The organism is Undibacterium sp. GrIS 1.8 (assembly GCF_040544445.1).
GTDB lineage: Bacteria > Pseudomonadota > Gammaproteobacteria > Burkholderiales > Burkholderiaceae_D > Undibacterium.
The window spans coordinates 57,672-106,087 of the sequence record NZ_JBEONQ010000016.1 but is presented as its reverse complement, the minus strand read 5'-3'; the positions used below and the strand labels follow the sequence as shown (position 1 = coordinate 106,087).

Below are 48,416 nucleotides of genomic sequence, written 5' to 3'. Positions count from 1 at the left end.
TTTAGTTTGTCTCTATCCATTACAATATTCATCGGTCAATTCCTCGGGTGAGGTTAATAGGCCGTGGACATTTACACAAATTTATTTACAGGCTCGCCGACTGCAACATCATCATCCTGCTTACGTTCGAGAGCAACAACCTGAGCTTAAGTGAGCACTTCACCCGTCTCAGCAACGTATTTCTCTAAAGCTGAAAGCCGCTTCTTGAATGATTCGAGATTGTGTCGCAACCAGACTGAACGTACTCCAGAGGGCGAAACAAACAATCCACGCCGGCGATGCTCATTGGAAACTCTGACTTGTAGCTAACTATTTAAAACTGGACTCTATCCATACTCTGTTCCTCAATCTAATAACAAGTGTTCGTTTGATAAATCGACTGTACAGATATTCTTAAATACTTATTTACCGTTAAATACAACACATCATGAGCGGTCAATTACGAAATAACTATGAGTAGCCAGAGATGTCAATGGAGCATTCGCCGAATCACCTCGTTAGACTTCAGCAAACCAAAAACTGAACGCAGGCTTGAAGTGATGACTCATTATTGAGCATCTCTATTTTCATTAATCTGGAAAAACATCAAACAGTATCCATTGCAACAAACAAACGCGAAAAACTCGCAATACTTGCAACAGCGGCAAAAACAGCACCTAGAACCAATGCATGTGTCGTGCCACTTTTGCTAGACAAGGTGAAGCATAGCGCTACTAAAGCGGCGCCTGATGCTTGCCCGATTAATCTCGAAGTCGCGACAATACCGCTGGCGCCACCTGCTCGCGATAACGGTGCAGAGCCCATGATGGCTTTGAGATTAGGGGCTTGAAAAAAACCGAAACCGATACCACACATCGCCATTCGCCAAGCAATATCGAATACGGACGGATCTAAAGGCATCAAGACAAGCGACGACATGCCAGCAGCTAGTGCAGCAAGGCCAATACCGCCCAGCGCTCCAGGTGAATAATGATCACTCAAACGCCCGGCAATAGGTGCCATGATGGCGACCAGCACCGCCCAGGGTGTCATCAAAAAACCAGTTTGTACCGGTGAGCGACCTAGTACTGTTTCGAAATAAAATGGCAATGACACGAAGGCCAGACTTTGGGTCGTAAAAGTACAAATTGATGTGAGCACCGAGAGTGCAAATAATGGTCTACGGAATAAATCGACCGGTAGCATTGGTGCCTGGTGCCCACTCTGACGGCGTAACAGTAAGACAAAAAAGATGATGGTCGCTATTAATTCGATTGCTAATGTATTGATATTTTCAAGGTGAGCGGCATCGCCAAATAGTAAGATTAAAAGACCAAAAGCACCCACATTATAAAAAGCGGTTAAACCATCAATCTTATGGGTTGCGCGGTGCGTGACTGGCAATACTTTACGACCCAAGAAAAATGCGAATACCCCGAGCGGTACATTAATAGCAAACAACCACGGCCAACTCCAAGCTGCGAGTATCAGCGATGCCGTCGTAGGGCCAACCGCAAACGCCACAGCGACCACGAGAGAATTTAATCCAAAGCCACGCCCTTGAAGATGTCTTGGGAAAATAGCTCTGAGCATCGCTGTATTTACTCCCATGATCGCACTTGCCCCAATACCCTGGAGCAAACGAGCAACGACCAGCGATGTTAACGACCAAGAACATGCACAACCGAGCGAAGCAATTGTAAAAAGTACTAAGCCTGCAATAGATACACGACGGTACCCGATGACTTCCCCCAAAGCAGCCAATGGCAATAGAGTTGCAACCATTGCCAGTTGGTACACGTTAATGATCCAGACCGAAGCTGCCGGAGACGTATGTAATTGTTCCGCCATAGCCGGGAGCGCAGTATTAGCTATTGCCGTATCCAGTGAGGCCATACCAACGCCAATCGCTAACGACAACATCGCCAGGTTACGTTCGCGGGTAGGCAAGCCATCCCTGTCTGCTAATCCCTGCTGTATATGTATGCTATTTTGCTGTGCCATCAGTGGATCAGTTTTTAAATTTTAGGAGTGAACAAAAATATCCGCACACTTTTGTCGTCATCCTTATTTCGTCGTGCTTATTTTTTTATATCTTGCCTATGTTTCGCTTATCTATTTTTTTATCATCGCCTGTAATTCAATGACTTCACAAATTGATGGCAGGTTTGTGATTGTATCGCCTGACGCCTGAAGCTGCTTATAACAAGCAGAACTAGTAGGGGCTATTTGAACTATCCAGCTAGCAGAAAATCCAAGGTAGACTTGCTCGATTTAGTCTACGCAAGAAGTCCACGCAATATAAATTAATCATTCTTGAAAAAGAAAGCACATGATAAAACTAAGTCTTCAACTATGTTTACGAGCAAGTACTGCAGCCGCAATGTTATTGATCGCTTCAGGGTGCGCACAGTCCCCAAAGACAACAAGCGATATAACTAAAAATAATAGTGATTATCATCCTGTGATTTTGGTTTCTATTGATGGTTTTAAACCCGATTATCTGCACCGTAACGTCACTCCTAATCTAAACAACCTTGTAGCAAATGACGTCTTTACTGAGGCAATGCGCCCCTCTTTCCCCTCGATTACTTTTCCCAACCATTACACCTTAGTTACTGGCATGCGACCAGATCACCACGGCATAGTAGGGAACACGATGGAAGATCCCAAGATACTCGGCGTAAAGTTTAGCCTTAGCAATAAAGCCGCCGTACTGGATCGTCGCTGGTGGGACGAGGCAGAACCAATTTGGGTCACGGCAGAAAAAAATAATGTACGCACAGCGACGATGTTTTGGCCTGGTTCTGAAGCAGATATTCATGGCGTTCGCCCTTCAGAGTTCCGTCCATTTGACGGCAAATTACCGCCAGACCAGCGGGTTGATACGATGCTGAACTGGTTAGACAAACCTCTTGAGTCGCGTCCGGGATTTTTAACTTTGTATTTTGATGATGTAGATCACGCAGGCCATGAGTTTGGTCCAGACACACCACAAACAACGCAATCAGCGGCGATGGTTGATCAGGCGATTGGTCGATTACTCGCAGGTCTTCAGCTGAGACATATTCAGGCTAACTTGATCATCGTATCTGATCACGGTATGGCGGCAACCAGTTCAGAGCGGGTTATAAGTCTTAGCAAAGTAGCGCCCTCCCCCAGTTACCGCTTAGTGACCAGCGGTAGTTATGCAGGAATCGAAGCAACTGCCGGGCAAGAAGATGTGTTGGCGGCGAGCTTACTCAAGCCGCATGACAATATGAAATGTTGGCGCAAAGAAGATATTCCTGCTCGCTATCACTACGGCCACAATGCCCGTGTTCCACACTTTGTTTGCCTAGCCAAAGTTGGCTGGCTGATCTTTAACGATATGAATGCTGACAATCGGTTTAACGGCGGCGCACATGGCTACGATAATTTATCGCCTGAGATGCAGGCACTTTTCATCGCTAACGGCCCTGCTTTTAAACAAGGCGTTGTGATACCGCCTTTTGATAACGTCGATATTTACCCATTGGTGATGAAGTTAATTGGAGTAGCTCCACTGGAATCTGACGGAAACGTTAGCGTACTGGTCGACACGCTACATTAAATAACTCTGCTTAAGAGTACAAGAGAATTCAAATGGTTAGCAACATTGCTAAAACAGCTAATGCCATCATTATTGTTGCTAACCATCCCAAGACTTTTAATCTGGTTGTAATGATGAACTGCCCCATGATTTCTGGTCGCACTGCCATCAACATCATGACGACCATAATCGGCACAGAAATCACGCCATTGATAACGGCACTCCAATACAAAGCTTTGATTGGATCAATCGGTGTGAAGCCAATCACGATACCAATCAAGGTTGATATAACGATGATGGCATAAAACCCTTTGGCCTTCAGCGGCGCTAACTCAAGACTATTTTTCCATTGAAACGCCCCTGCCATTGCATAAGCAGAAGATCCGGCTAATACGGGGATCGCCAGCAATCCCGTCCCAATAATGCCCGCACTAAACAACATAAAAGCAAACTCACCTGCAATCGGGCGCAGCGCTGTCGCAGCTTGCGATGAGGTCTGAATATCGGTAATACCATGCAAATTCAATGTAACGGCAGTCGTCAGGATAATAAAGAAAGCAACCAAATTTGAGAAGCCCATCCCTATATAAGTATCAATCTTAATACGCCGTAAATTGCTAGCTGCCTGCTCAGGAGCCTCAATCAAAGGTAGTGCTTTGGGGTCTGCTATTTGCTCCTCTACTTCTTGTGAGGCTTGCCAAAAAAACAGATAGGGACTGATAGTTGTACCAAATACGGCAACAACCGTGGTGATGTACTCTGTATTTAAGGTCACATGCGGTGCCAACACCTTTGCCAGGACGATTGTCCAGGGAATATGTACGACAAACACTGTCGCGACATAAGCCAATAAGGCCAATGTCAACCATTTCAATATACGAACATAGCGCCTGTAAGGAATAAACACTTGCAGCAGTAACGACAATACCCCAAACGCAACGGCATATAACTGCGCCGGACCTCCAACGATGAGTTTTAAGGCCTCACCCATCGCAGATACATCGGCAGCGATATTAATCGTGTTTGCAACCAATAAGAGTCCTATAACGCTATACAGCAGCCACGCTGGGTAGTGTCGACGAAGATTAGTCGCTAGCCCATGACCACTTACACGGCCTATCCTTGCGCTGACAACCTGAATGCCGACCATCAGCGGGTAGGTAAATAACACCGTCCACAGCATATTAAATCCGAACTGCGCACCTGCCTGGGAGTAGGTAGCAATCCCACTTGGATCATCATCGGCTGCGCCAGCAATTAAACCCGGACCGAGTTTTTTAAGCCAGGATTTTTCACTGGTGTTAGTTGTAACGTCTACATCTGTATCTGTATTTACCAATGACATAGTCTTTTTATAAGTTAATTTGCAATCACAATATCCGTGCAGTCCAAGGTCGGTAACACTTCATACACTCCATATTAAATTGCAATAATTAACAACCGTCCTGTCATAAATACTATATACAATAGGATACAATCAGAAATATTTAGTTACACAACTCGGTGGTTCTATGTACATTGCCAAACAAAAATCAGCTTCAATCGAGCGTCTTAGACCACTTGATACACTTGCCGCAATCGGCCCATTTAGCCGTGCTAAGTCATTGTCATCAGGTATTGGCCGTTTTGCATCGGACTTTTGCTGGGCGTATCGTACGGTGTTTCCAACCAAGCATGTAAGTTATGAGCGTCAGAGTCGTTTTTTATTACGTACGATCTTTACTTTACAACCAAGCGCTTCTTGGTTCAGATACTTAAAAGAGAGTTATCTGCGAGATATCGCCACCAAAGAACCGAGTTTGATTGAGGCAGTGCACCGCCCCTTCTTTGACAGAAATATCTCGGCCAACAAAAGAGTGCGCTTACTCAAAAGCCACTTTGAAGAATTTCACTCCATTTTTGGTTTACCACAGGCAGTGGATGTCATGATCGGAGACCGGGTTTCGCTGTGTCAGCTAGAAGGTAAAGGTGGAGAAAAGTTCACCATTAATCTATTACGCGAGGATGCCTACAAACGTGAAGGTGGCGTGACCTTAGAACTGACCATGAATGAAGCGCCCTTACTTTGTTTGACTTTTTCATTAGTAAGATCAGGACGTGAGATCTTGATCAAAGTTGGTGGCATACAGTCTAAAGGACTGCATTGCCGTGATGCAGCCAGAGACGCCACGCATGCTTTGCATGGCATCCAACCAAGATTGCTACTGATAGATGCCTTGAGAGCGATTGCCAGTCAAATTAACTGCACCAAGATTGAATGCATCAGTAAAGAAAATCATATCCACAGATCATGGAGATATCGATTTAAAAAAACAATTAACGCTGAATATAATCAGCTGTGGCTACTGGCTGGCGGAAAAGAGAATCACAGCGGAAATTTCGATATCCCGAGTGTTGTAGAAGAAAAATCCATAGATGAGCGCCCATCAAAAAAACGTAGCGAATATCGTCGTCGCGCGCTATTGATAGATGCGATGCGTCAGCAAATTTATCAAGAAATTTTCAAACCTGAAATCTGCCCTACTCTTTTATGGGCAACGCATAATCAAAATTTAATGCAAATGACCAAGGCAACGGAAGCAAGTAATGACAGCGAGTCCTACTTGGATCATGTAGAAATGATGTCTAAAGTCTGTTGATTTATTGCCTGAGGCAGGTACGCCTCTGATGCAATTCAAATACAAGACCAATACAACTCAGATGCAAATCAAACTAAACTCAAACACAAATTAAAAGTATTTAAAACTTAGTTGAGATTAAAAGCTACTGAATAATCCAATACCCGCGCTCCAGTCCGGGCTGCTCTGGTTTGCACCCTTGGACGCGTAGATACGAACACCACCTAATTCATTAATACGGTATGAACTAGAAATCTCGGTTGACTGAAAATACGATGTCCCGTTCACCGATGGTTGTTCTACCGTAAAAGTGACTGCCGTAGTCAACTTAGAAGAAAACTCTGTCGATAAAGAGACGTAGCCAGACCATACATTTTTAAGTTGAATGTTCTCGGTGATGCCGTTGATTTTTATCACACCAGGACTACCCAATACGGTGTACTTGGTTCCACCGCTGAGTAACGCTTTTTCAAACGGATAACTCCCTGTAACACCTAAAGAATAATCGTTTTTTCCTGTCCCCAATCCCTTGGTACTATCCGCCGCTGCAATCTTGGCACTCATCACAAAATTCATCGCGATTGCAGTTGCCGCGTCTGCAATAATTTCACGGTTGGCACTGATAAGAACATCTCCCGATCCAGATGACGACACCAGCTTAGGCACTATCCGCACACGTTTATTCACACGAGTTCTCAGCGTACCGGCAGGTGCGGTACGGTTTAAAGTGGACGTCGATAGCTGAAAATCAGTGTCATAGATAGACCATTGCACACTGATTGTTTTCTCTACCGTTTTACTCGCGACACTCTCAGAAAAATTGCCTGCGGTGTACGACGTACTCACATCAATATTGATCGGATCTCTCTGAGATATTTCAGTCACATCGCTATTCACTTCTTGGCACCAGACGTTGGCAGCAGGCGCCATTAAAGACATCGGCAAAACAAAGATAAAGAAAATCTGCTTGCGATTAAAACTGCGGAATTGACCTAGTCTACTCATTATTATTTGCTCTGCACAAGACAGAAATTCTATTTTAGTGATGGAGTTGAAGTACGCATATTTGATGCTCTTTTTATTGCTCTTTTTAATGCTTTTTTATACGAATTTAATCCCTACGACATTGTTACAGATTGTTGCAGAATTTAGAAGGAAATTGTCATCCGTATGAGGATAAGCAACGTTTTGAAGCTAGGATGGCGAACAACAAAACTAACAGCACGCATCTTCAATCCTTGCAATATAAATACAAGCATCTCAATTGATTGAAATGCATAAAAAAATCCTCAAGCTAATGCAGTCAACAAGACCAAATCATCGTGCCAATATCACAGCGCATCATCATCGGAGCATCAAATGACAAAACATAAATGGGTACTGAGCGCAGCGGCTATATCAATGTTAAGTGCCTGCGTCGTCGCGCCACCACCGCCACCGAGAGTGGTCTATGTGCAGACGCAAGCGCCTGTCGTTTACCAAGCACCGGCACCACAATCAGTTGTCAGCGTATATATCGATCCGCCCATTTATCAGCCGCCTCCGGTCAGAGTGGCATGGGCACCTCCGGCGATGCTGGTAGAGCTGCCACCACCTCAACCATTTGATGGAGCGGTGTGGACCGGTGGTTATTGGGTGTGGGACGGCAATTGGATTTGGGCGCATGGTCGCTGGGCACCACCACCACAAATAGGTTATGCCTGGGTACATCCTTATTATGAAAATCGCGGAGGTTCGGTGATTTTTGTGAATGGTTTTTGGGCAGCGCCAGGTGTGCGGTTTATTGCACCGTCTATTAGTTTAAATATCGCATTTGCGGCAGTCAACGTTGGCGTTATCGCAGGACCACGCCCAATCGGTCCGGATGGATGCTTTGTTCCACCGCCACCGGGATCTCGTTTTGGCTTAATCGTACCTGCGCCAATTGGTACTCCACCGGCAGTCGTTACAGGTGCACCACCAGTCATCCGGGAAGGGATGCGCATTAACTCAAATAACAATAATGTAAATAATAGTAACAACACCAACGTCACTAATAACGTGACGAACAATGTTAACAACATCAAAAATGTCACCAACGTCACGAATGTCACCAACGTAACTATCGTTGCGCCACCAGGCGTAACTGCTAACGGGCAAGCGGTTAATACCTTGGTTCCGGCGCAAGCTCATCTGGCTGCAATGATGCCGCCAGTAGTCAAAGCGATGGCACCAGAACCTGCCTCTGCAAAACCAATACCTGCCTTTGTACCTGGCAGAGGTCCGGTAACTATGCCAGCACCGCAAATGGTCCGATCAGAGGTGCAGCCGCACATGATGCAAGCGACACAAAATCATCCAAACGATCAAGCTAAATCAACGGCAACAGCTACACCACAAGCCGCGCCTATGCATGCCTCAGTGCCACAGTCGCCATCACCGTCACCTACTAATTTAGGTCCGAATTTAAGCCCAAACTTAAGCCCAAATGCAGCGGTGAATAACACGCCGCAACCAATGCAGCAAAATCAAGCACCAGCGCAATCCAAAGGACAGCCAACAGCGCAGCAGCCAAATCCACCACGTGACAAAAATGCGATGGAGCAAGCTAAATCTAAAGATGCAAATCCTTATCCTGCACCAAGCAAACAGGATCAAAAATATAAAGACGATGCGCAGAAGAGGGAAAGAATGCGGCAGGAACAAGACGCCCACCAGCATGCCGGAAAAGAAAAATCAAAGGAACAAATAAAAGAAGAAAGAGAACGGGCTGAAAAAGAAAAGCATGAGCGGTAGCATGACCTGAAGCTTGCCGTAATTTGATGATGGCTGCGCAAATTAACCAAGCGCAGCCATCTTTATAATAAGCTAACGAAAACAAAAATTACATATACTCCCCATAATTTTTCATATAATCAGCCTTTTGACCAATGATATTATGGACAATCAAAATATACTTACTACGAGTATTATTCTTTAGCTTATACGTATTAAGCTTACTGATGACAATTTAAGGCAACGTACGCGGCACTTAAAATCAGGTTCACAACGTAGTCAGCTTATGCTCATCATATGTGCGAATGTATGTGCGTATATATGTGCGCAAGGTTAATAGCGATATAAATCAGCGCCCTAGATTGACTCTGATCGCACTGCTTTTAACAAGCGCAGTCCATTAAATACCACAATCAAACTCGCCCCCATATCGGCAAATACAGCCATCCATAGCGTTGCCATTCCCATCATCGCCATTATTAAAAATACGATTTTAATGCCCAGCGCAATCGCGATATTTTGTTTGAGAATGGCAGAAGTCCGGCGACTCAGACGGATAAATTGAGGAATTTTTCTGAGGTCATCATCCATCAAAGCGACATCGGCAGTTTCTAAGGCAGTGTCACTTCCGGCAGCGCCCATAGCGAAGCCAATAGTGGCTTGCGCCAATGCCGGAGCATCGTTAATACCATCACCCACCATACCGACAGTACGATAATCGGCGATCTCTTGTTTGATCGCTGCTAGTTTGTCTTCTGGCAGCAAATTGCCGCGTGCATCATCGATACCGGTCTGGCGTGCGATTGACTTAGCGGTCAATGTGTTATCGCCAGTCAGCATCACGGTGCGGATTCCTAACTGATGTAATTCCGCAATCGCAGCACGGCTGGTGTCACGCACTGCATCAGCGACGGCGAACAGTGCGATAGCGTGATTGTCGTTACTTAAGATGACGACGCTTTTGCCTTCCGCCTCCAGGCGATTTAGCGCAGCCTCGATCACCGGATTGCAGATACCTAACTCCTCGATCAGGCGATGATTACCCAGGTAATGATATTGAGCAGCGATTTGGCCTTTGATGCCACGTCCGGTCAGCGCTTCAAAATCAGTCACTGCATCAACCGATACATTAACGTTTTTTTCTTGGCTAAATAAATGGATCGCAAGCGACATCGGATGATCAGAGCGCGCAGCTAACTGGGCGGCAAGGCGCAAGCCATCTTGCTCCGTACCGGACAACATCACCACATCGGTGACTTGCGGTTTGCCCTGTGTGATCGTACCCGTTTTATCCAGCGCAATTGACTTGAGATAACGCCCCTCCTCCAGATAACGCCCACCTTTGATCAAGATACCGGCCTTGGCAGCAGCCGACAATCCGCTGACCACGGTAACAGGGGTAGAAACTACCAACGCGCAAGGACATGCAATCACCAGTAAGACCAGTGCTTTATAAAACCAAATCATCCATGGCAAACCCATTGCCAATGGCGGAACAATGGCGATGGCCAGTGCGATCAAAAATACACAAGGCGTATAGATCTTCGCAAAACGATCCACAAAACCTTGAGTCGGCGCTTTACTAGCTTGCGCCTCTTCCACCGCGTGAATAATGCGCGACATGGTGGAATCATTTTGTAATGCCGTCACCGTGTAGTCAAAAGAACCTGTCTGATTAATCGTCCCGGCAAACACTTTATCGCCGGGCGCTTTTTCAACCGGCATGCTCTCGCCTGTGATGGGTGCCTGGTTGATGGTTGATTGTCCTTTGCTAATCAGACCGTCCAGCGGTATCCGCTCACCAGGTGCAACCCGAATGCTGGCACCAAGCTGCACACCCGCCGCCGCGATGACTTCCCATTTGCCATCGACTTGCAATACCGTCGCCTGTTCAGGCGTCATCGCCATCAAGCCACGGATTGCGTTGCGGGCACGATCTAGCGATAGAGCTTCGATCATTTCCGCCAGGGTAAATAAGACCATCACCATCGCCGCCTCCGGCCATTGCTGCAGAATGACAGCGCCCGTCACCGCGATGGACATCAAGGCATTGATGTTGAGATTCGCATTTTTTAAAGCAATCCAACCTTTTTTGTATGTCCCTAAACCGCTTAAACTAATCGCAAATAAGGACAACACAATCACTGGCCAACTATTCTCAGACCCACTGATAAAAGCAATCACTTCTGCGATGACCGCAGCTAGTCCAGCGACGCCAATCAGCATCCATTTTTTACGAACAGAGCCAGATTGATTATTAGATGTTTGCTTCGTATCGCGGTTGACAGATGCGTCTTCGCTCACCAACACCGCATCCATCCCAATTGCCTTCAATGCAGATTGCACCTGAGTCAGTTGATCTGCCAGATGAATCACCGTCAACTTACGTTGCATCAAGTTGAAGTGCAGTTTGCTGATACCTTCCATGTTCGCAAACTTATTGCGTATCAATGCCTCCTCAGTCGGGCAATCCATATTTTCAATGGAGAATAAGGATTTCACGCTGCCAGCTGCAGCGATCAACTCCGTCTTACCAGCGACTAAGTCCATATCCGGCTTGTGATTGCCTGATGCAGCGTCAGGCGCATGCGAATGATCGTGGCTACAGCTATGCCCATGTTGATGCTGATCGTCAGGATGGGCCTGATGAGCAGGTTCATGATCAATTTCCTTATCGGATGGATGGCGATGCGGATGATGGTCGTGCGGCATGTTGTATCCTAAAAAAGCGTATATTGCACATTAGAGACCCTGTAGTAGGTATAGAGTCAAGCGTAATCTGGAAATAAAGGCATTTTATGGCGAAGGATCTAATGAATAGAGATCAGAACCCTGCATCCAGCGGTGGTTTAAAAATCGGTGAACTGGCGAAACGCACAGGTTGTCTGGTAGAGACCGTGCGCTATTACGAGAAAGAAAAATTGTTACCACCGCCAGCACGCTCGGATGGCAATTTCAGGCTGTATGACGATGGACACGTAGAGCGACTGCAATTTATCCGCAACTGCCGCTCGCTGGATATGACGCTAGAAGAGATACGTCGCTTGCTAAAGTTCCGCGACGCGCCACAAGAAAATTGTGCAGAAGTGAATACGCTGCTGGATGAACATATCCATCATGTAGCACACAGAATCGCTGAACTCAGCAATTTGCAAACGCAGCTAAGTGAGCTACGCAGACTATGTCAGCACGTACAAGCGAATAGTGATTGTGGGATATTGCAGAGTCTAGCAAGAGCCGATGGTGGTGCACCGGCTTATCTGGGTACACATCACGGTGGCTGTCATTGATTGAATTCATGTAATCGTGCTGCCACAAATGTAGTCAAAAAGAGAGTCTCAGACTCAGCTTGAGGCTCTTTTTTATTTGGTATTTGTTCGTCGACTATTTGTAGTGGTCCACATTGGGTCTGACGGGCTTTGTCTGGTGATCGGCTGCTTCGTGCTCGAAGGCGCTAATCAAACGATTTTCTTGAGCGTCCGAATAGGGATGAAAGCGGACCACCCTTCGAATCCACTAGACATAGCCTCAAGTCGTGCGTAATCTATCGCACTTGTCACGCAGGCAATTTTCAAGACAATTGAACAACTTCGCTTGTTGGGAAATTGCTTCAAAAGTGAAATGCGCGGCGTCCATGAAAGCTGTCTGCTTTTCCTGGTTATTTAGTACTGATAAAAATTACAGCATATTGCTGAAAGCATTACAGAGCAACAGTTTCGAAGGAACTGTCTCGCCAGGATAGGCGGACAGGCCACCAGGTTAGGCGGAATTTTTTTCACTCTATTTGAAGTTAATCGTCAAATCATATGCTTCCGAAGCCCCAATTCACAGCCGAGTTGAAATTTCATTTCCGGGAACATGGACCGGAACGGCGTCATTGGTTTTTATTTGACGAATCTCTTCATCGACGAGTCCCAATGGCAATGGATGGAGTTGAAGGCCTCAACACCGTAGGGATGTGGATTGAGTCACCCGGAACGTTCAAAGCTGGTGATTTAGCGTGTGTTCGTTGCGTCGTACTTGCACCTGAACTATTTAGCCGTGTTGTCAAGCCTGGAGTAAAGTTCGAGCTATGGGATGGAGGATTCCTAGCGACTGGTACAGTTCTTGAACGGAATGAGGAAGGTTGGCCGCATGACGCTTAACAGGATGGTCGATCGGACTGGCCGAAATTCGATTCAGTATATATTAATTGTGTGGGCGGCCATCCGCTCACCGTTGCGTTAGGCAGCTATGAAGCGGCACATACTCACATTTGAAGAATCCGTACAACGGCATTGTTCGTTGCGGCTCACCAACTGCGGCGGCCCAACATCCCATGGCTTAGATGGTTACGTCTGCGAAAACTGCCTCGCCTATATAGTGGCTCAGTTTGCCGCTAATCAGGACCTTAGCAAAGTACACTGCAATTATTGCGGAAAGAGTCCAACTTTCGATGTTGCGCACGGTGCTCCCATCTGTGAATCCTGCGCTCAACAAGGTCTTAAGTCTGCGCGCCATTGGTACAATCTCCGTGGCGAGGGTACAAATGCCTAACCCATCATTCAAGCGGGACGCGCTAAAGCGCGCCCCTTAATTCAGACGTTAGCCATCTAGATAGATATGCTGAAACTATATAAATTTTCCGATGCCAGAAAAGAATACTGGGAAACTTGGAGTACTGGAAATGGATTTCACGCGGTCCATTGGGGAGAACTCGGCACGCGAGGTGAATCAAAAACGATCAAGTCCTCTTTCTTCAAGAAGGCTGAGACGATTATTCAAAAAGAAGTTGATGGCCTTATCGCAAATGGATTTCGTCCGATTGAGCAGGAAGAACATGCAACGCTTCTCATTGAATACTTGGTTGACGGTATGGGGACTCAAGAAGACATTGAGAAAAGGCACCGTCTCGAAGCACTTATAAATGAAACGCTTGGATGGACGGGACTAGGGGCATGCGATGGAGGAAGTATTGGAAGTGGATCTATGGAAATTTGTAATTTTGTAGTCGATTTCGAAGTGGCCAAAGTAGTGATTGAAAAGGAGTTGGTCGGCACAGAATTTTCTAATTACACTCGCATCTTTGGTGAGAATGCTTAATTATATGGCTAACATGGTATTCGTAACGGACGCGCAAATTAGCGTTTTTTTCAATTCATAAATTCGTGCGCGCGCCGCACAACTCAACGTTATGCGGCAAGATATGAAGCTAGCTGGAGATATGCGGGTCGATGGACAGTCCATCGGGATACTTAAAGACAAGGAGACGTCTGGCTGCATCGACTATTTCTTTGTCGCCGACTTATGGTGCAAAGATCCACGCTATGAAAGTCGCCACATGTTTGCGAGGGAATGCCGTGGCCTCTTTCGCTTTGACAAGGGAACGCTGGACGTGGAACTTCTCTTTCCAATGGCCGGTGACGAATCTGGAAGTAGATTTAATAAGGCAGCCTCAAAGGTGCTCAAGGAATTTCGTTCAAATGGTCAATGGCCTGAAAGAACTCAGTATGCATTGGGCTAACCGCATAACAGGACGTTTGCCGGGGGAATCACCAATGACGATTTCTCTCTTTATTAATTTTATGGTGGCGGCGATCCCGACACCTCAGCGTTAGCTCTCAAGGCAATCTCTATGCGTGACCGTATTCCAACCGCTTTTATTTCCTTTGCTGCCACTGAAATGACGAGCAGCGGCCTCACTGGTTCGAAACTAGTTGAAATTACTTCCGCTTATGCCGCTGATTTTGGGATTGATATTCCGCATGCGCGGTATCCTTTTGAATCGCCTAATAAACGAACAGCCCTCTTAGATAATTTGCTTTGCTTCGCTCCAAAGCAGCAATATCAAATCATTCGCGAACTATGTGATCGCCTGAATCCTGATGGGACTATCGCTTCACTTGTGACACTCAAAGTAAAGCTATTCTCTGAGTACAATGAATTCGCCGATCAAGATAATAGTAATTCAATCCACAGAACTCTAGTAATCGAAACCCAGCACTGGCTTTCCGATCACCCTGAGGTCAAAAAGCTATTCGATGAGGCGCTTCAGAAACACGACCATGGTGTCTTTAGGCGCAATACTCTTGATGATTTACGTTTGGCACTCGAAATATTGGTTCGGCGGTTATTTAATAACCAAAAATCGCTTGAAAACCAAATCTCTCTTCTAGGTCAATATGTTAAAGATCGGGGAGGATCGCTGCAATTGGCGAATATGTTTGAAAGACTTGTCGACTATTACACCAAGTATCAGAATACTTATGTCAAACACGACGACGCCGTGATCATGGCTGAGATCGAATTTGTATTTGAACTTACTTGCTCCTTTATGAAACACTTTCTTCGTTTGAAAAGTGTTCAGAGCTAACATGACGATGGACAGGGAATCGCCGACAAAGGCTGTTCTATCACTTAAGTATTCGGTGTCGGCGATCCCGGCATCTCAACGTTAGCCTATGAAGAATGCCGACGAATACCTCGAACTAATTACTTCAGTTGCTGATCTGGACGATCCGAGCGAAGTGGATCTTGCCCAGAAGTTCATGATCGACGCGCTCTATCGGGTGACCGCGGATTTGCCTCAGCAAGCTCGCGATGCGGCTGCGGTCGCAAATCGGTTTTCGACCGGAGTTGCATCAGAAACCGAATTAGAAAGTGAGCGAGTTCGTTTGTGGAATTCGATCTGTGGTCGCGACATGTCTAGTGACACTGACGTACTGCGTACTCGTACCGCAATTCACGTGTTGTACCCGCCCGAGTCTCTCGATATGTACGATAACCTTGCTTCGTTTTTGGATTTTTGGTTAAGGAGCGGTCTCAGCGAAGCGAAACTTGCTGCAGTACTTGAAAACGACTATGGGCTAACATGACATACGAAAATGACGCGCGAATCAGCGGTTTCTGTAAATTCATTGATCGGTGCGCGCGCCTTTCAATCCAGCGTTATTACTACTAGGAGCCACATGAGTAACACTGATGAAAAAATAATAGAACTTAGTAAGACCAAAATGCTTCTGCTAATTGCATGTGCGTGCGCGTTTGTGGTCGGTGGTCTGTGGATGGTCCAATTAGATTCAGCCGAAATTGAATTTCATCGGCGCTTCAATAGTCCCATACTTGTTCATTTAATTGGAGTGATATCGATTGCGTTCTTTGGTCTTTGTGGATTGTTCGGAGTCAAAAAAATCTTCGACAAAAAGCCCGGGCTTATTTTGAGTGCTGCCGGAATATTCGATAATTCAAGCGGTGTTTCAGCGGGACTCATTCCATGGTCAGAGATCGTAGGATTTGACATATTTGAGGTGCAAAAGCAAAAAACGCTTATCGTCAAAATAACCAACCCAGAGCGGTATATTGAGGTAGGTGGTCCCTTGCAACGGACGCTCAACAGGATGAACTTCAAGTTGTGCGGTAGCCCCATCGCAATTACATCGAACTCATTAACAATCGGATTCGACGAGCTGCTCGATGTCTGCAATTTGTATTTTAAAAAATATGGAAAAAATGCATAACTTGACTCTCGACAGGGAGTCGCGAATCAGATTTTATTTTCATACGTGACGGCGACTCCGTCAGCGCTGCGTTAAAGCCGCACATTTTCGAGCGGCAACCGCTTCCTTTCAGTCACAACAAGATGTAGGTTCGACGATCGCTACTGAGCAGAATGTGCCAAAACCAGAAAAATCAGCTCAAACTTCCTTCACAATCAAAGGTGATTAAGTCTTGCCTTTCAAGAGTTCACCCGACGGTGACAAGCAAAGAATTGCAAGCCACGCGCCAAATAAAAAGCCGCGCTGTAGTGCAGTGAAACTGAATAGGTAATGCAATCCTTGCGCAAGCTTGAAAGATTTTGTGATTTCCGCGATTTACATCACATATGAAATAAAGAGCGTGGACAATGCGGTAATGGCAGCCACAAACCTCCATTTCCGTTCACGCTTTGATTCATCATTCGTTGAAGTCAGACGTAGCACGAAGGACATGAGTAGCGAATACAAACTCAATCTTATGCCTTAGACTTCTCGTTGCGTTCGCCGAGAAAAAAAACGATTCAATAAGACAGTCGTTCTCAGTTCAACCCAGAACCAACACTGATTATTTACAGACAACGACCGTCGCGGTCCTCAAAACCGCTCCTTGAAAATCTATTTCTTCAATTGCGACAAATCACGCACAGCGCCGCGATCTGCTGAGGTCGTGAGTGCTGCATAAGCTTGTAATGCTTGCGATACATAACGATCACGATTGACGGGCAACCATGCGGCATCGCCTTTGGCTTCCATCGCGGCGCGACGTGCGGCCAATATCGCATCGCTGATACGTAAGTTGATACTGCGTTGTGGGATGTCGATGTCGATCATATCGCCCTCTTCCACCAAACCTATCGCACCACCTTCTGCTGCTTCTGGTGAGGCGTGGCCGATTACCAAACCTGAGGAGCCGCCGGAAAAACGTCCGTCGGTAAACAAGGCGCAGACCTTGCCTAGACCTTTTGATTTGATGTACGACGTCGGGTACAGCATCTCTTGCATGCCTGGGCCGCCTTTTGGACCCTCGTAACGGATGATGACGGCATCTCCTTCATGCACGGTGTCGCCCATAATGGCGTCCACTGCCGCATCCTGGCTTTCAAACACGCGCGCTTTGCCACTGAACTTGAGAATACTTTCATCCACACCGGCGGTCTTTACAATACAACCTTTTTCAGCCAGATTGCCGTACAAAACAGCGAGGCCGCCATCTTGCGAATACGCGTGGGCTTTATCGCGAATACAGCCTGTGCTGCGGTCGGTATCCAATGACGCGAAGCGTTCAGATTGCGAGAAAGCTGTTTGTGTCGGCACGCCACCTGGAGCCGCGCGGAACAACTGGTGCACCGCCGGATCTTGTGTACATGTGATGTCGTTATTGGCAATCGCATCGCCCATGGTCTTGCTGTGGATGGTCGGCAAGCTGGTATCGAGCAAACCGCCACGCGCCAGTTCACCGAGAATACTGATAATGCCACCCGCACGATGCACATCTTCGATATGGTACTTATCCGTCATCGGTGCAACTTTGCACAGACACGGAACTTTGCGTGAGATACGGTCGATGTCTGCCATGCTAAATTCAACACCGGCCTCATGTGCAGCAGCCAGCAAATGCAATACTGTATTAGTCGAACCACCCATCGATACATCGAGTGCCATCGCGTTTTCGAACGCGGCTTTGGTAGCGATATTGCGTGGCAGTACAGAAGCGTCATCTTGCTCGTAATAGCGTTTGGCAATATCGACAATCAGACGACCTGCGCGCAAGAATAATTCTTTGCGATCAGAGTGGGTGGCCAAGATTGTGCCATTACCAGGCAAAGCCAAGCCCAAGGCTTCTGTCAGACAGTTCATGGAATTGGCGGTGAACATGCCAGAGCAAGAGCCGCAGGTCGGGCAAGCAGAGCGCTCAATCTCAGCCACATCGGCATCACTCACGCTACTGTCGCCTGCTTTGATCATGGCATCGACCAGATCAAGCTTGATGATTTTTTGTGTCCCGTTAACGACTTTGATCACCTTGCCGGCTTCCATCGGGCCACCGGAGACAAACACCACCGGAATATTGACCCGCATCGCCGCCATCAACATACCTGGTGTGATTTTATCGCAATTGGAAATACACACCATCGCGTCGGCGCAATGTGCATTCACCATGTACTCGACAGAATCGGCGATCAGATCACGCGATGGCAGCGAATACAGCATCCCGCCGTGGCCCATTGCGATACCGTCGTCCACTGCAATCGTGTTGAATTCTTTAGCCACGCCACCCGCCGCCTCGATCTCACGCGCGACCAATTGGCCCAGGTCTTTTAAATGCACATGACCCGGCACAAACTGGGTAAAAGAATTCACCACGGCGATGATAGGTTTATCGAAATCGCCGTCCTTCATGCCAGTAGCGCGCCACAGTGCGCGGGCGCCAGCCATGTTGCGGCCATGAGTTGTGGTACGTGAACGATATTGCGGCATGATGTATCTCCAAAAAATAATATGCCTAGCGTGCGCTTTGCCTATCTTTATGTCAAATAGGGGTTTTAGGCGATATTAGGTCGAATCAGATATGAATTAGATTAGGAAATCTAATTTCAAAACACAAGATCCCAAAAAAATGATCCTGTAATGTCAGCCAAAATAGTATCTGATCAGCACTAACTCTACGAACTAAATCCGCAAATAACCTCAATACCAGTCTTGCGCTATGCTGTTCCCTTCCAAAGTAATCGCAACAGGAATTCGACGTGCAAACACTGACTATTTTTTATGATGGCGCATGCCCTTTATGCCTTGCGGAGATTGTGCTGCTACGGTCTAAAAATCAACGCGACTTGCTCCGGTTTGTCGATATCGCTGATCAACATTATCAGTCTGATCGCTACCAGATTAGTTGCGAGCAAGCGATGGCGCAGATACATGGGCGGCTGGAAGGCGATGGCAAAAGCACTGTGACACTCATCGGTGTGGATGTATTTGCGGCAGCCTATCAACGCACGGACTTAAAACTACTGGCGTGGATTTACACACGCCCCTGGTTGCGCCCTATACTCATTCTCTCTTATCGTTTTTTTGCAAAATACCGTCATACCATCTCTCGTTTATTCGGGCCGGCAATGTTATCGTGGGCAAAAAAACGCACCCAAACGAAAGTAACTGACTGATATGGCAAACTCCACTTCTTCCACCGTACCCGCTTTAAATGTCTTCGGACAACCGCTAGTCCCCTGCTCGTTTGATCCGCTAACGGGTTTTTTCCGCGATGGCTGTTGCAAGACCAATCAGGAAGATGTTGGCACACATATTGTCTGTGCTGTGATGACGGCAACGTTTTTAGCGTTTAGCAAAAGCCGTGGAAATGATTTAAGTACGCCGCGGTTGGAATGGAATTTCCCTGGCTTGCAACCGGGTGATCAATGGTGCCTGTGCGCCAACCGCTGGCTAGAAGCACTGGCAGAGGGCGTTGCGCCCCTGGTCGTTTTAGAGAGTACCAATATCAACATGCTTAAGTTAGTTGAGTTAGAGGTACTGGAGCAGTTTGATAGTCGTATCGGGCTGGACTAATTGTCGCCGGGTAGATGAATTTTTCTTAATCTATCTTCAGTTTTTTTAATTTCAATTCTCTATTATCCAACTCAACACAACATGGCTTTTTCTCTAGACAACTTGTTAGTCATCGGCATATCATCCCGCGCGCTGTTTGATCTGGAAACGGAAGAGGCGATTTTTCAAAACGAAGGATTGGCCGTTTATCGTCAGCACCAGCTCGCGCATGAAAACACCATCCTCAAGCCCGGTGCTGGTTTTGCACTGGTCAAAGCGCTGCTGCATTTAAACACCCTTACGCCTGATCATCGCTTGGTCGAAGTCGTCATCATGTCGCGCAATTCCTCAGAAACCTCATTGCGGATTTTTAACTCGATCAAACATTATGGTTTGGATATTTCGCGTGCGGCTCTGGTCGGCGGCGCATCCTTATCGCCGTATTTGCAGGCATTTAATCTCAGCTTGTTTTTGTCCCTGCATGAGGATGATGTGCAGGCAGCGATTAATTCTGGGGTTGCCGCAGCATTGCTGTACCGGATGCCGGATAACCCACAACAAGAGCTGGAGCAAATCCGCATTGCCTTCGATGGCGATGCCGTGATTTTCTCTGACGAATCTGAACGGATTTTTCAGGAGCAAGGCATCGAAGCGTTTGAACAACACGAGCGCGACAATGCCAGCAAACCCTTACCAGAAGGCCCGTTTGCCCGCTTGCTGGTCGCCCTCTCTTACTTGCAAAATAATTTTAAAAGTCCCGATGGCAGAGCCTTCCCCTTGCGCACAGCACTGGTAACAGCACGCTCATCACCGGCCCACGAACGCGTCATCCGCACCCTGCGCGCCTGGAACATCGCCATTGACGAAACCTTCTTCATGGGCGGCGTGCATAAATCAGCGGTACTCGCCGCGTTTAAACCGCATATGTTTTTTGATGATCAACCGGGACATTGCGAACGTGCCTCCAGCGTCGTTGCGACCGGGCGCGTGCCGATCAAACAATAAGTCAGCGTTTTAAGAGCTACGTCATTACTGAAATAAGATTTAAGCAAAACTGCCATAACAGCCTTGCCGCGTCTTGCCGGGACAATTTTGCGTTCATACTGCACAAGGGAAACCACACATACTCCCCACTTATTTTTTTAAAATCTACTTATTTCCCATTTAATATATGGACGATAATCTTATACATAGAGGGAGTATAAATAAAATAAGAGATAAACCCGTGCATATTGAGTCAGGTCAGATATCTAATTCAATCTCAACAATTCGAGCGGTGGAGCAACCATTGCGCCAGGCTTTACAAACTGTTGCTAAAGCCAGTGCAGCAATAAACTTTATCTTTCAAAAGTTGGGCGCGTGTCTATACACCGCGTGTTTATTTAAAAACTCGCAATACGACCAGCACATGTCAAACGTTGCGCTGACGCTACAAATATTGACGAAACAAAAATTGCTTTCAACGACTTGTTAGGCATAAGATTATTCTGCAATTACAACAACCTTAATCTCAATGTCTGTGATCTTGATCATGATTAAGGATATTTCTGCATTCACTGTGAGCGTCAGAAACGAGACAACAGCATCGTATGCCTGCTCCATTTGGCATTCGTTCTCCGTTACTTCAATTCGCTATCCAACGTCGTTACTCCACTATCTTGATAGGAAAAGAAATGAATTTTTTCACTAACATGAAAATCGGTCAACGCCTTGCTCTGGGTTTTGCCTTGATCTTACTATCAATGGTCGCATTGTTAGGTGTCAGCATATGGCAGTTATCGAAGGTAGCAACGACAACAGAAGATATTTTAAAAACGCCATTGATGAAGGAGCGCTTAGTCTCAGACTGGTACCGTGTAATTCAGTCTGGGGTCCGGCGTACGACCGCTGTCGCAAAAAGTTCTGACGCCAGTTTAAGCACCTTTTTTGCCAGTGATTCTGTCGCCTCCAGCAAACAATCCTCGTAACTGCAAAAAACGATCGAAGGTTTGCTGACCACAGATGAGGAGCGCAAACTATTCGAGCAGCTAGGAACAACAAGAAAAGCCTATATCGTTGCCAGAGATGCGATTTCAAAAGCAAAACTGGATGGCAATGTGGACGAGGTGAATAAAATTTTCGATACGACTTATTCGGCATCGGCAAAAGGCTATCTCGATCAACTACAGCAATTACTCGATCTGCAACGTGCGACGATTAATCAAATGTCAGCAAGTATACAGAAGACAAATGAGCAAAGCCGAACCTTATTAATCGTTTTTGGCTTTGTATTGTTTGGGCTGGGATGGCTACTGGCATGGCGTCTTGCAGTCAGCATTACACAGCCATTAAAACAAGCGGTAAAGATAGCAGAGACCATTGCCTCAGGAGATTTGACCTCGCATATTGACGGAGAAGCGAGTGACGAGACAGGTCAATTACTCAGGGCCTTGCAAGCGATGAACGATAATTTACTCAAAATTGTGAGCCAGGTCAGAGCAGGTACCGAGACCATCGCCGAGGCCTCCGCTGAAATTGCTACCGGTAATTTAGACTTATCCAATCGCACAGAACAACAAGCAGGTTCGCTTGAAGAAACCGCATCCACTATTGAGGAACTAACAGCGACCGTGCGGCACAATGCTGAAAGTGCCCGCCAGGCTAACCAGCTCGCCGTATCGGCATCCGATATCGCTACGCAAGGCGGTATAGTTGTAGATCAGGTAGTTGAGCGTATGGGGTCTATTAATGAATCATCTAAAAAGATCGTCGACATTATCAGCGTCATCGATAGTATCGCTTTTCAAACTAATATTCTGGCGCTGAACGCAGCGGTTGAAGCCGCCCGTGCCGGTGAACAAGGTAGAGGCTTTGCCGTCGTTGCATCCGAGGTACGCAATCTGGCACAAAGGAGTGCTGGCGCAGCAAAAGAGATCAAAACACTGATCGATGACTCGGTAGAAAAAATTGATAATGGCAGCAAACTGGTGGAAAAAGCTGGTGCGACGATGGTCGAGATTGTGGCCAGCGTCAAACGGGTTGTCACTATCGTCGGAGAAATCACCTTGGCCGGTAAAGAACAGAGCTCAGGTATTGAGCAAGTCAACAATGCGATTACCCAAATGGACGAGGCAACCCAGCAAAATGCCGCCTTAGTAGAGCAAGCTGCTGCCGCCGCACAATCATTACAGGATCAGGCAGAGAGCTTGGCCGGCGTCGTCAGACAATTTAAATTGAGCGACCATCATCAACTGGCGCTGCTAGGTCACTAAAGCGAGTCTGCATTGACGAATGCCGTTGGTCGATTGCGAAGAAATTGAGATTACATTTAATATACTCCCCAATCAATCTACTAAACTATACTCGATTGTGCATATATTCTCTGGACAATTTAAATATACTCCATTACAGTATATTTAATCAACGACCATAAAAATCTGAGGAATACAAATAAAAACGGATCTCGCTATCATCGAGATCCGTTTTTTATCTGCTGTCAGGTATCTGCGAAATATGCCCCTACCAGCTCCCAACTGAGGCGCTATGATCAACGCTGCGCTACCGCATCCACCACACACAAGGCTGTCATATTCACGATACGGCGTACCGTCGCTGATGGCGTCAGAATATGGACTGGCCTAGCGCAACCCAACAAAATAGGACCGATCGCAATGTTGTTACCAGCGGTAGTTTTGAGCAAGTTATAAGAAATATTGGCTGCATCAATATTTGGCATCACCAGCAAATTAGCATCACCACGGAGGGTCGTATTTGGCATCATTTTTTTACGATAGGTTGAGTCCAGCGCGGTATCGCCATGCATCTCGCCATCGATTTCCAGATCAGGGGCATCACGCTGAATGATCGCTAATGCAGCCCGCATTTTTTGTGCGGACTCGCTATTGCTAGAACCAAAATTAGAATGCGATAACAGAGCGGCTTTTGGTAATAATCCAAAACGACGCATTTCTTCTGCCGCCAGAATAGTGATCTCTGCGATTTGCTCTGCGGTTGGATTTTCATTCACATGCGTATCCACCAAAACCACCTGACGGTCTGGCAAAATCAGGCAGTTCATCGCCGCATTTACTTTGACGCCTTCCCGTTTGCCTAATACCTCGTTGATGTATTTCAGATGTAAATTAGTGGTGCCAAATGTGCCGCAAATCATGCCATCGGCATCGCCCTTATGGATCATCATCGCGCCGATCAAGCTGTGGCGACGACGCATTTCTAACTTGGCATATTGCTCGGTCACGCCTTTGCGACAAGTAATCTCATGATACGACTGCCAGTAGTCGCGGTAACGTGGATCAAATTCAGGATTGATGACTTCAAAATCGACACCGGCTTTTAAACGCAGACCAAATTTTTCGATGCGCTGATCCAGGATATTCGGGCGACCGACCAAAATCGGCTTAGCGAGTTTTTCATCCACAATCACTTGCACCGCGCGCAGTACACGCTCTTCTTCGCCTTCGGCATAGACAATACGTTTGCGCTCGTCCAGTGCTTTTTTCGCCACCTGGAATAGCGGCTTCATAAAGGTACCGCTGTGATACACAAACTGCTGCAACTTGTCGGCATAAGCCTGCATGTCTTTGATCGGACGCGCTGCCACGCCGGACTCTTCTGCCGCCTTGGCAACCGCAGGTGCGATCTTGATCATCAAGCGCGGGTCAAACGGTTTAGGGATCAGATACTCTGGGCCAAACGATAAATTGCTGATGCCGTAAGCGGAAGCGACGACGTCAGATTGCTCTGCCTGCGCCAGCTCTGCAATCGCATGAACGACCGCGATTTCCATCTCACGCGTAATCGTCGTTGCGCCGCAATCTAAGGCACCGCGGAAGATGTATGGGAAGCACAATACATTGTTAACTTGATTGGGGAAATCAGAACGCCCAGTTGCCATAATGGCGTCATCACGGACGGCTTTCACTTCCTCAGGCAAAATCTCTGGCGTCGGATTTGCCAGAGCAAAAATCAGCGGTCTGTCCGCCAATGCTTTGACCATGTCTTGCTTGAGTACACCAGCAGCAGACAAACCGAGGAAAATATCTGCGCCAGGAATCACTTCTTTCAAACTGCGGGCGCTGGTTTCTTGCGCGAAGCGTTCTTTGTCCGGGTCCATCAATTCGGCACGGCCTTTATAGACGACGCCAGCCAGATCCGTGACAAAAATATTTTCTAACGGGAAGCCAAGATCAACGATCAGATCCAGACAAGCCAGTGCTGCAGCACCTGCGCCAGAAACGACTAGTTTGCAGTTTTTGATATCTTTACCGACGACTTTCAGGCCATTTAAAATCGCGGCGCCGACGATGATCGCGGTGCCATGCTGATCATCATGGAAGACCGGAATCTTCATGCGGTCACGCAGTTTACGCTCGATGTAAAAACATTCCGGCGCTTTGATATCTTCTAGATTAATACCGCCGAAGGTCGGCTCCAGCGAGGCGATGATATCGACTAATTTGTCAGGATCAAGCTCATTGATTTCGATATCGAAGACATCAATACCGGCAAATTTTTTGAACAGAACGCCCTTACCTTCCATCACTGGCTTGGATGCCAGCGGGCCAATATTGCCTAAACCCAAGACGGCAGTACCGTTTGTGATCACGCCAACCAGATTACCGCGGGCCGTGTATTTAAAGGCATTGGCTGGGTCAGCGACGATTTCTTCACAGGGCGAGGCGACACCTGGAGAGTAGGCCAACGCCAGATCGCGCTGATTTGTCAATTGTTTAGTGGGAGTAACGCTGATTTTGCCCGGGGTTGGAAACTCATGGTATTCCAGCGCAGCCTGGCGCAATTGTTGACGCATTAGTTCTTTTTGATCTACTGACGAATCCATGCTTTGTTGCCTCTCTTATTGTTTATTTACTGCAATCTGTCGGTTGGTCTGTGATTTTAGCAGAGGGAATACTCTAACTTTATACGTATTTGTACGACTCTCATGACTTTTACGCATAACTTAATACGTTTTTTTATGCTGAGCTAGTAAAAATCTAGGGAAGTCAGTTGAATTTCAAGCTGGATTTAAAGCTAGGCTCAATCCTGGATTTCATTCAAATCATAGCTAAAATAAAAGTAAACCCAAAACACTATAGCAATTAACTATCAAATAGAAAGGAACAATCAATTTCCCAAATTGATTAATATTTTCTATCATTCGTTTCAGATTGATAGCAATCAAAAGCAAACCAGCCTTGATCGCAGAAATATCCAAATAGACATCGGAAGAAACAGCCGAAGCAACATCCATCGCAGTTTAAATTCGTAGTATCGATTTTCATCCAGGAGAGCCAAATGAGTAGTGTAGCCAACCCATCAGTCACAATCCAAAACCTCGAAGCCGCATTTGCAGGCGAGTCGATGGCCCATATTAAATATCGCTATTTCGCTAAACTAGCACGCGCTGCTGGTGCAGAAGATATCGCGCTTGCATTTGAAACCACTGCAGAGCAAGAGATCATGCACGCATTTGGTCACCTTGATTTGCTGTACCCTAAAGACCAATTGACGCCAGAAAAATCATTAGAAATCGCCATCGAAGGCGAAACCTATGAATATACTGAGATGTATCCAAAATTCCGCCACTTAGCGATAGAAGAAGGCAATCACGCTGCCGTTGCGGAATACGACGAACAAATCGCTGAATCCAAAGTCCACGCAGAACAATTCAAGCGGACTTTAGAGATTGCGGCAAAACGTTTCGCCGCATTGGCTAAGGTAGAGGAACGCCATGCCAATCACTATCGCGCCGTATTAGCAGCAGCCCAAGCTTAATTTTATTGTCGCCATATTGATCTATATAGTGATCTATGTAGTGATCTATATATTGCTCTATAACGTCATCTATTTACCTTTTTAAGAATCGAGAATTGTATGAAAACATATCAATGCGTTGTTTGCGGTTTTATCTATGATGAGTCAGTAGGCATGCCAGAAGATGGCATCGCTGCCGGCACCCGTTGGGACGACATCCCAGCCGACTGGGAATGCCCGGATTGTGGCGTCGCCAAAGCTGACTTCGACATGGTAGCGATCTAAGATGAATCCTATCGTCATCATCGGTACCGGCTTAGCTGGCTACAGCGTGGCTCGTGAATTCCGCAAGCTGGACAAAACAACGCCTCTGCTAATCATCACAGCCGATGATGGCGGTTTTTATTCCAAACCTATGCTGTCCAACGCGTTTGCGCAAAACAAGCAAGCTAGAGATTTGATCAGCCAGAGTGCGGAACAAATGGCGGCGCAAGTCAGCGCCACTTTGCTGACTAAAATGACGGTCGATCATATCGATACAGCAGCAAAAACAGTTGTCACCAAAGCTGGTAAATTTGAGTACAGTCAGCTCGTCATCGCATTAGGTGCTCAGGCAATCCGCTTGCCGATTGCGGGCAATGCCGTCCACCAAGTGCTGTCGGTCAACAACATTACTGACTACACCGCATTGCGGGACAAAATGACCAGCAAAGGCGAGAAAGCCAGCGTCGTGATTTTGGGTGCAGGTTTAATCGGCTGTGAATTTGCAGATGATTTGGCCAGTGCGGGGCATGCCGTCACTCTGGTTGACCCCAATGTGTTGCCGTTAGCAGCACTAGCACCGCAAGCAATTTCAGAAGGTTTACAAACGGCATTGCTGCAACGCGGTATCCGTTTAGAACTAGGGACTACCGCCAGTAGCGTGGATGCCTTAGTAACTAATATGGAGGAGAGCGATGCCTTGCAAGTTAGTCTGGCAAATGGCAAGCAAATTCAGGCAGATATTGTCTTATCCGCAGTCGGACTACGCCCGGACTTGCGTCTGGCAACCGCCTCCAATATCAACACCGATCGCGGGATTTTGATTGATGTGTACGGATTGACCAGCGCTGACAAAGTGTTTGCACTAGGCGATTGTGCTCAGTACAGCGTGGGCAACGGGGTACAGCAAGTATTGCCATATATTGCACCGATCATGACAGCTGCCCGTGCGATTGCCCGCAGCCTGACCGGTGAGTTGACCAGCATCGACCTGAAACCAGCGCCAGTGATCGTCAAAACTCCGAGCTATCCCGTTGCACTAATTCCACCTGCACCGCATGCAGTTGCAAATGGACGCTGGGAAACCGAGCAAGAAGAGGCTACGACGATTAGCCGTTTCTACGATTCCGGCAACCGACTCTCTGGCTTCGGCGTTGCGCCGCAAGACAATAAGCTGAGAACGCGTTTGCTGGCAGAACTGGCTGCTGTGACTGCGCCTGCGGTATAAAGTGTTTGATTGAGTATTTAATTGTCTGTTTAGCTTAAAGCGAAAGACTGAGGCGACAAAGGATCATCCCTTTAAGAGTCACCTCGTAAAAAATCCCCGATACGTCGGGGATTTTTTTGGTCGATACACTTGTTTTATGCAAGTCTCAAAGTATCTTCATTCAACCTAGAAAGGGCAGTTGGACGAGTCTGAGTGTGCATTTTTTCGGTTTCCCAGCAAGGCGAGACGAGGCGCAAGCTTCACCTTGCAACGAGGAGCAACGCCGCTGGGGAGCCGAAAAAATGCACAATCAGATTCGTAGCGTTCTCACCAAAACGGTGATGGTGAAAACACTGACATGATTCAATTGAATCAACTACTTAATTACACTGATGAGCGGTCAACTGCCGTTTCTAGGTTCAATATACTCCCCTTTATTTTTATCAAAAATAGCTTATAGACCAGCAATCTTATGGACGATTAAAATATACCTATCCCCAGTATAATTTAAAGATTAAATACTCTTCACACTTATTGTCCGCAGTTATTACAAAAAATTTCAGAAGCTACACTGTTAATGTCGAAGATTATTGCCAAACATCTACGTCGCATATCGATTTATTAGCCTCCACTTTTGCCACCGTTTTTGCAACGGCGTTGGCTAACAAGGAACTTACTTTCAAATAGCTACTCCTAGCTGCGCCTGATGTATGATTCAAAGACGCTGCATTTGCATCGCAGCCATCCGAAAAAAACCAGAATCCATCGCAAGGGGACCATCATGCAAGTCAATACTTACCTGAGTTTTAACGGCAATTGTGAAGCCGCTTTCCAATTTTATGAACAGCATTTGGGCGGCAAAATAGGGATGATCCATCGCTTTGGAGAATCGCCGATGGCAAATCAATGTCCGCCGTCAGCAGCCCAGCTGATCATGCATATGCGGATGGAATTGAATGGCCAAACCTTGATGGGTTCGGATTGGGTATCGGACCAGGCTTATGAGGGGATCAAAGGCTTTCATTTATCAATCAACGTCGATGACGAAAGTGAAGCTGAACGTCTGTTTGCGGCGCTATCGATCGATGCACAAAAAATCATCATGCCTTTAGATAAAACATTTTGGGCTTCGCGCTTTGGTATGCTGATAGACCAGTTTAGCGTACCTTGGATGGTCAACTGCGAATAAGTATTTTGTAGCGACGGACACCACTGCGCCACTGTATAGTCTATTTTCCTCCGCTATTTTTTAGCTGTTTTTATTTAAGCTTTCTTCTTATTTTTATTTCCTTTGTTAGGATGAATTACATGCGTAAGTTTGCTTCTCTGCCTGGTTTTTCTAATGTTGCTGGTCTTTATCTTTCTCTTGGCGTCCTTAGTATTTTCTTGAGTACCTCGTTATTGATGAGTCCCGATGCCTTTGCCGATCAAGTAGCGGCACAAGTAACGACAAACTTAACGACGGCGACTAGTCCAATAGCTAATAAAGCAGGGAAGCAACTTAATACTCTTGCAGAAAATTACTACAATCAGGCAGCAGGTTTTGAGCCCTTGTCAGCAACCTTCAATGGCGATAACCGTTTTGATGATCAATTGCCGATGACGCTGGTGCCAGCCGTCAGAGTCCGTCAATTAGCGATGGTGAAAAAAGTAGCGCAAGAGTTGGCACGCATACCTCGCGCTGCGCTCAGCGCGGCAGATCAGGTGACTTATGATTGTCTCGATTACGAAGTGCAATCACTGTTAGCGATGGCAGGTTTTAATGATCGCTTAATGCCGATCAATCAGATGGACAGCATCCCTGTGACACTGGCTAATTTTGCGGGTGGACAAAGCTCGCAACCGCTACAAACGCCAGCCCAATATGAGCTCTTTTTGAAGCGTGTTTCTCATTTGCCGGCATGGGTAGATCAGGCGATCTTGAATATGCGTGAAGGGATAAAAAAAGGCATCGTCTTACCGCGTACGCTGGTCGTTTCTACCCTACCCCAATTAAAAGTGCTGGTCACAGAGTCAGCAGAAAACCATCCTTACTACGCACCGGTTAAAAATTTCCCCACCAGTTTTAGTGATGCGGATAAAACACGGCTGACGGCGGCGTATCGCACCATGATTACGCAGAAAATTTTGCCGTCGCTGAGCAAGCTCAATACTTTCATGCAAACGGATTACCTTGCTGCCAGCCGCAGCAGTTCTGGACTGGGCGTTTTGCCGAATGGCGCCAAATGGTATCAGGCCTTGGTACGTGACCAGACCACCACTAATCTCGATCCGGAAACGATTCATGCGATCGGTTTGAAAGAAGTCGCCAGAATTCAAAATGAATTTGTTTTACTGGGACCAAAACTCGGTTATAGCGGCGATCCAAAAGGTTTGCCAGGATGGATTGCGACGCAAAACGAATATCGCCCGTTTAAAACCGAGGCAGATGTATTAGCGGGATACCGCCGTATTGATGCCGTGATCAGAACCAAGCTGCCACAGTTGTTTGGGCGAATCCCAAAAGCGCCGCTAGATATTCGCCCTGAACCAGAGATCAGTCGTTTGACCGCATCCGATCATTACTCAGCGCCTGCAATTGATGGTTCGCGCCCAGGTGTTTTTTGGGCTGTGATTAATGATCCTAAAGAATATCCAATCACAGAAATGACCACCTTGTTTTTACATGAGGGTCAGCCTGGACACCATTTCCACCTAGCGTTGATGCAAGAATTGGATATTCCTAAATTCCGCAAATTTGGCGGCAATAACGCCTACACTGAGGGTTGGGCGCTGTATGCCGAAACCTTGGGTAAAGAGATGGGCTTATATGAAGACCCAAATGCCTATCTGGAACATTTGACCGATGAGTTGTTACGGGCATCACGTTTAGTCGTCGATACAGGCTTGCATGCAAAAGGTTGGACACGGGAAGAAACAATTAAATACCTTCAGGCAACATTGGGGTATGATGAGGCATCAGCATTAAATGCTACTGAACGATATATGGCATGGCCGGGTCAGGCGCTTGGCTATAAAATTGGTTCACTTAAAATAATGGAACTTAGGCAACGCGCTATGAGTAAGCTGGGGACAAAATTTAATTTACTTAGTTTTCATGATGCCATTTTGAGTGACGGCACCTTGCCATTGGCTTTATTAGAAGCGAAGATGGATAGATGGATCGCGGAGCAACAAAAGATATAGAATAATTTACAATATTCGTGATAACTTATAGCCGATGACGACAATGTGTATGTTGCACAGCAGCTTGTTGGCTATGAGTTTGCATATTTGCTGATTTTAAAATTAAAGCTCTTGTGCTAAGGCTCTAGTAACACTACTGTCGTATTGAATCAGAATTGGAATCAGGTCCGGCACTGCCGGTGTGTATTTATACCAATGCCAATATGAAATCTGCCATGGATAAAACGGAAGCCCTCAACAGTATCGTCGCCGAGGCCAATCGCGGGGAATTAATTTTCTCTACCAACGTCACTGCCTCCCTCAAAATTCAGCAAGTGCTGGATACACCTGATTGTAGTGTCGATACTGCGGCCAAGTTAGTCATGAACGAGCCTCTGCTAGCGGCGCGGGTAGTGGCAATTGCCAACTCGGCTGCCTATAGCCGGGGCGCAGAAATCACTAATGTCCGTTCTGCAATTGCCCGGCTAGGTTTTAGAACATTGCGCTCTATTGTCGCAAGCTTAGTAGTACGCCAACTTGCTGGCACCAGCAAAGACCCGGTGTTGCGGGCAATGGCAAACCAGTTGTGGGAACACACCGCACAAGTCGCTGCGCTGTCACAAGTGATCGCACGCCGGATTACCAAGCTCGATCCAGACACCGCTATGTTTGCCGGGATTGTGCATGAGGTTGGTGGTTTTTATATGTTGTCACGCGCCGAAGAATTCCCCTGCCTGCTCGACAACCAACCATTGCCCCCGTTAACTGATTTGCCTGCCTTCGCGGACACCATTATCGAAAGCACGGAAGAAACGCCAGAAACAATTATTGGGCGCGTAGTCTTAAAGAATCTGCTGCTGCCCCAACCGGTACTCGATGCAGTAGAAGCGCTATGGTATGGATTGCGCGCCATGCCGCCAGAAACCCTGGGAGATACGCTGCTGCTAGCGAATGAACTGGCATCTGTACATTCACCACTAGAAATACGTTTCGACAGCGCTTCAATACAATATGCGTCAGAAATAGACTTCGTCGTCGGCGACGGCACGCTCAATAGCATTTTGGAAGAATCTGATGAAGAAGTACGCTCACTCACTGCAGCACTGTTAATTTAACAATCTGTCCGATCTAGGCGCACTGAGTTTTTATACAACGAAGATCAATCGGTAGTAAGGCAAGTAAGGAATAACCAAAAAAAAGATCACCAACATATTGAAATGTCGGAGGTCTTTTTTTCTATCCGCTTTCATCAGACTTGTCGGACTTTATCAGCCGAAATCAACTTCTATCAATTTCTATTTTACGACGTAAGTACCGACACAAACCATCGTCTCGCCATCACCTTTCTCGCAATACGATTTTTTCAATTCATAATCTTTTGTGTTTGGATTAGTGAACTTATAAGGACCATACCAGCCTTTTTGTTTTTCTTTAACGACATTAATCATGCCTTGGATGAAGGCATTACCATCAACGTCTTTTAAGCCAACCAGATTTTTTCCGACCATTTTAGGGTTTGCACCTTGCGCCAGACAGTTACCTTTAAAGTCGTAGACAAAAATATACAAGTCACGGTCTTTAAATGCGCCATTCGGATGCTCATTAAAAGTGGCGTAGGCTTTTTCAGTTCCACCAGATTTAATCAGTGCAACGGCTTGCTTGACCATAGCCTCTGCTTCCGGCTCTGATCCTCGTTCAGCTGCCGCAAAGGCGCTGGTAACTAACAAAGCGCTCAATGTCACACTGCATGAGATACCGGCCATGTATTTTGATATTGTTGCCATTTGTACTCCCCCGTTATTGTTTAAGAAGTTTCAGTATGGATATACTTTTGCCGCGTCTCAAGTAATTGATTGTTAAATACGGTCAATTTAAAAACGCCGACAGTAGCAACATTACCACCAATATAGGCGCGTTTGTCATCAACTCATGATTGCCGATTTGATCTGCTCTAAAGAACTAGGATCTTCTATGGTCGTTAAATCACCCGCATCGCGCCCCTCACAAATTGCCTGAATCGAGCGACGTAATAATTTGCCCGATCGTGTTTTTGGTAAAACTGTCACAAAATGGACACGCGCTGGTCTGGCGATGCCGCCCAAATGTTTGTCAACAACCGCCATCACCTCAGCTTCCAGTAACCGTCTGGATTCTTGTGAACTCGCAATTTCAGGATTTTTTAAAATCGCAAACGCAACAGCAACCTGCCCTTTTAACTTATCTTCCACCCCGACTACAGCCACTTCGGATATGTACGGATGACTAGAAATACTCTCCTCAATTTCGCGGGTTCCCAGGCGATGACCGGCGACATTAATTACATCATCAGTGCGTCCCAAAATAAAGTAATAACCGTCGGCGTCTTTAATGCCCCAATCGAATGTAGAGTACAACTGCGCTTGTGGAAAATTACTCCAGTAAGTCTGCACAAATCGCTGATCATCGCCGTAGATCGTCTGCATACAACCTGGCGGTAAAGGTCCTTTGATGGCGACCACACCTTTTTCGCCAGCACCGCATTCCTCGCCGGTCGATTCATTGATTATTTTTACGTCGTAGCCATACATCGCAACGCCGGGACTACCGAGCCGGGTTTCTTTGTATTCGATACCACGCGCAACGGATAAAATTGGCCAGCCTGTTTCTGTCTGCCAGTAATTATCAATAATGGGCACACCCAGCTCTGTCGCAATCCAGCTTGAGGTTGTCTCATCTAAAGGTTCGCCCGCCAGATATAAAGCTTTGAGCGAAGACAAGTCATATTTTTTCATCAGCTCTGACGGATATTTTTTCAATACCCGCACCGCTGTCGGTGCCGAGAACATCCGCGACACTTTGTATTTTTCGACGATGCTCCACCAAACGCCCGCATCAGGACGTATCGGCGTGCCCTCATACATAATCGTCGCCATACCAGCAATCAGAGGGCCATACACGATGTAGGAGTGTCCCACGACCCAGCCGATATCTGACGTGGCGAAGTAAGTTTCACCTGGATGACTGCAAAAAATATGCTTCATCGACGATGCTAATGCGACGGCATAACCGCCCACATCGCGCTGTACGCCTTTGGGTTTTCCAGTAGTACCTGAGGTGTACAGCACGTATGAAATGTCGTTTGATTCCAGCCAGGTAATTGGCACATTTGCAGAAGCATGCGGCTCCAGATACTGCCTTCGTAAAGAAGCGTAATCCGTATCGCGCCCAGTAACGAGTTGCATTTTTTCCAGACCGCGATCAACTAGCAAAACCTGGCTTGGCTTGTGAGTCGCCATCACAATGGCATCGTCCAGTAGCGGCTTATATGGCACAGACTTACCGCCACGCATGCCTGCATCAGCAGAAACGATCAACACTGGCTTGCAGTCATCAATCCGCGTTGCCAGGCTTTTAGACGCAAAGCCACCAAATACGACAGAATGAATCGCGCCGATACGCGCACAAGCCAGCATCGCAAAGGCAGCCTCAGCGATCATCGGCATATAGATCAATACTTGCTGACCTTTGCGCACGCCCAACGACAACATAATCGCAGCCATGCGCTGCACTTCTGCATGCAACTCCGCAAAGGTATAGGTTTTTTCTGTATTGGTCTCTGTCGAAATCGCAATCAGTGCGGGCTTGTCCCCCTGCGTTTCTAGCCAGCGATCCACGGCGTTGTAACAGAGATTAGTCTTGCCACCGACGAACCATTTTGTGAACGGTGGACGAGAATCATCCAACACTTGTGTGTACGGCTCTTCCCAATGGATCAGCTCTGCCTCCTTATCCCAAAACGCCTGCGTGTCGTTGATCGATTTTTGGTAAAAGTCTGCAAAGTTCATGTTGTCTCCATTGGGGTTATTGCTGTGCCTCGCGTATTTTTGATTTTTTATTATTGGCGTTAATTTTTTATTTCTTTAGCAGTTGGAACGACTTCAAAGCTTAAAACGAGTCGCCTGGCACACGCACCCAACCTTCCATCAAAATACGTGCGCTGCGGCTCATGATGGCCTTTTTCACAGCCCATTCTCCATTGACCTGCGTAGCTTCCGCACCGACGCGTAAAGTGCCTGAAGGATGGCCGAAGCGAACCGCTGTCCGATCGCCACCGCCAGCGGCAAGATTGACTAGCGTGCCGGGAATAGCGGCGGCGGTACCAATTGCCACTGCTGCGGTACCCATCATCGCATGATGTAATTTTCCCATCGACATCGCACGTACCAATAAATCGATATCGGCCGCCGCAACTTGTTTGCCACTCGATGACACATAGTCAGCAGGCTTAGCGACAAAGGCGACCTTAGGCGTGTGCTGACGATTCGCCGCTTCATCGATATGTTTGATGAGCCCCATGCGAACTGCGCCGTAGGCACGAATGGTTTCAAATTTCGCCAGTGCGACAGGATCGCTATTGATCGCATCTTGCAACTCAGTTCCGGTGTAACCGATGGCTTCTGCATTCACAAAGATAGTCGGAATACCGGCATTGATCATCGTCGCTTTGAGGATGCCAACGCCAGGCACATCCAGATCATCGACCAGATTCCCGGTCGGGAACATAGAACCACCAGCGCCGTCCTCATCCGCTGCAGGGTCCATAAATTCTAGTTGTACTTCTGCTGCCGGAAAGGTCACGCCGTCAAGTTCAAAATCACCAGTCTCTTGTACTTCACCATCGGTAATCGGTACATGCGCGATGATGGTCTTGGCGATATTCGCTTGCCAGATGCGAACAATGGCAACACCGTTTTGTGGAACTCGGTTCGCATCCACCAATCCTGCACTAATCGCAAAGGAACCAACCGCCGCAGACAGATTGCCACAGTTGCCGCTCCAGTCAACAAAGGCTTTATCGATCGCGAGCTGACCGAACAGGTAATCTACATCGTGATCCGCTTTGGTACTTTTGGAGAGGATGACTGTCTTGCTGGTACTCGATGTCGCACCGCCCATACCGTCAATTTGCTTGCCGTAAGGATCGGGGCTACCTATGACGCGTAAGAGCAAAGCATCGCGTGCCGCACCGGGGACTTGCGCTACTGCGGGCAAATCCTGCAAGCGAAAAAAAACGCCCTTGCTGGTTCCCCCGCGAATGTAGGTCGCGGGGATTTTGATTTGTGGAACGTGGGTCATGCTAATTCCTATTGATCTTTGCGACATTTAATACGGAAGGGTGCGCATGGCACACCCTAAGCTTCTTAGATCGCCTTTGTTGATTCTAGAAAGTCCTGAGCAAAACGCTGCAATACACCGCCCGCTTCGTAAATAGATACTTCTTCCGCTGTATCCAGGCGACAAGTCATCGGCACTTCGACACGTTCGCCATTTTTACGGTTGATCACCAACGTCAAGGTGGCACGAGGTGTACGCTGACCAATGACATCGAAGGTTTCAGTGCCATCAATTTGCAAAGTCAGGCGATTGACACCCGGTTTAAATTCCAGTGGCAATACACCCATCCCAACCAGATTAGTACGATGAATACGCTCAAAACCTTCTGCCGCAATTGCTTCTACACCCGCCAGACGCACGCCTTTCGCCGCCCAGTCACGTGAGGAACCTTGTCCATAATCTGCCCCTGCGACGATGATCAATGGCTGCTTGCGCTCCATGTAGGTCTCTATCGCTTCCCACATGCGGGTGACTTTGCCTTCTGGTTCGATACGTGCCAGTGATCCGGCTTTGACCTTGCCGTCTTCCAGTACCATTTCATTCTTCAATGTCGGGTTGGCAAAGGTGGCGCGCTGTGCTGTCAGATGATCGCCGCGATGCGTTGCATAAGAGTTAAAGTCTTCTTCCGGCAAACCCATTTTTGCGAGATAAGCACCAGCGGCGCTGTCCAGCATAATGGCGTTCGATGGTGATAAATGATCTGTCGTAATGTTGTCCCCCAACACGGCCAATGCACGCATCGCCTTCATCGTGCGCGGTGCGGCAAGTGCGCCTTCCCAATACGGCGGACGACGGATATAAGTTGTTTGTGGACGCCAGTCGTACAGCGGACTAACCTTCTCACCATCATCAAGCTGAATCGCAAACATCGGATCATAGACCTTACGGAATTGCTCAGGCTTGACGCTGGACTTGACGATGGAATCAATTTCTTCATCGGTGGGCCAGATATCTTTCAGGCGAATTTCTTTACCGTCGACCACAGTCAATACATCTTTTTCAATATCAAAACGTACTGTGCCAGCAATTGCATAAGCGACGACTAAGGGTGGCGAGGCAAGGAAGGCTTGCTTTGCATATGGATGGATACGTCCATCAAAATTACGATTGCCCGACAATACTGCAGTCGCATATAAATCGCGATCAATAATCTCTTGCTGAATGACCGGATCCAACGCGCCGGACATGCCGTTGCAGGAGGTACAGGCATAGGCCACAACACCAAAACCGAGCTTCTCCAAGTCACCCATCAAGCCTGCTTCTTCCAGATACAAAGTCACTGCTTTGGACCCCGGTGCGAGCGAAGATTTGACCCAAGGCTTACGCGTCAATCCAAGCTTGTTGGCATTCCGCGCCAGCAAAGCAGCTGCGATCACGTTACGTGGGTTGCTAGTATTGGTGCAGCTAGTAATTGCGGCGATGATGACTGCGCCATCCGGCATCTGACCTGGTACATCATCCCATTTACCTGCGATACCTTTGCTTGCCAGATCAGCAGTGGCAACACGTGCATGCGGATTGGAAGGGCCAGCCATATTACGTACTACGGAAGACAGATCAAATTTCAGTACCCGCTCATACTCAGCTGTCTTCAAGCTATCTGCCCACAAGCCGGTGTGCTTGGCATACGTCTCCACCAGTTTGACTTGCTCATCTTCACGGCCAGTCAATTTCAGATAGTCGATAGTTTGTTGGTCGATAGAAAACATCGCTGCGGTCGCGCCATATTCCGGTGCCATATTGGAAATCGTTGCACGGTCGCCAAGAGTTAATGCAGCAGCGCCTTCGCCATAAAATTCGAGATACGCGCCAACCACTTTTTGTTTACGCAAAAACTCTGTCATGGCTAGCACAACGTCGGTCGCAGTAATGTTGGGCTGCGGACGACCAGACAGTTCTACGCCGATAATATCTGGCAAACGCATCCACGAGGCACGACCTAACATCACGTTTTCTGCTTCTAAACCGCCAACACCGATTGCCAGTACACCCAAGGCATCCACGTGTGGTGTGTGACTATCAGTACCGACTAGCGTATCGGGGAAAGCCACGCCGTCCTTGACCTGGATCACCGGTGACATGCGTTCCAGATTAATCTGATGCATGATGCCATTGCCCGGCGGGATCACTTCGACGTTTTTAAAGGCTTTTTTAGTCCAGTTGATGAAGTCGAAACGATCTTCATTACGACGGTCTTCAATCGCACGATTTTTATTGAACGCATCGGGATCGAAACCACCGCATTCCACTGCCAGCGAATGATCGACAATCAACTGTACAGGCACCACAGGATTGACCTTAGCCGGATCACCACCTTGGTCCGCAATTGCATCACGCAAACCGGCCAGATCAACCAATGCAGTTTGTCCGAGAATGTCATGACACACCACACGTGCCGGGAACCACGGAAAATCCAGATTTCGCTTACGTTCAATGAATTGTTTCAGCGAGTCGCTCAGTGTCGCCGGATCGCAACGACGTACCAGATTCTCGGCAAGGACACGGGAGGTATAAGGTAGCTTGTCGTACGCACCAGGCGCAATCATGTCGACTGCTGCACGGGTATCAAAATAGTCCAGCGCAGTGCCTGGCAGGGGTTTGCGGAATTGAGTATTCATTATTCAGTCAGTCAAAAATAATTAAATCGCAGCAGCAAAAAATTTCGTAGGATGCGCCATGTGCACCAAGCACATTAGCGGAACCAAATGTACCAATCCAAATTAATTTGGATTGCATCTGAATTAGATAAGGCGGTGCGCACAGCGCACCCTACAATTTCTTGTTTGCAGTCTCATTTGCTAGCTAGCAAAAAAGCAGTTTACTTACGGTCTTTCAGCGCCACAAATTGCAAATCTTCAGGACCAACATAATTCGCGCTTGGACGAATAATCTTGTTGTCGATACGCTGTTCAATGATGTGTGCTGCCCAACCGGAAGTGCGCGCAATGACGAACAACGGTGTGAACATAGCGGTCGGCACGCCCATCATGTGATACGACACGGCAGAGAACCAATCCAGATTCGGGAACATTTTTTTGATGTCCCACATCACGGTTTCTAAGCGCTCTGCAATATCAAACATTTTGGTAGAGCCTGCCTCGACCGACAACTGACGTGCAACTTCTTTGATGACCTTGTTACGTGGATCAGACACGGTGTAGACCGGATGTCCAAAACCAATCACCACTTCTTTATTTTCTACCCGCTTTTTGATGTCCGCTTCTGCTTCATCCGGATTGTCGTAACGCTTCTGAATTTCAAACGCAACTTCATTAGCACCGCCGTGTTTTGGTCCGCGCAAAGCACCAATGCCGCCGGTGATGGCGGAATGAATATCAGAACCCGTGCCAGCGATCACGCGGCAAGTAAATGTGGACGCGTTGAACTCGTGCTCTGCATACAAAATCAGGGAAGTATGCATCGCTTTTTCCCATGATGCGCTTGGCTTTTTACCGTGCAACAGATGCAAGAAATGGCCACCGATAGAATCATCGTCAGTCTCGACATCAATCCGTTTACCGTTATGGCTGAAGTGGTACCAGTAAAGCAGCATGGAGCCAAGAGATGCCATTAACTGGTCGGCGATATCACGCGCGCCTGGCGTATTGTGATCATCTTTTTCTGGCAAGGTACAACCTAAAACCGAGACACCCGTGCGCATGACATCCATAGGATGGGCGGACGCTGGCAAAGCCTCCAGCGCCGCTTTCATATTAGCGGGCAAACCGCGCAAGGATTTCAGCTTGTTTTTATAGGCTTTAAGTTCAGCGATGTTAGGCAATTTGCCGTGCACCAGTAGATGCGCGATTTCTTCAAACTCGCAGGCATCTGCAACGTCCAGAATGTCGTAGCCGCGATAGTGCAAATCGTTACCAGTTTTGCCGACGCTGCATAGCGCAGTGTTACCGGCAGCAACACCAGATAAGGCAACGGATTTTTTTGGTTTGAAAGGAACGGCTTCAGTCATCGTGTTCTCCATAGTTAAATATGAATATACTCCCAATTAGTATAACTAGACTGTCCAATGATTCTATGGACAATTAGCCTATTTATCAAAAAATAATGGGGAGTATATTGTTTTAATACAATTAATCGCTTAGTTCTTGGCTTGGATTTACAGGCATATACAAAAAATTAAGCACAACTTATTTTGCTTTTTGCTGCATAAACAAGGCATCCAGCTTTTGCTCAAAATCATAGTAGTTAATACGCTCATACAATTCCATACGAGTCTGCATGGTATCGACCACATTTTTTTGTGTGCCGTCGCGGCGGATCGCAGTGTAGACATTTTCGGCTGCCTTATTCATCGCGCGGAAAGCGGACAACGGGTATAGCACCAAACCCACATCGGCAGCGGCTAATTCTTCCACTGTGTACAACGGTGTAGAACCAAATTCTGTGATGTTCGCCAAGACCGGCACTTTGACTGCCGCGGCAAATTGCTTGTACATCGCCAGCTCAGTAATTGCCTCTGGGAAGATCATGTCTGCACCCGCTTCTACGCAGGCAATGGCACGTTCCATCGCAGCTTCCAGCCCTTCCACTGCCAACGCATCAGTACGCGCCATGATGACAAAACTCTCATCAGTACGCGCATCGACTGCTGCTTTGATGCGGTCTACCATCTCTTGCTTGCTGACGATTTCTTTATTAGGACGATGACCACAACGCTTGGCGCCGACCTGATCTTCGATATGCATCGCTGCAGCGCCAAACTTAATCATCGACTTGACTGTGCGCGCAACGTTAAAAGCTGAAGAGCCAAAACCTGTATCCACGTCCACCAGCAAAGGCAGATCGCAGACATCGGTAATCCGGCGGACATCCGTCAAAACGTCGTCCAAGTTGGAGATGCCCAAATCTGGCAAACCCAGCGAACCAGCAGCGACACCGCCACCAGATAAATAAATTGCCTTAAAACCTGCGCGCTTGGCTAACAAAGCATGGTTAGCATTGATCGCGCCGACTACTTGCAGCGGTGATTCTTCTTGCATCGCCTTGCGGAAACGGGCTCCTGCGGAGAGTTGACTCATGATGTGACCTTTCAAAATTGTACGGAATGGTTTTGACTGTTCGTTTATTGGTTCGCCTTGCCAGTGCGGTTTTACGAATGCAGTTTTGCTAGTCCAGCTATTGCAATCAACATGCCAGTCACAATAGTTCATGCGTGATTTTTATCAAGCCCCATACAAATCAACGACTTAAAATTAAATGATCGAATTGAAAATCCCTGCCATAGATTAATTTGTTTCACAAAGGCGTTTCATTTGAAACATTAGAAGTAAAATGAAACATCCTTTGAAACTGCATTTGAAACATCCATTGGAACATTTATTGAAACACCCGCTGCAACACTCACCACAAAATTAGGCTCAACATGCGCCCACGCCCACCGATAGCCCGCGACAGCGGGGATAAACCCGTCATCTGGACTGTATCCATCTCGCGCCTGTTCGACTTGTTCCGCGACATCATGGTCGAATACGATGGCAGTGCCATCATCGAACCGTTGCATCTTGGGTTTGAGGAAGCCGCCCAACATATCCGTGAGCGCCTGCTAACCGAGCGCTGCGACGCAGTGATCGCCGCCGGATCAAACGGCGCCTATCTCAAAAACCGTCTGCCGGTTCCGGTCGTGATTGCCAAAGCCAGTGGCTTTGATGTCATGCAAGCCTTGGCGCGTGCCCGCAAAGTTTCTGCCGAGATCGGCTTGATTACCTACCAAGAGACGATGCCAGAGCTGGTCGAATTTAAAAACACCTTTGGTTTTAAGCTGGAACAACGCACTTATGTCACCGAAGAAGATGCTCGGGCGCAAATCAGCGAACTGAAGGCAAATGGCATCAAAGCCATCGTCGGCGCGGGTCTGATCACGGATTTGGCGCAAGAAGCGGGATTAACCGGCATCTTTATGTACTCGGCCGAGTCTATCCGCCAATCATTTGAAGACGCCTTAGAAATCGCCCGCCTGACCCGGCTGGAATCAGCGCGTGGCAGACATCATCCCGCCGCAGAATCCTTGCGCGCACGCCACAATCTAACTGATCTGCGCGGCGAGTCTGCTGCAATGCAAGCAACCCGCCAGTCCATTATGCTTTTCGCCCGCTCCCCGGCAACCGTCTTACTGCAAGGCGAAACCGGCACTGGTAAAGAACTCGCCGCACAGGCGATGCATAAAGAAAGCCCCAGAGCACGCCACCCTTTTGTCGCCGTCAATTGCGGTGCGATTGCAGAATCTTTATTAGAGTCAGAATTGTTTGGCTACGAAGACGGCGCTTTTACCGGATCGCGACGCGGTGGTCATGCCGGCTTATTTGAGGCAGCCCATCGCGGCACTTTATTTCTGGATGAAATTGGCGAAATGCCTTTGAGTCTGCAAACCAGGTTGCTGCGCGTTTTGGAAGAGCGCGAAGTGGTCCGGGTTGGTGGCATACGCCCTATTCCGGTGGATGTCCGCATTATCAGCGCCACTCATTGCGATCTGGATGCCAGGATCAAAGAGGGGCGATTCCGTTCAGACTTGTTTTATCGTCTGGCAGTATTGCGTCTGCAATTGCCAACATTACGGGAACGCAAGGGCGATCTGGTGCCATTGGCAGAATGGTGTCTGAAACATGCGCTGGCGAGCCTTGGCAACCGACCACATGCGAATCTGCATGCAGAAATATTGGCTTGCAGCAAGTTGTTGGCGCGCTATGACTGGCCGGGCAATGTCAGAGAACTGCGCAATATGATGGAAAGACTTGCCTTGTTTTTAGCGGCTGAACCTTTACAAGCGCTAACACCAAGTCTGTTGATGAAGGTCGCACCTGAGCTTGCATCTGAAATTAGCTATGGAATTGGCTATGGAATTAGCGATGAGATCGCTGAGCCAGCATTGGCAAACCCACAAGAAGATGCACAAGAAAGCCTGCAAACACTTGCATCAAACCGCATGCAAAACTTAGCTTACCTGACAAGTCTTAGTGAGGATTCAACGCCATTAATGGCATTGCAAGCACCCGCGTCAGTGTCATCACAAGCAAATTTAAACGGCGTATCCTTAGAAAAAATCATGCAACGTTTTGAGAATAATCGTGAAGCCGTTGCACATTATTTGGGGATTAGCAGAACGACCTTATGGCGTAGGTTAAAGAATACAAACATTGTCTCTTAAGTTGCCAAATCAGGTGTTACTTCGCATGCCCCTTCGGGTAAAATGCCTGTAACAAAAAACAAACAAATAAGTACTTAAGTTAAGAAAGTAATGAGCATGACATCAATCACAAAAAAATTACTGATCGTGGATGACAGCAAAGTATCCCGTATGGTGATCAAAGCCCACATTCTGGCCAAGCATGCAGATTGGATTATTGTCGAGGCAGCAACGGGTGAAGAGGCCATCCTCACTGCGGATAAAGAATTACCTGATTTTTGTACGATGGATGTCAACATGCCCGGCATGTTAGGTACCGACGCCGCAGAGAAAATTCTGGGTCAACATCCTTCCATGCGCATCGTGATTTTTTCAGCCAATATTCAAGAAACCTTACAAACCCGCGCACAAGCTTTGGGCGCTGTTTTTGTCGCCAAGCCAGTAACAGAAAAATCGATCGCAAACGCACTGACTCATTTTCTAGGCAGCTAAGTTAAATCCTTATGAATACTTTAACTGAACTTCATCTCGACGCACTTAGCGAAGTATTTAATGTCGGCGCCGGCAGAGCCGCAGCCAGCCTGAGCGAAATCGTCGGCGATGAAGTCAAGTTATCCGTGCCCAAAGTCGAGGTCAGAAAATCGACCGAGATTGATGCCTCCATCATGGCGATTGCAGGCAATCGCTTTGGCGCAGTGACGCAGCAATTTACAGGACCATTTGACGCTGAAGCGGTGTTGATCTTTACAGAAGATCATGCGCTGGAAATCGTGCGCGATATGATGGGCTCGCAAATGAGCATAGAAGAACTGGCGGAGTTTGAACAAGAAGCCATGTGCGAACTGGGCAACATCATACTCAATGCGTGTTTATCTGCCGTCGCAGACATGCTCGATATCTCGTTCAACAGCTCGCTGCCACACTATGCGATTGCCTCGACTGAGGATATGTTTAAGCGCATTGCTCAGACTACGGAGCATCCTTATATTCTGGTATTGCATATCGATCTGGCGATAGAAAAACGCCATTCCGAAGGCCACCTGGTTTTCTTGCTGAGTTCTGCATCATTAAAAAATCTCGTTGATCAAATTGACCGTTTTTTAGGTAACATCTGATGACTGAATCCGCACGGGAACCGGTCAACAGTTCCCAGCAGCTTCTTGCAAAAAAAGCTGACCAAATTTTTAACACGATTAACATGGGCTTGATTCTTGTCAACGCCGATGAACAAGTGTTGATGTGGAATGACTGGATGGTCAAGCACAGCGATGTCAGTACCGACCAGGCAATCACAAAAAAACTCGCTGAGGTATTTAATGAAAGCCCTAGTGCAGCTTTTTTAACCTCGCTCCGCAACACCTTGAATTACGGCTTGCCCGTTGTTTTATCGAACGCTCTGCATCGCTCGCCGCTGGCCTTATATGATCCCAGCGACCTGAGTGACGACCGTGTACGTATGCACCAATCTATTTCGATCACACCGTTATTTTCTGATGATGAAGAACGCTGTTGCCTGATCCAGATCACCGACTCCAGCGCCTCCATCAAGCGCGAAAAAATGTTGCGATCACACTCAGAGATATTGAAGAAAGAAGCTAGTACAGACAGCCTTACCGGCATCTACAACCGGCGTTTTTTTGACGAGCATTTTGCAATTGCGATGGCGCATTCTCGTCGCCAAAAATTACCCTTATCGATCTTTATGTTGGATATTGATTTCTTTAAAGAGTACAACGATTTTTACGGCCACATCGCAGGAGACAAAGCGCTTATCAAAGTCGCAAAAACATTAAAGACACAGCTCTTGCGTGCGACCGATATCGTGGCACGTTATGGCGGTGAAGAATTCGTTCTGATGATGCCGAATATGCCAGAACAAGGTGCGATGCAATTTGCGGAGAAAATCCGTGCTGCGATTTTTGATATCGCCATTCCACATATCAAATCCCGGATTTGTCAGCAAATCAGTATCAGTATCGGCGTCAGCACGTATTTGAGTGATAAAGATATTTCACTCCATAATTTGCTGGAAGCTGCCGATGCAGCGCTGTATAAAGCCAAACAAAGTGGTCGTAATCAAAGCCATTATTTAGCATTAGAGCACGAACAAAATCCAGCTCTGACCGACACTAAAGATGTGTAGTGCTTAGTGAATAAAATTGAATAAAATTGAGCAAAATTGAGGCGAATTGAGTAATACCGCTTTATGCAGACGTAATTACCTTACTATTTCTCCAGCTCTTTTTTGCGTCACTTTACGCTTCGCTATTGCTCTTCCATGTTGTTCATCACTTGTGTTGCTCTACGCGCTTTGTAAACTATTTATATATACTCCCCAATTTATTTTACAAATATAGCTGATAGTCCAATGAATACCTGGACAAAAAAATATACCCGTTACCAGTATTATTATTTCAACTCTATTTAAGGAAATTCGTCATGCGATTTTTATCTTCTTTTTCACCCTCACGCCGCTTGTTCCATGCCGCTGTCGCTGCGACTTTATTATCCGCATCTGGCTTAACATTGGCACAGCAAGTATTGCGGGTCTCTGCGATCCCTGATGAGGCACCGACAGAGTTGCAGCGCAAATTCAAACCACTGGGCGCATATCTGGAGAAGAAATTGGGCATGAAAGTTGAATTCACACCCGTGACCGATTACGCCGCCTCGGTTGAGGGTTTGATCAATAACAAACTAGATATGGTCTGGTTCGGCGGTTTCACCTTTGTGCAAGCCAATGCCCGTAGCAAAGGCCAGGTCGTTGCGCTGGTACAGCGTGAAGAAGATGAAAAGTTTAAATCCGTTTTCATCACCACCAATCCCGCTATCACCAAGCTAGAAGATTTGAAAGGCAAGACCTTCACCTTCGGTTCAGAATCCTCTACTTCTGGTCATTTGATGCCGCGTTCGTATTTGCTAGCGGCTAAAATTAATCCTGATACCGATTTAAAACGTATCGCGTTTTCCGGCGCGCATGATGCAACGGTGGCTGCGGTGTCTGGTGGCAAGGTAGATGCTGGCGCCTTGAACATTTCAGTCTGGGAAAAACTAGTCTCACAAAACAAAGTCGATACCAAACAAGTGCGAGTGTTCTTCACAACACCAGGCTATTTTGATTACAACTGGTCGGTACGCGCCGATATGCCTGCAGAGTTACGCAAAAAAATCAGCGATGCATTTTTATCTTTAGACCCAGCCAATCCGCAAGATAAAGAAATTTTAGATCTGCAACGTGCCACTCGTTTTATTCCGACCAAAGTAGATAACTACAAAGCGATCGAAGCTGCTGCGCATAACGCTGGCTTGCTGAAATAAATTTGCATGTCAGACTCCTCCGTAACTGATTCAACAGTAAGCAACTCAATTGCAAGCTCAGCTAGTGTGCAGTTGGATGGCGTGCATGTGCGCCATCCTGCTTCAAACAACAGCTCTGGAAAAAATGCTGGCGCGTCAGAATGGGCCTTGGACAATCTGACTCTGCGTCTAAAGCAAGGCGAGCAAGTCGCAATTATCGGCCCATCTGGTGCGGGTAAAACGACTTTGCTGCACACCCTGGCTTGCGCCTTGCGACCTGAGTTGGGTCAGATTCAATTGCTAGGTCAACAGCCGTGGACCTTGTCACATCGCGCGCGACACAACTTACGTAGCCAACTTTTTTTAGCGCCGCAGACACCGCCACTACCGGCAAGACAACGCGTGATTACCAGCGTGCTGGCGGGTCGTCTGCCGCAATGGTCGCTCTGGAAATCCTTGCGTAGTCTGCTCAAACCAACAGACCCGCTCGCTGCCTGGCAGGCTTTATCACGGTTTGATTTGCAAGATAAATTGTATGCACGCGTGGACCGCTTATCTGGTGGAGAACGTCAGCGCTGCGCTTTAGCACGGCTCATTTTGTCTGATGCAAAACTGCTGTTGATTGACGAGCCGCTGTCTGCGCTTGATCCAAGACTGGCAATCCAAACAGTGCAAACTCTGCAACAAGAAGCGATCCAACGGCAAGCCACGATGGTATGCAGCCTGCATCAGGTTGAATTGGCACGTCAGTATTTCAAACGGATTATCGGTCTGCGTGACGGTAAAGTTTTTTTCGATAGTGAGCATGTAACGGATGAGATGATCGCCGCGCTATATCAAAATGCGGCTGCTGATTTGCTTGAACCCGATATGGCGAGTATGGTCGACAATCCAAATCCGTCAGATGCAATGCAAGCCGACATTGATGCACTGGCTAATTGTGCCGTTGATCAACGCTGCTTTTAATAATCGTGCGCATGTCACTGACCTCCACGCCATCTGGCTCCACAATAACAACTGATCCCGCCTGGCGTGGTCGCATCACTCTGTTTGTTCTCGGCCTGATTCTGTTGTGGCCGATGCTGGTGATGACGGAATTCAAACCGTGGGAACTGATGGACGCGCAAAGCCTGAATGCGACCTGGCGTTTTCTAATCGCGTTTTTCCCGCCAGCGCATTCCACAGAATTTTTGTTTATCGTCGCAACCGCAACCTGGCAAACAATCGCGATGGCAAGCGCGGGTATGGCGCTCGCCATGATCGCAGCGATCCCTCTGACACTGATCATTAATGAGCACCTATCCATCTCACGCATAGGACTGCGGCGTATGAGCTGGCCTGCGATGCTTGTCCGCCAGACCATACGCTGGCTACTCGTGCTGTTGCGGAGTGTGCCGGAGCTGGTGTGGGCCTTGTTATTTGTCCGCATCGTCGGCTTGGGACCGACCGCGGGTGTGCTGGC

General features: G+C 47.4%; 37 protein-coding genes and 2 pseudogenes (1 of these 39 only partly in view). 26 read left to right on the top strand and 13 right to left on the bottom strand.

All coding sequences use genetic code 11. From position 1 onward, the window contains the following. Positions 1-149: 149 nt before the first annotated feature. Together AAKU64_RS09835 and AAKU64_RS09830 are read right to left on the bottom strand one after the other, a co-directional pair. Positions 150-302: pseudogene (locus tag AAKU64_RS09835) on the bottom strand (IS481 family transposase); the annotation flags it as partial. Between the two features lie 283 nt (positions 303-585). Continuing rightward, positions 586-1,983 carry an MFS transporter gene (locus AAKU64_RS09830; RefSeq protein ID WP_354330292.1) on the bottom strand — a complete coding sequence of 466 codons (1,398 nt, stop codon included), beginning with the start codon at positions 1,981-1,983 and terminating at the stop codon, positions 586-588. A gap of 379 nt (positions 1,984-2,362) precedes the next feature. On the opposite strand from AAKU64_RS09830, the gene AAKU64_RS09825 reads away from it, so the two are divergent. Further along, positions 2,363-3,571, top strand: a complete 1,209-nt coding sequence (locus tag AAKU64_RS09825; RefSeq protein ID WP_354362067.1) for an alkaline phosphatase family protein — start codon at positions 2,363-2,365, stop codon at positions 3,569-3,571. A 28-nt stretch (positions 3,572-3,599) separates the two neighbouring features. Here AAKU64_RS09825 and AAKU64_RS09820 read toward each other — a convergent pair whose 3' ends face one another. Then, the gene (locus AAKU64_RS09820) at positions 3,600-4,895 is read right to left on the bottom strand and encodes an NRAMP family divalent metal transporter (RefSeq protein WP_354330296.1); all 1,296 of its coding nucleotides are present in this window, start codon (positions 4,893-4,895) and stop codon (positions 3,600-3,602) included. A 166-nt stretch (positions 4,896-5,061) separates the two neighbouring features. Between AAKU64_RS09820 and AAKU64_RS09815 the strand changes: the two genes are divergently transcribed. Continuing rightward, on the top strand, positions 5,062-6,189 hold the full coding sequence (locus AAKU64_RS09815) for a VirK/YbjX family protein (protein WP_354330298.1): 1,128 nt from the start codon (positions 5,062-5,064) through the stop codon (positions 6,187-6,189). Positions 6,190-6,306: 117 nt separating this feature from the next. Here the strand turns inward: AAKU64_RS09815 and AAKU64_RS09810 are convergent, their stop codons facing one another. After that, a complete protein-coding gene (locus AAKU64_RS09810; protein ID WP_354330300.1) occupies positions 6,307-7,173 on the bottom strand; it encodes a hypothetical protein in 867 nt (288 codons plus the stop codon). A 354-nt stretch (positions 7,174-7,527) separates the two neighbouring features. Between AAKU64_RS09810 and AAKU64_RS09805 the strand changes: the two genes are divergently transcribed. After that, positions 7,528-8,943: a hypothetical protein gene (locus AAKU64_RS09805; RefSeq protein ID WP_354330301.1), complete on the top strand. Its 1,416-nt coding sequence runs from the start codon at positions 7,528-7,530 to the stop codon at positions 8,941-8,943. A gap of 336 nt (positions 8,944-9,279) precedes the next feature. On the opposite strand, the gene AAKU64_RS09800 is transcribed toward AAKU64_RS09805, so the two are convergent. Further along, the gene (locus AAKU64_RS09800; RefSeq protein ID WP_503012698.1) at positions 9,280-11,634 is read right to left on the bottom strand and encodes a heavy metal translocating P-type ATPase; all 2,355 of its coding nucleotides are present in this window, start codon (positions 11,632-11,634) and stop codon (positions 9,280-9,282) included. 101 nt (positions 11,635-11,735) lie between these two features. Between AAKU64_RS09800 and cadR the strand changes: the two genes are divergently transcribed. From cadR to AAKU64_RS09770, 6 genes are all read left to right on the top strand, one after another. Further along, positions 11,736-12,212 (top strand): Cd(II)/Pb(II)-responsive transcriptional regulator, encoded by a 477-nt coding sequence (cadR, locus tag AAKU64_RS09795; protein ID WP_354330303.1) that lies wholly within the window; start codon positions 11,736-11,738, stop codon positions 12,210-12,212. A 1,312-nt stretch (positions 12,213-13,524) separates the two neighbouring features. Continuing rightward, complete coding sequence (locus tag AAKU64_RS09790; protein WP_354330305.1) at positions 13,525-14,004, top strand: hypothetical protein; 480 nt, start codon at positions 13,525-13,527, stop codon at positions 14,002-14,004. A gap of 103 nt (positions 14,005-14,107) precedes the next feature. After that, positions 14,108-14,425 (top strand): hypothetical protein, encoded by a 318-nt coding sequence (locus AAKU64_RS09785; RefSeq protein ID WP_354330307.1) that lies wholly within the window; start codon positions 14,108-14,110, stop codon positions 14,423-14,425. A 111-nt stretch (positions 14,426-14,536) separates the two neighbouring features. Further along, entirely contained in the window at positions 14,537-15,274 is a 738-nt protein-coding gene (locus AAKU64_RS09780; RefSeq protein ID WP_354330309.1) for a hypothetical protein, read from the top strand. Between the two features lie 88 nt (positions 15,275-15,362). Beyond that, positions 15,363-15,776, top strand: a complete 414-nt coding sequence (locus AAKU64_RS09775; protein WP_354330311.1) for a hypothetical protein — start codon at positions 15,363-15,365, stop codon at positions 15,774-15,776. Positions 15,777-15,869: 93 nt separating this feature from the next. Beyond that, positions 15,870-16,418 (top strand): STM3941 family protein, encoded by a 549-nt coding sequence (locus tag AAKU64_RS09770; RefSeq protein WP_354330312.1) that lies wholly within the window; start codon positions 15,870-15,872, stop codon positions 16,416-16,418. Between the two features lie 633 nt (positions 16,419-17,051). Here AAKU64_RS09770 and ilvD read toward each other — a convergent pair. Further along, complete coding sequence (ilvD, locus tag AAKU64_RS09765; RefSeq protein ID WP_354362066.1) at positions 17,052-18,914, bottom strand: dihydroxy-acid dehydratase; 1,863 nt, start codon at positions 18,912-18,914, stop codon at positions 17,052-17,054. 269 nt (positions 18,915-19,183) lie between these two features. On the opposite strand from ilvD, the gene AAKU64_RS09760 reads away from it, so the two are divergent. The 4 genes and pseudogenes from AAKU64_RS09760 to AAKU64_RS09740 all read left to right on the top strand — a co-directional run bounded on the left by AAKU64_RS09760 (position 19,184) and on the right by AAKU64_RS09740 (position 23,230). After that, positions 19,184-19,600: a thiol-disulfide oxidoreductase DCC family protein gene (locus tag AAKU64_RS09760; protein ID WP_354362065.1), complete on the top strand. Its 417-nt coding sequence runs from the start codon at positions 19,184-19,186 to the stop codon at positions 19,598-19,600. Between the two features lies 1 nt (position 19,601). Continuing rightward, positions 19,602-20,000, top strand: coding sequence for a DUF2237 family protein (locus tag AAKU64_RS09755; RefSeq protein WP_354330318.1), 399 nt, complete (start codon positions 19,602-19,604; stop codon positions 19,998-20,000). An 81-nt stretch (positions 20,001-20,081) separates the two neighbouring features. Next, a complete protein-coding gene (locus tag AAKU64_RS09750; protein ID WP_354362064.1) occupies positions 20,082-20,984 on the top strand; it encodes a 5'-nucleotidase in 903 nt (300 codons plus the stop codon). A 668-nt stretch (positions 20,985-21,652) separates the two neighbouring features. Then, positions 21,653-23,230: pseudogene (locus AAKU64_RS09740) on the top strand (methyl-accepting chemotaxis protein). A 275-nt stretch (positions 23,231-23,505) separates the two neighbouring features. On the opposite strand, the gene AAKU64_RS09735 reads toward AAKU64_RS09740, so the two are convergent. Next, positions 23,506-25,818: an NADP-dependent malic enzyme gene (locus AAKU64_RS09735; protein WP_354330324.1), complete on the bottom strand. Its 2,313-nt coding sequence runs from the start codon at positions 25,816-25,818 to the stop codon at positions 23,506-23,508. 455 nt (positions 25,819-26,273) lie between these two features. Here AAKU64_RS09735 and AAKU64_RS09730 point away from each other — a divergent pair, with 455 nt between their 5' ends. From AAKU64_RS09730 to AAKU64_RS09705, 6 genes are all read left to right on the top strand, one after another. Then, positions 26,274-26,753, top strand: coding sequence for a rubrerythrin family protein (locus AAKU64_RS09730; protein ID WP_354362061.1), 480 nt, complete (start codon positions 26,274-26,276; stop codon positions 26,751-26,753). A gap of 99 nt (positions 26,754-26,852) precedes the next feature. Further along, the gene (locus AAKU64_RS09725) at positions 26,853-27,017 is read left to right on the top strand and encodes a rubredoxin (protein WP_354330326.1); all 165 of its coding nucleotides are present in this window, start codon (positions 26,853-26,855) and stop codon (positions 27,015-27,017) included. 1 nt (position 27,018) lies between these two features. Beyond that, positions 27,019-28,221, top strand: coding sequence for an FAD-dependent oxidoreductase (locus AAKU64_RS09720; RefSeq protein WP_354330328.1), 1,203 nt, complete (start codon positions 27,019-27,021; stop codon positions 28,219-28,221). Positions 28,222-28,981: 760 nt separating this feature from the next. Next, the gene (locus AAKU64_RS09715; RefSeq protein ID WP_354330330.1) at positions 28,982-29,389 is read left to right on the top strand and encodes a VOC family protein; all 408 of its coding nucleotides are present in this window, start codon (positions 28,982-28,984) and stop codon (positions 29,387-29,389) included. Between the two features lie 119 nt (positions 29,390-29,508). Then, positions 29,509-31,386, top strand: coding sequence for a DUF885 domain-containing protein (locus AAKU64_RS09710; RefSeq protein ID WP_354362060.1), 1,878 nt, complete (start codon positions 29,509-29,511; stop codon positions 31,384-31,386). A 215-nt stretch (positions 31,387-31,601) separates the two neighbouring features. Continuing rightward, entirely contained in the window at positions 31,602-32,480 is an 879-nt protein-coding gene (locus tag AAKU64_RS09705; protein ID WP_354362069.1) for an HDOD domain-containing protein, read from the top strand. A 180-nt stretch (positions 32,481-32,660) separates the two neighbouring features. Here the strand turns inward: AAKU64_RS09705 and AAKU64_RS09700 are convergent, their stop codons facing one another. From AAKU64_RS09700 to prpB, 6 genes are all read right to left on the bottom strand, one after another. Further along, entirely contained in the window at positions 32,661-33,149 is a 489-nt protein-coding gene (locus AAKU64_RS09700) for a cache domain-containing protein (RefSeq protein WP_354330333.1), read from the bottom strand. A 138-nt stretch (positions 33,150-33,287) separates the two neighbouring features. Next, positions 33,288-35,240 (bottom strand): propionate--CoA ligase, encoded by a 1,953-nt coding sequence (locus AAKU64_RS09695; RefSeq protein ID WP_354362068.1) that lies wholly within the window; start codon positions 35,238-35,240, stop codon positions 33,288-33,290. Positions 35,241-35,289: 49 nt separating this feature from the next. Next, on the bottom strand, positions 35,290-36,480 hold the full coding sequence (gene prpF, locus AAKU64_RS09690; protein WP_354330334.1) for a 2-methylaconitate cis-trans isomerase PrpF: 1,191 nt from the start codon (positions 36,478-36,480) through the stop codon (positions 35,290-35,292). A gap of 65 nt (positions 36,481-36,545) precedes the next feature. After that, on the bottom strand, positions 36,546-39,137 hold the full coding sequence (acnD, locus tag AAKU64_RS09685; protein WP_354330336.1) for a Fe/S-dependent 2-methylisocitrate dehydratase AcnD: 2,592 nt from the start codon (positions 39,135-39,137) through the stop codon (positions 36,546-36,548). A 200-nt stretch (positions 39,138-39,337) separates the two neighbouring features. Further along, complete coding sequence (gene prpC, locus AAKU64_RS09680; protein ID WP_322119479.1) at positions 39,338-40,486, bottom strand: bifunctional 2-methylcitrate synthase/citrate synthase; 1,149 nt, start codon at positions 40,484-40,486, stop codon at positions 39,338-39,340. Positions 40,487-40,664: 178 nt separating this feature from the next. Next, positions 40,665-41,555, bottom strand: coding sequence for a methylisocitrate lyase (prpB, locus tag AAKU64_RS09675; protein WP_354330338.1), 891 nt, complete (start codon positions 41,553-41,555; stop codon positions 40,665-40,667). 344 nt (positions 41,556-41,899) lie between these two features. Here prpB and prpR point away from each other — a divergent pair, with 344 nt between their 5' ends. The 7 genes from prpR to AAKU64_RS09640 form a co-directional block, all read left to right on the top strand. After that, positions 41,900-43,678 carry a propionate catabolism operon regulatory protein PrpR gene (prpR, locus tag AAKU64_RS09670; protein ID WP_354330340.1) on the top strand — a complete coding sequence of 593 codons (1,779 nt, stop codon included), beginning with the start codon at positions 41,900-41,902 and terminating at the stop codon, positions 43,676-43,678. 96 nt (positions 43,679-43,774) lie between these two features. After that, on the top strand, positions 43,775-44,149 hold the full coding sequence (locus AAKU64_RS09665; protein ID WP_322119482.1) for a response regulator: 375 nt from the start codon (positions 43,775-43,777) through the stop codon (positions 44,147-44,149). An 11-nt stretch (positions 44,150-44,160) separates the two neighbouring features. After that, positions 44,161-44,772: a chemotaxis protein CheC gene (locus AAKU64_RS09660; RefSeq protein ID WP_354362059.1), complete on the top strand. Its 612-nt coding sequence runs from the start codon at positions 44,161-44,163 to the stop codon at positions 44,770-44,772. After that, positions 44,772-45,800, top strand: coding sequence for a GGDEF domain-containing protein (locus tag AAKU64_RS09655; protein ID WP_354330343.1), 1,029 nt, complete (start codon positions 44,772-44,774; stop codon positions 45,798-45,800). The genes AAKU64_RS09660 and AAKU64_RS09655 overlap by 1 nt, the downstream gene beginning before the upstream one ends. 296 nt (positions 45,801-46,096) lie before the next feature. Then, positions 46,097-46,975, top strand: a complete 879-nt coding sequence (locus AAKU64_RS09650) for a putative selenate ABC transporter substrate-binding protein (protein ID WP_354330345.1) — start codon at positions 46,097-46,099, stop codon at positions 46,973-46,975. A gap of 6 nt (positions 46,976-46,981) precedes the next feature. Next, the gene (locus tag AAKU64_RS09645) at positions 46,982-47,920 is read left to right on the top strand and encodes a phosphonate ABC transporter ATP-binding protein (protein WP_354330347.1); all 939 of its coding nucleotides are present in this window, start codon (positions 46,982-46,984) and stop codon (positions 47,918-47,920) included. A gap of 11 nt (positions 47,921-47,931) precedes the next feature. Then, positions 47,932-48,416, top strand: the 5' portion of a protein-coding gene (locus tag AAKU64_RS09640) for a PhnE/PtxC family ABC transporter permease (protein WP_354330349.1). Its footprint extends 364 nt past the window's final position; 485 of the gene's 849 nt are visible here — the first part of the coding sequence; its start codon is at positions 47,932-47,934; the stop codon falls past the right edge of the window.

Coding starts and splice junctions, on each gene's coding strand:
- AAKU64_RS09830 (WP_354330292.1), bottom strand. CDS start 1,983: ATGGCACAGCAAAATAGCATACATATACAGCAGGGATTAGCAGACAGG.
- AAKU64_RS09825 (WP_354362067.1), top strand. CDS start 2,363: ATGTTATTGATCGCTTCAGGGTGCGCACAGTCCCCAAAGACAACAAGC.
- AAKU64_RS09820 (WP_354330296.1), bottom strand. CDS start 4,895: ATGTCATTGGTAAATACAGATACAGATGTAGACGTTACAACTAACACC.
- AAKU64_RS09815 (WP_354330298.1), top strand. CDS start 5,062: ATGTACATTGCCAAACAAAAATCAGCTTCAATCGAGCGTCTTAGACCA.
- AAKU64_RS09810 (WP_354330300.1), bottom strand. CDS start 7,173: ATGAGTAGACTAGGTCAATTCCGCAGTTTTAATCGCAAGCAGATTTTC.
- AAKU64_RS09805 (WP_354330301.1), top strand. CDS start 7,528: ATGACAAAACATAAATGGGTACTGAGCGCAGCGGCTATATCAATGTTA.
- AAKU64_RS09800 (WP_503012698.1), bottom strand. CDS start 11,634: ATGCCGCACGACCATCATCCGCATCGCCATCCATCCGATAAGGAAATT.
- cadR (WP_354330303.1), top strand. CDS start 11,736: ATGAATAGAGATCAGAACCCTGCATCCAGCGGTGGTTTAAAAATCGGT.
- AAKU64_RS09790 (WP_354330305.1), top strand. CDS start 13,525: ATGCTGAAACTATATAAATTTTCCGATGCCAGAAAAGAATACTGGGAA.
- AAKU64_RS09785 (WP_354330307.1), top strand. CDS start 14,108: ATGAAGCTAGCTGGAGATATGCGGGTCGATGGACAGTCCATCGGGATA.
- AAKU64_RS09780 (WP_354330309.1), top strand. CDS start 14,537: ATGCGTGACCGTATTCCAACCGCTTTTATTTCCTTTGCTGCCACTGAA.
- AAKU64_RS09775 (WP_354330311.1), top strand. CDS start 15,363: ATGAAGAATGCCGACGAATACCTCGAACTAATTACTTCAGTTGCTGAT.
- AAKU64_RS09770 (WP_354330312.1), top strand. CDS start 15,870: ATGAGTAACACTGATGAAAAAATAATAGAACTTAGTAAGACCAAAATG.
- ilvD (WP_354362066.1), bottom strand. CDS start 18,914: ATGCCGCAATATCGTTCACGTACCACAACTCATGGCCGCAACATGGCT.
- AAKU64_RS09755 (WP_354330318.1), top strand. CDS start 19,602: ATGGCAAACTCCACTTCTTCCACCGTACCCGCTTTAAATGTCTTCGGA.
- AAKU64_RS09750 (WP_354362064.1), top strand. CDS start 20,082: ATGGCTTTTTCTCTAGACAACTTGTTAGTCATCGGCATATCATCCCGC.
- AAKU64_RS09735 (WP_354330324.1), bottom strand. CDS start 25,818: ATGGATTCGTCAGTAGATCAAAAAGAACTAATGCGTCAACAATTGCGC.
- AAKU64_RS09730 (WP_354362061.1), top strand. CDS start 26,274: ATGAGTAGTGTAGCCAACCCATCAGTCACAATCCAAAACCTCGAAGCC.
- AAKU64_RS09725 (WP_354330326.1), top strand. CDS start 26,853: ATGAAAACATATCAATGCGTTGTTTGCGGTTTTATCTATGATGAGTCA.
- AAKU64_RS09720 (WP_354330328.1), top strand. CDS start 27,019: ATGAATCCTATCGTCATCATCGGTACCGGCTTAGCTGGCTACAGCGTG.
- AAKU64_RS09715 (WP_354330330.1), top strand. CDS start 28,982: ATGCAAGTCAATACTTACCTGAGTTTTAACGGCAATTGTGAAGCCGCT.
- AAKU64_RS09710 (WP_354362060.1), top strand. CDS start 29,509: ATGCGTAAGTTTGCTTCTCTGCCTGGTTTTTCTAATGTTGCTGGTCTT.
- AAKU64_RS09705 (WP_354362069.1), top strand. CDS start 31,602: ATGGATAAAACGGAAGCCCTCAACAGTATCGTCGCCGAGGCCAATCGC.
- AAKU64_RS09700 (WP_354330333.1), bottom strand. CDS start 33,149: ATGGCAACAATATCAAAATACATGGCCGGTATCTCATGCAGTGTGACA.
- prpF (WP_354330334.1), bottom strand. CDS start 36,480: ATGACCCACGTTCCACAAATCAAAATCCCCGCGACCTACATTCGCGGG.
- acnD (WP_354330336.1), bottom strand. CDS start 39,137: ATGAATACTCAATTCCGCAAACCCCTGCCAGGCACTGCGCTGGACTAT.
- prpC (WP_322119479.1), bottom strand. CDS start 40,486: ATGACTGAAGCCGTTCCTTTCAAACCAAAAAAATCCGTTGCCTTATCT.
- prpB (WP_354330338.1), bottom strand. CDS start 41,555: ATGAGTCAACTCTCCGCAGGAGCCCGTTTCCGCAAGGCGATGCAAGAA.
- prpR (WP_354330340.1), top strand. CDS start 41,900: ATGCGCCCACGCCCACCGATAGCCCGCGACAGCGGGGATAAACCCGTC.
- AAKU64_RS09665 (WP_322119482.1), top strand. CDS start 43,775: ATGACATCAATCACAAAAAAATTACTGATCGTGGATGACAGCAAAGTA.
- AAKU64_RS09660 (WP_354362059.1), top strand. CDS start 44,161: ATGAATACTTTAACTGAACTTCATCTCGACGCACTTAGCGAAGTATTT.
- AAKU64_RS09655 (WP_354330343.1), top strand. CDS start 44,772: ATGACTGAATCCGCACGGGAACCGGTCAACAGTTCCCAGCAGCTTCTT.
- AAKU64_RS09650 (WP_354330345.1), top strand. CDS start 46,097: ATGCGATTTTTATCTTCTTTTTCACCCTCACGCCGCTTGTTCCATGCC.
- AAKU64_RS09645 (WP_354330347.1), top strand. CDS start 46,982: ATGTCAGACTCCTCCGTAACTGATTCAACAGTAAGCAACTCAATTGCA.